The following is a 56,730-nucleotide window of genomic DNA, read 5'->3' as shown; positions in this document are numbered from 1 at the left end:
CCCACTGGCAGCAGATCTGCGACTTCGAGGGCGCGGCGCACCCCAAGGACAATATCGAGGCGTTGAAGGAGATGATGCAGAATCTGCAAAAGTACGCCCTCTGAAGCGCCCCTTTGTCCATCCCCTATCGCCTGTGCCAGGGTGATAGGGGCCGGCTTCTGGCGCTCAGTGCGCCGGGTTTTCAGCACTGGATGCATCACCCCGCCGGGCCCTGGCCCCGGCGGTTTTACTCCTGCAGCGTTCGTCACTATGCTCGACGGTCCGCGAACGAACAGGGAGTGCTGCATATGTATGAGTCAAAGGATCAGCCGGTATTGTCGCGGCTGCTGTTCATCCGCCGTTTATGCATGCATGGGCTGGTGGTGCTGGCGCTGATCATCTTCTCGGTGCTGCTGGGTATCAGCGGCCTGCTGTACTTCGAACAAGACATTTCCTTTCATGACGCCTTGTATGACGCGGCCATGATCCTCGGCGGCATCGGCCCCATCAACATGCCGCAAACCCCTGGTGGCAAACTGTTTTTTGCCAGCTACGGGCTTTATACCAACCTGGTCTTCGCTGCCACCCTGGGCTTGATCCTGTCCCCAGTGGCGCACCGTCTGCTGCACAAGTTTCATTACGACGAGAGCGAGGACGACGCGGCGTAGTTGCCACTTTCCTCTGGTGTTCCAGGCATAAAAAAGGCCGCTGCAAGAGCAGCGGCCGAAGCAAGACGTTAGATCAAGGAGCTACAAAATCAACGTCGGTGAACCAGGGGCAGCAGCTTGAATCACACGCCTTCAAGCGGCTGGAAATCATTCCCGGGAACAACTCGTGCCCGGTACTTGCAAGGTCAGTGGCAAGCGGTTGTTTGCCGTGACTGCGAGTGAAGAATAAGCCCTGGCCGGGTACGGAAAAATAGCGATTCAGGACAAGGACTGTTACAGCCTGAGCAACAGTCTGAGCGTTTTTTCGCCCCGGTCATCCCCCTGCATCGACGCCCCTGATAAGCCTGCATCCAGCCGCTGGATAACCCCTTGAACGGCCCTGATGGCAAGGGCACTAATCCCTTCGAGTGACAGCGCGAATACCTCCTTGGTGCGCTTATCGACCGTGCTACCCCGGCAGTAGGGTGAGGCCTCCTGTCACTCACCGGGGAAGACGCATGACAAGAATAACAATGCGCGCCATCTTCAAACCGCAGGCGCTGGCCGTCGCGGTGGCGCTGGGCTGCTGCGCCCAGGCGCAGGCGGTGTCGTTCAACATCGGGGAAATCGAAGGGCAGTTCGACTCGTCGCTATCGGTTGGTGCCAGCTGGGGCATGCGCAATGCCGACCGCGCCTTCGTCGGAACGGTCAATGGCGGTACCGCCCAGTCGTCCACCGGCGACGATGGCCGCCTGAACTTCAAGAAGGGCGAAACCTTCTCGAAGATCTTCAAGGGCCTGCATGACCTGGAACTCAAGTACGGCGACACCGGGGTCTTCGTTCGCGGCAAGTACTGGTACGACTTCGAGCTCAAGGACGAAGACCGCGAGTTCAAGCCCATCAGCGACCACAACCGCAAGGAAGGCGCCAAGTCCTCGGGGGCGCAGATCCTCGATGCCTTCGTCTACCACAACTATTCCATTGCCGACCTGCCGGGTACCGTGCGTGCCGGCAAGCAGGTGGTCAGCTGGGGCGAGAGCACCTTCATCGGCAACTCCATCAACAGCATCAACCCGGTGGACGTCTCGGCCTTTCGCCGCCCCGGCGCCGAAATCAAGGAAGGCCTGGTACCGGTGAACATGCTGTTCGCCTCCCAGGGCCTGACCAACCAGCTGACCGTGGAAGGCTTCTATCAGCTGGAGTGGGACCAGACCGTGGTGGACAACTGCGGCACCTTCTTCGGCAACGACGTGGTGGCCGATGGCTGCACCACCGGCTACACCGTCGGCAGCCCGGCCATCGCGCCGTTGCAACCGGTGGCGGCGGGCTTCGGCCAGGGCTTCCAGGTGACCCGCGAAGGGGTGATCCTGCCCCGCGGCGGTGATCGTGATGCCCGCGACTCCGGGCAGTGGGGCGCAGCCCTGCGCTGGCTCGGCGATGACACCGAGTACGGCCTGTACTTCATGAACTACCACTCCCGCAGCCCGGTGGTGAGTACCACCACGGCCAATGTCAGCGCAGCGACCCTGGGCGCCATTGCCGGCGTCGCCAACGGCATCGTTCCGGGTTCTGGCAGTGGCCTGGTGCAAAGCGTGATGCTTGGCCGTGGCCAGTACTACCTCGAATACCCGGAAGACATCCGCCTGTATGGCGCCAGTTTCTCCACCACCCTGCCCACCGGCACCGCCTGGACCGGCGAGATCAGCTATCGGCCCAACGCGCCGGTGCAGGTCAACACCAACGACCTGACCCTGGCCCTGCTCAACCCTATTTCCGGGGGCGCGGCGTCGCCGATCAAGACCGCCATGGGGGCCGACAACACCGGCTACCGGCGCAAGGAAATCACTCAGATCCAGAGTTCCATGACCCAGTTCTTCGATCAGGTGCTGGGGGCCGACCGCCTGACCCTGGTGGGCGAGGCGGCCGTGGTCCACGTCGGAGGCCTGGAAGACAAGAGCAAGCTGCGTTACGGCCGGGACTCGGTGTACGGCCAATACGGCTACGGGGGCGACACCGACGGTTTCGTCACGGCCACCTCCTGGGGTTATCGCGCCCGGGCCATCCTCGACTACAGCAACGTGATCGCCGGCATCAACTTCAAGCCCAACCTTTCCTGGTCCCATGACGTCAACGGCTACGGGCCCAACGGCCTGTTCAACCAGGGCGCCAAGGCCCTGAGCGTTGGCGTGGATGCCGACTACCGCAATACCTACACCGCCAGCCTCAGCTACACCGACTTTTTTGGCGGGCGCTACAACACCCTGACCGACCGGGACTTCCTCGCGTTGAGCTTTGGCGTGAACTTCTGAACCGGCACAAGAAGGAGCATTTGAATGCGCAAGATGATTCTGCAATGCAGCGCCCTGGCACTGGGGTTGTGGGCGGCCAACCTGATGGCCGCCGTGAGCCCGGAAGAAGCCGCCAAGCTGGGAGCCAGCCTGACCCCGGTGGGTGCGGAAAAAGCCGGTAATGCCGACGGCTCGATCCCGGCCTGGACCGGAGGCATTCCCAAGAATGCCGGGGCGGTGGACAGCAAGGGCTTTCTCGCCGACCCGTTCGTCAATGAAAAACCGCTGTTCATCATCACCGCGGCGACGGTGGACAAATACAAGGACAAGCTTTCGGACGGCCAGGTGGCGATGTTCAAGCGCTACCCGGACAGCTATCGGATCCCGGTCTACCCCACTCACCGCAGCGTCGGCCTGCCACCCGAGATCTACGAGTCGGCCAAGCGTAGCGCCTTGAGCGTGACCACTACCAACGACGGCAACGGCCTGGCCAATTTTACCGGCAACCGTTACTACGCCTTCCCGATTCCGAAGAACGGCATCGAGGTGCTGTGGAACCACCTGACCCGTTATCACGGCGGCAACCAGAAGCGCATCGTTACCCAGGTCACCCCGCAGACCAACGGCAGCTACACCTCGATCCGTTTCGAGGAAGAGGTGGCGGCGCCGCAACTGATCCCGGACCTGGACCCGGCCAAGGCGGCCAACGTGCAGAACTTCTTCAAGCAGTCGGTGACCGCCCCGGCGCGGCTGGCGGGCAACGTGCTGCTGGTCCACGAGACCCTGGACCAGGTCAAGGAACCGCGTTCGGCATGGATCTACAACGCGGGCCAGCGTCGCGTGCGCCGCGCCCCGCAAGTGGCCTACGACGGCCCGGGCACCGCCGCCGACGGCCTGCGCACCTCGGACAACTTCGACATGTTCTCCGGTGCTCCCGACCGTTACGACTGGAAGCTGGTGGGCAAGAAGGAGATGTACATCCCCTACAACAGCTACAAGCTGGATTCCCCGAGCCTCAAGTACGACGACATCGTCAAGGCCGGGCACATCAACCAGGACCTGACTCGCTATGAGCTGCACCGGGTCTGGGAAGTGGTGGGCACGGTCAAGCCCAACCAGCGGCACATCTACGCCACTCGGCACATGTACATCGACGAGGACAGCTGGCAGGTGGCCCTGGTGGACCACTATGACGGGCGCGGCCAACTGTGGCGGGTAGCCGAAGGTCATGCGCAGTACTACTACGACCACCAGGTACCGGCCTACACCCTGGAGGCCCTGTATGACCTGAACGCCGGCCGTTACCTGGCCCTGGGCATGAAGAACGAAGAGAAGCACAGCCTGGAGTTCGGCTTTACCGCCAAGGCGGCCGACTACACCCCGGCGGCCCTGCGCGCCAGCGGAGTGCGCTAGGCGCCTCTTGGGTTGCAGTGGAGCAATGGTCGAGCCGCACGCTCCTGGGGCGTGCGGCTTTTTATGGCGGCCAGTCCTGGCAAGCGAGCGTCCTCGCCACAGTCGCGGTAATACTGCGTTCCTCTTGACTGGCAGTTATCCGACTGCCTGGTCGGTTTTTTTATGGGGGCTGATCAGCCTGCTGAATACTTCTTCAACTGGCCGGGAGGTCGGGGCTAGGGTGGGGCTACGCTGGCTAAAACTATAAAAAGGCACGCCGCAATGACCGCCATGACTCGTTGTCCAGAGCGTCCCGGGTTCATGCCCCGTTTGTCCTCCCATCATTTTTCCCGCAGCCGCCTGAGCGCGCCGTTGCTGGCCTCCGGTGCGCGGGTCAAGCTGCTTTGCGCGCCTGCCGGCAGCGGCAAGACGGCGCTGCTGGCTGAGTGCCTGCAACAGGCACCGGAGACCTGCCGGGTGAGCTGGTTGCCGTTGTCCGGCGGGCGGCATAGCCCGCAGGGGCTGTGCGCTGCCCTGGCCCAGGCCATGGGGCTGGAGCGCGATGACGAAGCCTCGGTGCTGCAGCACCTGGCGCACCTGCAGGCGCCGGCCTGGATCTTCATCGATGACTATTGCCGGGTCGCGGCTGCGGACCTGGACCTGCTGCTCGATCGCCTGCTGAGCCTGGACAACCCGCAGTTGACCTGGTGGCTGGGTTGCCGTCGCCGGCCCCTGTGCAACTGGCCACGCCTGCTGCTGGACGATCAGTTGTTCGAGCTGGACGGCCCGGCACTGGCATTCAGCCAGACCGAGATCGAGCAACTGCTGCAACGGCTACCGCAACCCCTGTGTGCGCAGACCGCCAGTCGCATTCTGCAACGCAGTGGCGGCTGGTGCGCCGGGGTGCGCATTGCCTTGCTGGAAGGCAGCGAGCTGACGATTCAGCCCTGCAAGCCGGGGCGCCCCAATACCTTGCTGGAGTACCTGGAGCACGAGCTGTTCAGCGTGCTGCCGGCGGAGCTGGCGCAAGTCTGGCAAGTACTGGCGCACCTGCCACGTTTCAACGCCGAGCTGTGCGAGCATCTGTTCGGCGTCGGGGAGGGTGCCCAGTACCTGCGGACCCTGCAGGACATGGCCTGCTTCATCGAACCCTGGGACGGTGGCGGCGACTGGCTCCAGGTGTTTCCGCCGCTGGCCCGGCTAATGCGCGACGAAGCCTGGCCGGGCGGGCGCTCCTGGCATCGCCGGGCCTGCCAGTGTTTCATTGCCCAGGAGGATTGGCAGTCGGCCTTTGAGCAGGCGCTGCGGGCCCAGGAGTATGAAGTCGCGGTCAGCCTGCTGGAGCATTTTAGTTTCGAGTTCCTGTTCCAGCAGGACAATGCGCTGCTGTTGCTGCAACTGCATGAGCGCCACGGTGGCGAGCTCTTGCTGGTGTCGCCGCACCTGGTGGGGCTGCTGGTTGCGGCCATGCTGTTTGCCGGGCGCTTCGAGCAGGCCGGGCAGTGCATGGCGCAGATGGCCCGGTTCGCCCCCCAGCCCTCGGCAGCGCAGCAGCGTCAGTTGCTGGCCCGCTGGCAGGCACAGCAGGGCTGGCTGCTGCACCTGAGCGGGCGGATGGTGGCGGCGCGGCAGCATTTTATCGAGGCCCTGGAGGAGCTGGCGGACAGCGCCTGGACCACCCGCCTGCTGTGCCTGTCGGGGCTGACCCAGCAGGCCCTGCTGGGTGCGGAGCTGGATGTGGCCCAGGCCCTCAATCGTGAAGCCCTGTGCCTGGCCCGGGCCCAGGATGCCCAGCTGTTCGAAGGCCTGCTGGAACTGGACCATGCCCAGTTGCTGGAGCAAAGGGGCGCGCCGCATCGGGCCCAAAGCCTGCTGGAGCAGGTCTGTGAGCGCTTGTCGATGCAGGCGCTGCGGGCGACCCCGCTGCTCGGTCGCATCGCCCTGCGTCTCGGTCGCCTGGCCTTGCGCCAGGGGCATGCAGAGCAGGCGGCCGGCTACTTTCGCAGCGGCCTCGAGGATTGCCTGCTGAGTCACGACAAGCGTGCCTTGTATGGTTTCCTCGGCCAGGCCCAACTGGCGGCCAACCAGGGTGATTATGCCCAGGCCTTCGTGCGCCTGCGGGATGCGGAGCGGCTGATGCAGCAGCGGCAGATTCCCGACACGGTGTACCGGGGCGTGCTGTTGCAGGTCAGCAGCCAGCTCTGGCTGCAACAGGGGCGACCGGAGCTGGCTCAGGAGGCCTTGAGCCGCTTGCTCCGGCACTTTCGCGGCCCCCAGGCGCTACAGGCGCCACCGGCCACCCTGGAGTTGATTCCGGGGATCGAATACCTGCTGGTGCTGGCCGAGGTGCACCTGGGGCGGGCCCAGGCGCCGATCGCTACCTTGCAGGGGCTGCTGGCCCGGGCCCAACGCCACGGCATGCAGGGGTTGGAGGCCGAGGTGCAACTGGCCCTGGCCGAGGTCGCCCACCTGCAAGGCAACCCGGCGCTGGCGCAGGAAGCATTGCAGGCGGGGCAGGCACTGGTGCAGCGATGCAACCTGCCGCAGGCACTGCACGAACTGCGCCTGCGGCAACCACTCTTGCTGGCTGCGGGGGAAACGCTGCAGACGCCGTCATCGGCAGGCCCCCTGGAAAACCGCGAAAGCCTGCTCAGCCTGCGGGAACTGCAAGTGCTGCAACTGATTGCTCAGGGCTGTTCAAACCAGCAGATCGCCGAGCAATTGTTCATTTCCCTGCATACCGTGAAGACCCACGGGCGCCGGATTCACAGCAAGCTGGGGGTGGAGCGGCGTACCCAGGCGGTAGCCAAGGCCCAGGCCCTGGGGCTGATGAGTTGAGCGCCAGCGGTTATTGCGGCTGATAACCCATGCGCCAGCTCACTGCAGAGCTGGCCGCCAGCAGACGTTGGGCTGCGGGCCCATGTTCATCGGCGTGGAACAGCGACGTTGGCCCTACCACGGTCAGCACCGCGGCGATCTTGCCGGTGGCATCGAACACCGGCGCCGACAGGGCATCGACACCGGGCATCAGCAAACCGTGGACATGGTGCAGCCCGCGCTGGCGAATCTGCTCGGCCAGGGCATCGTGCACCTGCTTGTCGGCCAGGGCGTGGGGGCTGCCGGTTGCCAGTTCCTGCTGGCGCAGGTCGAGGGTTTCGCGCTGTGGCAGGTAGGCGTTGAACACCAGCCCGGTGGATGAACTGAGCAGTGGCAGCACCGAGCCCAGTTGAGTGACCACGGTCACCGCCCGCACCGCCGGTTCGATATGCACCACCGTCGCGCCCTGGTTGCCCCACACCGCGAGGAAGCAGGTTTCGTTCAATTCGTCCCGCAGTTCCACCAGGGGCAGGGTCGCGACTTTCAGTACGTCCATGCTGCCCAGGGCGGCCAGGCCTACCCGCAGGGCTTCGCGGCCCAGGCCGTAGTGATTGGTGGCGCTGTTCTGTTCGGCAAAGCCGCTGGCAATCAAGGCCTGCAGGTAGCGATGCACCTTGCTTGCCGGCATCTGCACATGTTCGGCCAGGCGCGAAAGGGAAGTGGCCGGCGACAGTTCGGCCAGGGCCTTGAGGATGTCGGTACCGACCTCGGCCGAGCGGACTTTCTGTTTACCGGTGCTGTCGCTGATGCTGCGCGGCTTTTCCATGGAGGCATTGGGGTCCCGTGACAAGTGGCGGTCTTTATAGCTTGACGCTCCTGGGCAATCAAATTACGTTATGCGTAATTGGATTACGATAAAAATAACCCAGGCGTGCCGATAGCTCTTGTGAGGGAGTGGTGGGCCCCTGCCTATTCCAACTTCCAGGAGGCTCCATGAACCTCGATTCTTCGGCGTCGGCCCTCAGCTACCAATCGGGCTTCGGCAACGAATTTGCCAGCGAGGCCCTGCCAGGGGCGCTGCCCGTCGGCCAGAACTCCCCGCAAAAAGCCCCTTATGGCCTGTACGCCGAACTGTTTTCCGGCACCGCCTTCACCATGACCCGCAGCGAAGCCCGGCGTACCTGGATGTACCGCATCCAGCCCTCGGCCAAGCACCCGGCTTTCGCCAAGCTTGCGCGCCAGCTGGCAGGCGGCCCCCTGGGTGAGGTCACCCCCAACCGCCTGCGCTGGAGCCCCCTGCAGATTCCAAGCGAGCCCACCGATTTCATCGACGGCCTGGTGGCGATGGTGGCCAACTCGGCGGCGCAGAAGCCGGCGGGTATCAGCGTCTATCACTACCGTGCCAATCGCTCGATGGAGCGGGTGTTCTTCAATGCCGATGGCGAGCTGCTGCTGGTGCCGGAGCTGGGCCGCCTGCGCATCGTCACCGAACTGGGCATGCTGGACCTGGAGCCATTGGAAATCGCCGTGCTGCCTCGCGGGCTGAAATTCCGCATCGAACTGCTGGACCCGCAAGCCCGCGGCTACGTCGCCGAGAACCACGGTGCGCCGCTGCGCCTGCCGGACCTTGGGCCGATTGGCAGCAACGGCCTGGCCAACCCCCGGGATTTCCTGGCCCCGGTGGCTCATTACGAAGACCTGCGCCAGCCCACCACGCTCGTCCAGAAGTACCTCGGCGAGCTCTGGGGCTGCGAGCTCGACCATTCGCCACTGAACGTGGTGGCCTGGCACGGCAACAACGTGCCGTACAAATACGACCTGCGTCGTTTCAACACCATTGGCACCGTCAGCTTCGACCACCCGGACCCGTCGATCTTCACCGTATTGACCTCGCCCACCAGCGTGCCGGGCCTGGCCAACCTGGACTTCGTGATCTTTCCGCCACGCTGGATGGTGGCCGAGAACACCTTCCGTCCACCGTGGTTCCACCGCAACCTGATGAACGAGTTCATGGGCCTGATCCAGGGCGCCTACGATGCCAAGGCCGAAGGCTTCCTGCCCGGCGGCGCGTCGCTGCACAGTTGCATGAGCGCCCACGGCCCGGACGGCGAGACCTGCACCAAGGCGATCAACGCCCAGTTGCAGCCGGCCAAGATCGACAACACCATGGCCTTCATGTTCGAGACCAGCCAGGTGCTGCGCCCGAGCCAGTTCGCCCTGGAGTGCCCAGAGCTGCAGAACGACTACGATGCTTGCTGGGCCTCGCTGCCCGTCACCTTCAACCCGAATCGGAGATAACCCATGACCTTGCCCACCATCACCCGTAGCTGGGTCGAGTCCGCCAACGGTCACCCCGACTTCCCGTTGCAGAACCTGCCCCTGGGCGTCTTCAGCACCCAGGGCTCGGCGCCCCGCAGCGGGGTCGCCATTGGCGAACAGATTCTCGACCTGGAAGCGGCGCTGGATGCCGGGCTGTTCGAAGGCCAGGCCCAGGCTGCGGTGCAGGCGGCCCGTGGCGGCCAGCTGAATGCGTTCTTCGAACTCGGCCGCCCGGCCCGGATCGCCTTGCGCGAACGCCTGCTGGAACTGCTCGGCGAAGGCAGCAGCCTGCGCGGCAAGATCGAGGCCCAGGGGGCGAAACTGCTGCCCCTGGCCGCGGACTGCCAGATGCACCTGCCGGCCAAGATCAACGATTACACCGACTTCTATGTGGGCATCGAACACGCGCAGAACGTCGGCAGGCTGTTCCGCCCCGACAACCCGCTGCTGCCCAACTACAAGTACGTGCCGATCGGCTACCACGGTCGCGCCTCCACTATCCGTACTTCCGGTGCCGACGTGCGCCGGCCCAAGGGCCAGACCCTGCCGGCCGGGCAGTCCGAACCGACCTTCGGCCCCTGCGCGCGCCTGGACTACGAACTGGAGCTGGGCATCTGGATCGGCCAGGGCAACGAGATGGGCGAGCCCATCGCCATTGGCGACGCCGCCGAACACATCGCCGGGTTCTGCCTGCTCAACGACTGGTCGGCGCGGGATATCCAGGCCTGGGAATACCAGCCGCTGGGCCCGTTCCTGTCGAAAAGCTTCATTACCAGCATTTCGCCCTGGGTGGTGACCGCCGAGGCCCTGGAGCCGTTCCGCCAGGCCCAGGCCCCGCGCCCTGAAGGCGACCCGCAACCGCTGCCGTACCTGCTGGACAAGCGCGACCAGGCCGGCGGTGGCTTCGACATCGAACTGGAAGTGCTGCTGACCACTCGCACCATGCGCGAGCAGGGCCTGCCGGCACACCGCCTGACCCTGAGCAACAGCCGGTACATGTACTGGACCGTGGCGCAGATGGTTGCGCACCACAGCGTCAACGGCTGCCAGTTGCAGGCCGGCGACCTGTTCGGTTCGGGCACCTTGTCCGGCCCAGAGAGCGGCCAGTTCGGCAGCCTGCTGGAGATCACCGAAGGCGGCAAGAAACCCATCGAACTGGCGTCCGGCGAGGTGCGCAAGTTCCTCGAGGACGGCGATGAAATCATCCTGCGCGGGCGTTGCAGCCGTGAGGGTTTCGCCTCCATCGGCTTCGGCGAATGCCGTGGCACGGTCCAGCCGGCACGTTAAGGGAGAGCCCCCATGCAGCTCTATACCTACTACCGCTCCACTGCGTCCTACCGGGTGCGCATCGCTCTGGCCCTCAAGGGCCTGGAGTTCCAGGCCATACCGGTCAATCTGCTGGTGCCCAAGGGCGGTGCGAATCGCCAGCCGGAGTACCTGGAGATCAACCCGCAGGGCCGGGTGCCGGCCCTGCGGACCGATGAAGGCGACCTGCTGATCCAGTCGCTGGCAATCATCGAGTACCTGGAGGAGCGTTATCCACAGGTGCCGCTGCTGTCCACGGACCTGGTCAGCCGCGCCCGGGAACGGGCGGTTGCCGCGATCATCGGCTGCGACATTCATCCGCTGCACAACTCCAGCACCCAGAACCTGCTACGGGAATGGGGTCATGAGGAAGCGCAACTGCTGGTGTGGATCGACCACTGGATCAGCCAGGGGCTGGCGGCCCTGGAGCAACTGATCGGCGACCAGGGCTTCTGTTTTGGCGATGAGCCGGGGCTGGCCGATGTGTTCCTGATTCCCCAGCTGTATGCGGCCGAGCGTTTCAAGGTGTCCCTGGACGCCTATCCGCGGATCCTCCGGGTCGCGGCCCTGGCCGCCGAGCACCCGGCGTTCCAGGCCGCGCACCCGGCCAACCAGCCGGATACGCCAGCCTGAACCTGCACGCTGCCCGGTATTCGGGGCAGCGTGGCATCCGCATCACCCAGGCCCCGCAACGGGGCCTGAGCGGTCACCGCCTGTGACCTGCGCAACACTGCTGCCCATAACCATAAAAAACCGAACAGGTACCTTGCGATGCAAAATCAGATTGCCAGCTTTCGTGCTGCGCTCGACGCCCGCCCGGTGTCCCGCTACCAGTGGTTGCTCTTGTTGCTTCTCGCCTTGCTGCTGGTCACTGACGGCTACGACGCCCAGGTCCTGGGCTATGTGGTGCCGGCCCTGGCCCAGGACTGGGGGCTGGAGAAGGCCGCCTTCGGCCCGGTGTTCAGCGCCAACCTGCTGGGCCTGACCCTGGGGTCCCTGGCGGTGACGCCCCTGGCCGACCGTTTTGGCGTGCGCCGGATCCTGCTCGTTTGCGTGCTGATCTACGCCAGCCTGACGGTGCTGATGGTGTTCGCCAATTCCCTTGAAAGCCTGATGGCCGCCCGTTTCATCTGTGGCATCGGCATGGGTGGGGCGATGCCCAGCGCGATGGCGCTGATGTCCGAATATTCGCCGCCGCGCCTGCGCACCCTGATGGTGACCCTGGCCGCCTGCGGTTTCTCCTTTGGCGGCGCGGCGGGTGGTTTCGTTGCCGCCGGCTTCATCGATCGCTTTGGCTGGGAAGCGGTGTTCCTCGCCGGCGGCATCACGCCGCTGCTGCTGTTTCCTTTCCTGCTCTGGCGCCTGCCCGAATCGCTGCCGCGCCTGCTGCGGGACGCGCCGCCCTATGCGCGGCTGCGCAAGGTCACCGCACAGATGCTCCCGGACTGGCAACCGCCGGCCGCAGTGCTCAACAGCGGTGAGCAGGCGGACAGCAAGCTCACGGTGCTGGAGTTGTTCCGCCACGGCTATGCACGGCCGACCTTGCTGATCTGGGCGACCTTTTTCGTCAGCCTGATCCTGCTGTATTTCATGATCAGCTGGTTGCCGACGCTGCTGCTGGAGAGTGGCCTGGCCCTGAAGCAGGCCAACCTGGTGACTTCGATGTTCCTCTTCGCCGGCACCCTCGGCGCGATCTGCATGGCCTGGTTCGCCGACCGCCTGAAACGCAAGGTGCGCCTGCTGGCCGCGGTGCTCAGCGCCGCCGCACTGTGCACCGTGCTACTGGGGTTGAACCACGACAACCCGCGCTACCTGGTGGTGTTCGTGTTTGCCGCGGGCTTCTGCATCATCGGTGGCCAGTTGACCCTGAATGCCTTCGCCAGCAACTTCTACCCGGCCCAGGTACGCGCCACCGGCACCGGCTGGGCTTTGGGCGTGGGGCGTTTTGGTTCGATCCTCGGTCCGCTGTTCGGCAGCATGCTGCTGGCGATGCATATTCCGGTGCAGCAGATTTTCTTCTTCTGCGCGATTCCGGCCCTGCTTGCGGCGTTGTTGATCATCCAGGTGCGTTCGCCCCTGGCGTCGGCCTCGGGTGAGGCGGGGCCGGCCGCGCAACGGCAGGCCCCGCTCAAGTCCTGAGGGGCAGGGTGGTTCAGCGTGCCAGGTGCTTGATCATCGGCACGCAGGCCAGGGTCAGGCCCCGGGGCGACTGGTACTGGGCGATGCGCTCACCGACGAAGCCGCAGTGGCGATAAAAGTCGGCGGCGTTGAGGGTCGAATCCAGGATCAGGTGGGGCAACTCGGCTTCCAGCGCCCGCTCTTCGAGGTACTCCATCATCTTGCGGCCGATGCCGCGTCCCATGTAGGCCGGGTCGACGAACACCGCGTCGACCTGCCCGGTCTCCAGGTCGAGCATGCCGCTGGCGGTCACCTGATTGTCGATGACCGCGACGTGGCCGGTGTTTTCCACCACTTCGATGAAGTAGTCGCTCAGTTCGCCAGCCGTCCAGACCTGGAGGTCCGCTTCGGGGTAGTGGCCGGCGCACTGCTGGTTGATGGCCTGGTTGCGAATGTCGAAGACCCGTTGTGCGTCGGCGCCGTGGGCTTTTCTGATGAGCATGCTGTGTCCGTTCCCTGGGGTTAGCCGCCCATCCTGCCAGAGCCCGGGCGCTGCTGTCATGCGGCCCTGGCCTGGATCAGCAACAGCCCCCAGCCGTTGGCGTGGTGCCGGGGTGGCGCGGGTGTAAATGCTGGAGGAAGCGTTCGGCGCTGTTCATGCTTTTTCATTCTTGCAGCAGGCAGGAGGGCGGCGGGCCTTGTTGCACGGCAGGCGCGAAACAGCGCGGGGTCAGTGCACGATGGTGTTGGGCGGCAGGTGCCCCAGGCGTTCGGTCAGGCGCAGGCGCTGGATCGGGTCGTCGCTGAGCAACAGGGCGTGCTCCAGGTCGAAGCGTTCGGCATTCGGGCATTCCAGGCGCTGGTAGAGGCTGGCCCGGGCCAGGTAGTCGGCGGCGCTGCCGTTGCCGATTTCCAGGACCCGTTCGGCATTGATCAGGGCCCCCAGGTGGTCGTCGTAGGACAGGTGCAACTGGCGCAGGTTGCGTGACAGGCGCTGGAACATCTGCAGCGGTTCGGCGCTGGCCAGATGCTCGGCGCTGAGCTTGATATGGGCGCCGTACTGGCGCTGCAGCAGTTCCCGGCAATCGTTGGGGTACAGCCGGCGCCCGCCGCACGGGTCCAGCAGGTGGTCGGCACCGGGCACCCGCAGCAGGAAGTGCCCGGGAAAGTTCACCCCCGCCAGCGGCACCTGCAGCCGCTGCGCCAGTTCCAGAGCGATCAGGGCCAGGGCCAGGGGCTGGCCGCGCCGACGCTCCAGGACCTTGTCCATCAGCGCAGCCTGGGGCCGCAGGGGCAGGTGTTCGTCCTGCTGGAAACCCAGGTCGTTGAGCCGGCGCAACAGCGGTTGGCCAAGCTCGTTCGCCGGCAGCGTCGGCAGGCTGCTGCCCACTTGCTGCTGCAGTTGCTTGAACTCCTCCAGCATCAGGCCGGGCACCACCTGGGGATCATGCTCGGCGGCAATCCACAGGGCAGCTTCCAGCAGGGCGGGTGGCGAGCGGTGCAGACAGGCGAAAAAAGCTTGGCGCGGGTTCATCTCGATCTCCGACGGATGCCTCGTTTTAGCCCCGTGACGAAGCTTCGTCCAGTGTTGAAATGCGTGGTAGCAGGTTATTTCCCAAAGCCTGCAAAACCCCGGGGCTTATTCCTGCGCGGCGCAGCAAATTCCAGGCGCAAGCCTATACTGGCGTCTACAAGAAGTGATTCGGGAGCCCGTCGATGTTCGCTCTCATGCACAGCACCCGCCTTGAATCGCTGCACCTCAGCGTCGACCCCTGTACCGGGTTGAAGGCAGTGATCGCCATCCACGACAGCCGCCTGGGGCCCGCCCTGGGCGGCTGTCGTTACCTCGCCTACCCCGACGACAGCAGTGCCGTGACGGATGCCGCGCGCCTGGCCCAGGGCATGAGCTACAAAGCCGCCCTGGCCGGCCTGCCCCAGGGGGGCGGTACCGCCGTGATCATCCGCCCCGCCCATGTGGAAAGCCGCGCCGCCCTGTTCGAAGCCTTTGGCCGATGCGTCGAGCAACTGGACGGGCGCTACATCACCGCCATCGACAGCGGCACCTCGGTGGCCGACATGGACTGCATCGCCCAGCAGACCCGTTACGTCACCAGCACCAGTGCCGCGGGCGACCCGGCCCCCCATGCCGCCATGGGAGTGTTCGCCGGCATTCGCAGCACCGCCATGGCGCGCCTGGGCAGCGACAACCTGGAAGGCCTGCGGGTGGCGATCCAGGGGCTGGGCAACGTCGGCTACGCCCTGGCCGAGCAGTTGCACGCTGCCGGGGCGGAGTTGCTGGTCAGTGATATCGATGCCGGCAAGGTGCAACTGGCCATGGAGCAACTGGGCGCCCATCCCATCGCCAACGATTCTCTGCTCAGCACCCCTTGCGACATCCTCGCACCCTGCGGCCTGGGGGCGGTGCTCAACAGCCTCAGCGTGGCGCAACTGCGCTGCTCGGCGGTGGCGGGTTCGGCCAACAATCAACTGACCAACCTGCAGGTGGCCGATCAACTGGAGCGCCGCGGGATTCTCTATGCGCCGGACTACGTGATCAATTCCGGGGGACTGATCTATGTGTCCCTCAAGCACCGCAACACGGAACTGCCGGTCATCACCGCCCACCTGTCGAAGATCAGCCAGCGGCTGACGGAAATCTTCGCCCACGCCCAGGCCGAAAAGCGCTCCCCGGCGCGAGTGGCCGATGAACTGGCGGAACGGGTGCTGTACCGCTAGGCATTCTTGCCTTAACCCTTGGCCTGGCTCTGTGTACCATCCGGCTGCGAAGTGCCCACTGACAAGGAATGTATCGACGATGCGTGAAGCGCTGGAGACCGGGCTGGATGAGCAGTTGTCCTGCCTGTTGCGGGCGGGGGCGGACTTTCAGGCGGTTCGTGATGTTCTTGTGGCATACCGGGACAAGGGCTTTTGCGCAGAGGCCGTATACAAGCATCTGGCATCACTCCGCCCTGGCGCATCAGAAGAGCTGGAGGACCGAATTCTGGAAGCCATGGATATCGCATCAGGTTTTTGTTCCGCAGGCTCCAGGGTCTGGGACGTCGCGCAATGACAGCGCCAGATATGGCCCAACCATTGACTGGCTGCTCCATCAGGCAACTGCAGTTGTACGCAGCGGCATGCCTGGCGGTTTACTGCGAACGAAAAGGCATTGCTCACCCGTCCATCGATGAGTTGATAAAGCACCTTGAGGGCTACCCGCCAAAGGGCGATCTACTGGCGTGGGAGAGAGCCGGGGCGCTGCTGGCACTCAATGGTCGCGGAGATGATTGGCCCCAGGAGCTTGTCGCCTTGATAGCGTCTGAAGAGGTCGAGGCGTTCTCCTGCATCGTTGACAGCGCAGTTGAGGTGGGAATGGTTGACCTGTATGGCGGCTCGACTGAGATGCCCCTGGCCTTCCTGGGCAAGATCACTTCCCTGCTGCATCGCAACGCTATCGAATTGCCTGATCCGCCAGGGGCGACAGCGCTTCAACCGGCCACCGCACAAGTGCCACTCTTGCCTTCGCAGGCATGAAAAAAGCCCTGTGCCAGGGGCACAGGGCTTATTCAATTCGCGTAAAGCCTATTTCGCGGCCTTGGCCGCTTTCGCCGGTTTGGCTGGCGCCTCGGCTTCAACAGGTTGCGGCTCTGCCACAGCCTCCACTACGGGAGCGGGGGCACTGAGCAACTCGGACAACGCGTCCGGCTGGCTCTTGAACGCCTTGGCGAACACATCGCGGTTCTTCGCCATGTAGATCCCGGCTTCTTCCACCTGCTGTTCGCTCAGCGACGGCACGGCTTTGTGCAACACTTCAGCGAGCAATTCAGCCAGTTCGAGCATTTTGTCATGACGGTCAGCTTCGGCTTTATCCATGAACAAGCGCTCCAGATCTCGGCTGCTGCGGTATACCACTTCGACGGCCATTCACCACCTCACATGCCTTCACGATAATGGGTCTGTATAAACACTGTATCTATATACAGGTCGAGAGAATAGGCGAAACCTTTTCGCTTGGATAGTGGCTTTTTAATGTAGACGCAATTTTTTTCCCGGGCCGATTGTTACCAGGCCGTGCCTCGTTGCCGGCGGCCACCATCTCATTGAAGGCTCCTGGCCTTTTTTCTGCATGCAGAACAACCGTCACGTCCAATCCGCATCATCCGGTCGAAACGACCTAAGGAAAAACCATCGTGAAAATCAATTGGGCCGAGAACCTGCGGCAGAACGTCCACCAGCTGGCCGAATCCCTGGGCAACCTGTTCGTCGAGTCGTTCCACTACCTGGCGCTGTTCGCCATCGGTGCGGTGACTGCCTGGGCGGCGGTGATGGAATTTTTGCAGATGATCGAGGTGGGCCACATCAAGATCGATGACATCCTGCTGCTGTTCATCTACCTGGAATTGGGGGCGATGGTCGGCATCTACTTCAAGACCAACCACATGCCGGTGCGTTTCCTGATCTACGTGGCGATCACCGCGCTGACCCGGTTGCTGATCTCCAACGTCTCGCACCACAACCCGCCGGACCTGGGCATCATCTACCTGTGCGGCGGCATCCTGTTGCTGGCCTTCGCCATCCTGGTGGTGCGCTACGCCTCGTCGCAGTTCCCTTCGGTGAAGATCGAGCATCCGCAGCGCAAGATCGGCGCGGGCTCCGGCGAACACCCGGAAGTGGAGAAGGGCGAGCTCTAGAACCTCAGGGCCGGCGGCGCGAGCTTCTGGCCGGTGGGCGGCGGCAGGCCCAGGCTGTCGCCGTTGGTCATGGCCTCGAGAATGGCCACGGCACTGTGGCCCTGCTCGATGGCGATACCAAACTGAATGCTTTGCACCAGGCGCTTGATGCGCTGCGGATCATTGCGCTGGGCCGCGCTGATCATGCGCTTGGCCACCACCCGGCCACCTTCGGACAAGGTCAGCATGATGCTGCCGTCCAGGCCCTGGATGCTCAGGTTGACCTGGTATTGCGGGGTGAAGGTGTCGGTAATCAGTTGAAAAGGGTTGTCCATGATGCGTCACCGCCTGATTGGATCGTGCAGTCATTGACCGGCAGGGCGCGGAATTAGTTCGCGATTCCGGACCACTGGCCAGTCGTTCGCCGAGGGTGGCCAACGTCCGTATTCCTCCCCCGGGACAAAGCAAGGGACATGCCGGGAAACGCGCCGGGCAATGAATACGGGGACAAAAAAGCGGACCACGAGGTCCGCTTTTTTTATCCCGGCCCGATTCAGGGCACGACTGAATAAATGATCGCAGACAGTGCGACCAGCCCGATCAGCACCACGAACAGGTTCGACAACTGGCCCGAATACTGGCGCAGTGAAGGCACCCGCCGGATCGCATACATCGGCATCAGGAACAGCAGGCAGGCGATTACCGGTCCGCCCATGGTCTCGATGATGCGCAGGATGCTCGGGTTGAAGGTGGCCACGGCCCAGCACGTGAGGATCATGAACAGCGCGGTGATCTTTTCCAGCCTGCTGGAGGACAGCGAGCGCCCCCGCAGGTTTTTCACGATCAGGCCCTGGAAGCCTTCGCTGGCGCCGATGTAGTGGCCCAGGAACGACTTGGTAATGGCCACCAGGGCGATCAGCGGGGCGGCATAGGCAATCACCGGGGTCTGAAAGTGGTTGGCCAGGTAGGACAGGATCGAGATGTTCTGTTCCTTGGCCGCTACCAGGTCCGCCGGCGACAGGGCCAGCACGCAACTGAAGCAGAAGAACATCACTGTCAGCACCATCATGCCGTGGGCCGTGGCCAGGATACCGCTGCTCTTGGCTTCGGCCTGCGGGCCGTAATGGCGCTTCTGATCCAGGGCGAAGGCCGAGATGATCGGCGAATGGTTGAAGGAAAACACCATCACCGGGATCGCCAGCCACAGGGTCTTGAAGAACAGCGGCAGGGGCATGCCTTCGCCGGCCGAGGCGAAGAACGCGCCGTTCCAGTTGGGGATCAGGCTCAGGGCCAGTAGCAGCAACGCGGCGACGAACGGGTAGACCAGCAGGCTCATGGCCCGCACGATCACGCCCTGGCCGCAGCGCACGATGGCCATCAGGCCGAGGATCAGCAGCAGCGACAGCAGCGCCCGCGGCGGTGGAGTCATGTGCAGCTGGTGTTCCATGAAACTGCTCAGGGTGTTGGTCAGCGCCACGCTGTACACCAGCAGGATCGGGAAGATGGCAAAGAAGTAGAGCAGGGTGATGAGCTTGCCGGCGCCGACCCCGAAATGCTCCTCGACCACTTCGGTGATGTCTCCGGAGCGCCCGGAAAGAACGAAGCGGGTCAGGCCGCGGTGGGCGAAGAAGGTCATGGGGAAGGCCAGCAGCGCCAGCACGATCAGCGGCCAGAAGCCGCCAACCCCGGCGTTGATCGGCAGGAACAGGGTGCCGGCGCCGATGGCGGTGCCATACAGGCCGAGCATCCAGGTGGTGTCGTGCTTGCTCCAGCCCTGGCGGGCGCTGGTGGTGTCGCGGGGTGTGGCTACAGCAGGGTTTTGGGCAGCAGGTGTCGGTACATCGGTCATCGTTATCGCCTCGTTATTATTTTTGCTCGGGCTCACGTAGTGCGGACGGTCAGGGAAGGCTCCTCAGCATTCCACCCAGCTCACCGCCAGGCCGCCCCGTGAAGTCTCTTTGTATTTGTCATGCATGTCGGCGCCGGTATCACGCATGGTGCGGATCACCCGGTCCAGGGAGATGAAGTGCTTGCCGTCGCCGCGCAGGGCCATCTGGGTGGCGTTGATCGCCTTCACCGCGGCAATCGCGTTGCGTTCGATGCAGGGCACCTGCACCAGCCCGCCTACGGGGTCGCAGGTCAGGCCGAGGTTGTGCTCCAGGCCGATTTCCGCGGCATTGCACAGTTGCTCCGGGGTCGCCCCGAGGATCTCCGCCAGCCCGGCGGCAGCCATGGCGCAGGCCGAACCCACTTCGCCCTGGCAGCCGACTTCGGCGCCGGAGATGGAGGCGTTCTTCTTGCACAGGATGCCCACGGCGGCGGCACCGAGGAAAAAGTTGAGGATGTCGTCGTCACAGGCCTGCGGGTTGAACTTCATGTAGTAGTGCAGCACAGCCGGGATGATCCCCGCCGCGCCATTGGTGGGCGCGGTGACCATGCGCCCGCCGGCGGCGTTTTCCTCGTTCACGGCCAGGGCATAGAGGTTGACCCACTCCATGGCCGAGAGGGTCGAGGTGATGACATTCGGCTTGCCGATTTCCAGCAGGCTGCGGTGCAGCCTGGCGGCGCGGCGGGGTACGTCGAGGCCGCCGGGCAGGATGCCTTCGTGGCGCAGGCCCTGTTCCACGCATTCGCGCATCACCGACCAGATGTGCAGCAGGCCGCTACGGATCTCGGCGTCGCTGCGCCAGGCCCGTTCATTGGCCAGCATCAGTTCGCCGACCCGCAGCTTATGGGTCTTGCACAGGGCCAGCAGTTCAGCGGCACTGTTGAAGTCGTAGGGCAGTTGGACGCCGGTGGTGGTTTCGGCACCGGCCTCGACCTGGGCCGCTTCGATGATGAAGCCGCCACCCACCGAGTAGTAGGTCTGCTCCAGCAGCGTGCCTTGCTCGCCAAAGGCGGTCAGGGACATGGCATTGGGGTGGTAGGGCAGGCTTTCGTCCAGCAGGAGCAGGTCCTGCTGCCAGTCAAAGGCAATGAGGCTGTGCCCGCCCAGCAGCAGTTGGCCGCTGTCGCGCAACTGCTGGATGCGCGGGTTGATGCTGGTGGGGTCGATGCTGTCTGGCCATTCACCCATCAGCCCCATGACACTGGCGCGGTCGGTGGCATGGCCGACGCCGGTGGCGGACAGCGAACCATAGAGACGGATCTGTACCCGCTGCACCTGGTCTTGCAGGCCCTGCTCGAACAGCGCCTGGGCGAAGGTCGCGGCGGCGCGCATCGGGCCCACGGTGTGGGAGCTGGAGGGGCCGATACCGACTTTGAAGAGATCGAAAACACTGATAGCCATGCTAAAGCCTTACAAGCAATGGAAGGTGGATCGCTGCCATTTTTTGTAGGCCAAGCGCAATGTCGGCGATACTGCCCGCCTCGGTCAGCACTGACCAACGAAACTTCCTAAGAGATCCTTTAGCAGGGCTAAACGATGAGCCGACAATTTCATGCCCAGACCTATGTCTGGCTGCATGTGTTTTCCTGTGCCGCGCGGCACCTGTCTTTTACCCGGTGTGCCGAAGAGCTGCACATCACCCCGGGGGCGGTCAGCCAGCAGATCCGCCAGTTGGAGGAACGCCTGGGTTTTCGCCTGTTTCACCGGCGGCCCCGGGGAGTGGAGCTGAGTGCCGAAGGCCAGCGGCTGGCGCTGACGGTGAGCGAGGCCTACGGCAGCATCGACGCGGAACTGCGGCGCCTGGATGCGGGGATGATCGGGGGGACCTTGCGCTTGCGCTCGATTCCGTCGTTTCTCGGCAAGTGGCTGACTCCGCGCCTGCCGCGCCTGCAGCAGCGTTATCCAGAGATCCAGCTGCGGCTGGTGGCCGAAGACAGCAGCGTGGCCCTGCACGAGGGCGACTTCGACCTGGCCATCGACCTGAACGACGGCAGCTACCCCGGCTTGCAGTCCACCGCGTTGCTGGACGAGCAGATCTTCCCGGTGTGCGCCCCGAGTCTGCTGCGGGGCCGTCCGCCGTTGCACGGTCCGGCGGACCTGGCGCATTTTCCATTGCTGCACGACATCACCGCCTGGCGCGGCAGCTATGAATACGCCGAATGGGAGTTCTACCTCAATGCCATCGGCTTCGAAGGCGCGGATGTGCGTCGTGGCCATACCTTCAATCGCAACCACTTGACCATCGAGGCGGCGATTGCCGGCATGGGCGTGGCGATTGCCCGGCGCACCCTGCTCAATGACGAACTGGAGCGTGGCACCCTGATCGTGCCTTTCGGCCTGGCGGTGCCCAACCACAAACGCTACGTGCTGCTCTATGCGCCGGGCGCACTGAGCCATCCGGGCGTACGCGCGGTGCATGACTGGCTGGTGGAGGAAGCGGAGATCTTTCGCAGCTTGCACCCTCTGGGCGAGGGGCAGCTGTGAGCGGTTTTGACTGACGCATGGGGCGGGCTAACTCCCGACCTTAACAGCGCCTTTGCGGTTTGTCCGGCTTTATTTGCGTATGAATATTTATCTTTTTTAAGGGGTTGAAATGTTCGTCGCCGTGCCTAATTGTGTAATCAAGAGGTCACGAAATGCAGGTTCATACGCATTGCCTTGACCCTCTTACGAGCAAGCTGAAATAAGGGAAGAACTATGCAAATCCAAGTCCATAGCGATAACCATATTCAAAGCAGCCTTCGGATGGAGGAGTGGGTGCGCAGCACCGTTGAAAGCACGCTCGAACGCTACGAAGAAGACCTGACCCGGGTAGTGGTCCACCTGCGGGACGAGAACGGCGGCAAGTCGGGTCCGGACGATATGCGCTGCCAGCTGGAAGCCCGTCCGAAAGGTCACCAACCGGTTTCCGTGACCCACAAGGCCGACACCCTGGAGCAGGCCCTCGACGGCGCCACCGTCAAGTTGGAAAGCGCCCTGGAGCACATGTTCGGCAAATTGCGCGGCAAACGTGCGGTAGCGGTGCCCACAGCCGATGGCAGCGAGGCAGATGCCCTGCTCGAAGAAGAATTCCTGGAGAACCAACAGGCCGCGCTCAATAGCTGACGGCCGAGTTTCACCCCCCAACCGGACGGGCCTGCATTGCAGGCCCGTTTTGCTTTGTGGGGAAAATTAATCAGAACGCCACGGAGGTCTGCACATAGAGCGTGCGGGGCTCGCCTACGTACTTGCCCTTGTTGTTGTCGTCGAAGGAACGGGTGAAGTACTGGTGGTTGAAGATGTTCTTCACCCCCACCGCCACGTTCAGGTCCGACAGTTGCGGGCCGAAGTCATACCCGGCGCGGGTGCTGAACAGCATGTAGCCGGGGATGCGCCCGGTGCTGCCATCGGCGCTTTCGGCACGGGTGTTGGCATTGTCGGCAAACTGGCTGCTCTGGTAGCTGCTGTCGAGGTTGAGCTTCCACGGGCCTTCGGTGTAGCTCACCCCCAGGGTGCCCTTGTGCTTGGCAGAGAAGGGCACGCGGTTGCCCTTGTTCGGGCCGTCTTCGCGAATGGTGGCATCGACATAGGCGTAGGTGGCGTAGACATCGAAGCCCGCCAGCGCCGGGGCCAGGCCATCCAGGGCGTAGCTGACGCTGCTCTCGATACCCTGGTGGCGAGTCTCGCCCCGGGCGATCACCGTGTCGTTGGTCTGGTTGCTGTCGTACTGGTTGTCGAAGTTGATCAGGAAAGCGCCGATCTCCGCCCGCAGGGTGCCGTCGTCATAGCGGGTGCCCAGTTCCCAGGTGCGGGCTTTCTCCGGCTTGACCTCGCCACTGGCCACGCGGTTGGGCATCTGGCTGTACTGCACGCTGCCGAAGGAGCCTTCGGTGTTGGCGTAGAGGTTCCAGCTCTCGTTGAGGTGGTACATCACATTCAGCGCCGGCAGCGCGGTGTTGTAGTCACCCTTGTATTTGACGTGGGTGAGGTTGTTGCTCTGCTGCGACTCGATCATCTCGTAGCGGATGCCCGGGGTCAGGGTCCACTTGCCGATATCGATCCGGTCATCGACGAAGAACGCATGGGCTTCGGTGCCGCCACGGGTGTCGCGGTCATTGCGGCTGTTGCTGGTGGGCAGTTGCTGGTTGGCGGTCAGCGGCGTGCGATAGCGCAGTTCATGACCGGCTTCGTTGATGTAGCGGTAGCCGACGCCCACTTCGTGGCTGCTGTCCCCCAGGTCGAAGCCTTGGGCGAAACGGGTTTCCAGGCCGCGTACCCAGTATTCGCGAGGCGACAGGGAGAGGAAGCTGCCCTGGTCCAGGTAACCGCTGCGCAGGGTCTTGGTGAAGAAGCTGTTGACGGTGAATTCGCGGCGATCTTCCTGGTAGCGGTAGCCGACGTTGAACATCGTGCGCCGGCCCCAGAACTTGTCGTAGGGGCGGGTCGACTGGTACGGGTCGGCCTTGTAGTCCGCCACGTTCAGGCCGCCGGGCATGTCCGCCTCACCTTCGTAGTACTGGGCCATGGCATTGAAACTGTTGGCGTCATCGAGCTGGTACTTGCCCTTGAGGATCAGGTCGTCGATCTGCGTGTCGCTGTGTTCGCGCCAGTCGCCGCCGCGGGTGCCGGAGTACAGCAGGGCGCCGCCCAGGCCGTTGTCGGCGGTGCCACCGGCCAGCAGGTTGCCGGTGGTCTTGAAGCCGTCATGGCTGGAGGAGGGGCTGGTTTCGGTCTGGAAGCCGCCCTTGACCGTCGGCGCGTCGGGAATTGCCCGGGTCACGAAGTTGACGATGCCGCCGACGTTCTGCGGGCCATAGCGCACCGCGCCACCACCGCGCACCACGTCCACGGCATCCATGTTGCCCATGCTGATGGGGGCAAACGACAGTTGCGGCTGGCCGTAGGGGGCGAAGGGTACCGGGATGCCGTCCATCAGCACCGTGGAGCGCGAGGCCAGGCGCGGATTGAGGCCGCGGATGCCGAAGTTCAGCGCCATGTCGTGGCTGCCGGTGCCGTTGTTGTCCGGTGCGTTGACCCCGGGAATCCGATTGAGCACGTCCCGCGCCTGGGTGGCGCCCTGGCGTTCGAACTCCTCGCGACGGATCACGTCCCGGGCCCCTGGGTGCTCGAACACATCGCTTTGCTGGGCATCGCCGAGCCAGTCGCCGACCACGCTGGAGGCGCCCAGGTGCAGCGGCTGCGCAGCGGCCTCAGGGCTGGCCGGTTGCAGGCTGAAGGCATTGCTGCCCTCGGCTCGGGCTTGCAGGCCGGTGCCTTGCAGCAGAACGTTCAGGCCTTCCTGCGGGCTGTACTGGCCTTGCAGGCCACGGCTTTGCACGCCACTGGTGACGTGTGAACCGAAAGAAATCAGCACCCCGGCTTGCCGGCCAAACTGGTTCAGGGCGTTTTCCAGCGAGGTCGGGGCGATGTGATAACTCTGGGCCTGGGCCTCGGCGGCCTGGACCAGGGGCAGGCTGGCCAGGCTCAGGCTGGCTCCCAGCAGCAAGTGGCGCAGGGTACGGGCCAGAGGCGTGAGGCAGGTGGGTTGCTCGGTCATGAAGGTGGGTCCTGAGAAGGGGGAATCAAGGGGGCTTTCCTTCTCTGTCACTTGAACCTGGGGAAACGGCTCATGGGCGGTGATTTTTTTTCGGTGCCGGGGCGGGCGGCGGTTGGTTTGCGGGGGCTTGGGTGCGGCCCGGGTCAAGGGCGCGTCCCCTGCGGAGCCGGTTGCAGCCGGCGGGCGGCGACAGAGTGCCGTCAGGCGCGGGCCTGGACGGTGACCCAATAGCGGGTGAAGCGACGTACCTTGACCGGCAGGCTGATCTCCAGCAGGTCGAGAATCCGCTCGCTGTCATCCAGGGGGTAGCTGCCGGAAATCAGCAGGTCCGCCACCTGCGCATCACAGTTGAGCTGGCCGCGGCGGTAGCGCCCCAGTTCGTCGAGAAAGTCCGCCAGGCGCATGTGCGCTGCCACCAGCATGCCTTCGCTCCAGGCGCCGCTGCCGGCATCCAGGGCCCGGGGAGCTTGCCAGCTGTTGCCGGTGAAGTTCAGTTGCTGCCCGGCCGCCACCTGGGGCGGGGTTGTGGCGTAGTCCAGGGGCGTCACGCCGACGGTTCCGGAGAATACCGCCAGTTGGGTGTAGTCCTTGAATTGGCGCAGGTTCAGCCGCGCGCCTTGCGGGCTTACCTGCCCTTGTGCGGTCTGCACCCGCAGCGGCCGGGCATCCTGGGCACTGGTGAGCATGATCTCGCCCTCCAGCAGGCGGATCAGCCGTTGCTGGCCATCAAAGCGCACATCCACCGCGCTGCTGGTATTGAGCTGCAACTGGCTGCCGTCGCTCAGTTGCAGTTTGCGCCGCTGCCCCAGGGGGCTGCGGTAATCCGCCAGCAGTGGCGGCAGCGGGTTGTGCTCGCGCAGGCCCCAGGCGGCGGCCGAGCCGGCACCGAGAATCAGCAGCAGCTTCAGTGCCTGGCGCCGGCTGGCGGATTTCGGCGCGTTCAGGGCGGCGTGGGCCAGGGGCGAAGACAGGCCACGCAGGCGCTGGTTGACGCGCTGGATATGCTCCCAGGCCCGTTGATGTTCGCTGTGGGCATCGTGCCATTGCTGCCAGGCCTGTTGCTGGCGCGGGCTCAAGGGCCCGCCCTGCATTTCGATCAGCCAGTGCACGGCCTGTTCGGCCACCTGGTTGCTGAAATCGGGCTGGCCATTGAGGTGTGGGTTCATCGAGGCACTCACAGGGCGAAGTAGCAGCGCATCGCCGCTTTGTTCAGGTGGCGTTTGACCGTGGCGATGGAGATATTCAGCTCCCGGGCGATTTCGCCGTAGGTCAGGCCGTCCAGCTGGCACAGCAGAAAGGCTCGCTTGACCGGCCGCGGCAGGCCGTCGAGCAGGCTGTCCAGCTCCATCAGGGTTTGCAGGATGATGGCCCGCTCTTCCTCGGAGGGCGCCACCTGTTCAGGCATCTGCGCCAGGGTTTCCTGATAGGCCCGCTCCAGGTCCTGGCGCCGGTAGTGGTTGAACAGCACGCGCTTGGCGATGGTGGTGAGAAACGCCCGGGGCTCGATCAGGGCCGGTGTTTCCCGGGCGCTGAGTACCCGGATGAAGGTGTCCTGGGCCAGGTCTGCGGCGCTGTGGGGGCAGCCGAGCCGGCGCCGCAACCAGGTGTTCAACCAGCTGTGATGGGCCTGGTAGAGGCCTTCGACGGTAGCGGTGTGGGACAAGCCGGACGCTCCTGCACCGAGATGGCGCATAAGAGAACAAGAATTGTTCGCATTGTAGTGGGGCGACATGGCATTCGGCAATCAGGCCGGACCGACGGGTTTGCATCGGGTTCGTCGCTGCTTTTTGCATATGAGAATATTTATCATTAAACTTGCCCGCCTACTTCCCCCGGCCGCCTGTGTGCTGTGCCGGACCTCCCCTCGCGTCAAGGTCGAAACATGAAAAGCAAGGCTGGCGGTCTTTCCGCTTCCTATCGTCTGGCGGTGGCTTCGCGGGTATTCGCCGCGGTGCTGGGGGGCTATCTGCTGGCGGCGCTGGGCAGTGTCTGCCTGACCTTGCTGCTGCCCCTGCCCAGGGCCGATGCGGTGGTCAGCGGAATGGTGACGTCCTTCCTGTTCTATCTGGTGGCAGTGCTCTGGTGCTTTGCCTGTCGCAGTGCCTGGCAAGCCTGGCTGGGCTTGTTGCTGCCGAGCCTGGTGCTGGCGCTGGTCGCCGGCAGTGCCTACTGGGTGGCCCTGCTATGAAGGAAGGATTTCGCCAGTCCATGGCCTGGCTGCACACCTGGAGCGGGCTGTTGTTCGGCTGGTTGCTGTTTGCGATCTTCCTCACCGGGACCCTGTCCTATTTCAAGGATGAGATCACCCACTGGATGCAGCCGGAGGCGCCGGCCCGGGTCCTGAACGCCGATGCCAGCCTGGGGCTGGCCCAACGCTACCTGGAACGCCATGCCCAGGGTGCGCAACGCTGGTTCATCGGTCTGCCCGATGCCCGCCAGCCGAGCCTGTCGGTGGGCTGGCAGGCGCCCGGCAAACCCGGCGAGCGCGGTGCCTTCACCGAGAAACTGCTGGACCCGGCCACCGGCAGCGAAGTGCATGTGCGCGACACCCGCGGCGGCGAGTTCTTCTACCGCTTCCACTTCCAGCTGCAGATGCCCTATCCCTGGGGCCGCTGGCTGTCGACGATGGCAGCCATGGTGATGTTCGTGGCGCTGATCAGCGGCATCATCACCCACAAGAAAATCTTCAAGGACTTCTTCACCTTCCGCCCGCGCAAGGGCCAGCGCACCTGGCTCGACGGGCACAACGCGGTGGGCGTGCTGGTGCTGCCGTTTCACCTGATGATCACCTACAGCAGCCTGGTGATCTTCATGTACATGGTCATGCCGGCGAGCATCCTGGTGGCCTACAAAGGGGATTCCGATGCCTTCTTCGAGGACTTGCGGCCCGCTGCTGCCGCTGCCTCGGCCGCCGGGCAGAGTGCCCCGCTGGCCCCCCTCGAACCCATGCTGAAGCAGGCCCGGGAACGTTGGTCGGGCGGCCATGCGCAGCGCCTGGTAGTCAGTTACCCGGGGGACCTGAATGCCTCGGTGCAGGTGTTTCGCCATGAAGCCGACCGGGTGGCCCGGGATTTCGGCAGCCAAGTGGCGTTCAACGGCGTGACCGGCCAGCCGTTGCAGGCCTCTGCCGAGCAATCCCTGCCGCTGGCCATCGGCGGCAGCTTCTATGGCTTGCACATGGGTCGCTTCGCCGGGCCGGTGTTGCGCTGGCTGTACTTCCTCTGTGGGCTGGCCAGCACCGCGATGATCGGCACCGGGCTGGTGATCTGGCTGGGTAAGCGCCAGCTCAAGCATGCCAAGAGTGCCGCCCAGCCTTTCGAACTGCGCCTGGTGGAAGTGTTGAACATCGCCAGCATGGCCGGACTGCTGCTGGCGGTGGCGGCGTTCTTCTGGGCCAACCGCCTGTTGCCCGCAGGCTTCGCCGAACGCGCCGACTGGGAGGTCAACAGCTTCTTCTGGGCCTGGGGCCTGAGCCTGTTGCACGCCTGCGTCCGCCCCGGCCGTCGCGCCTGGGTTGAACAACTGGGCCTTGGCGCCTTGCTGTTCGCCGGAGTGCCGGTGCTCAGCGTGCTCACCAGCCCGAGCCTGATGGATGGTTTCATGGTCCGGGGCGACTGGGCCATGGCGAGTTTCGACCTGGCGTGCCTGGGCAGTGGCCTGTTCCTGGCCTGGGCGGCGCGCAAGCTGCATCGCGCGGGGGCCGCCGCCACAGCCACGCCCCGGGTGCCCCGGCAACGCCCGCCGGCTCCTGAAACCGAGGTGAATTGAATGCTCCTGGTGCTGTTGCTCTGTTATGCCGGCTTTACCGGCCTGTGCCTGTCCCTGGACCGGCATCACGGCGAGCTGCTCGGGCACAAGCCTTCGGCCCTGCGCCGCCACGGCCTGCGTCTGGGCGGCTGGATGCTGCTGGGCCTGTCGCTGGCAGCAGCAGTGCAGGGTACCGGCTGGAGCCTGGGGCTGGTGCAGTGGTGCGCGGTGCTGATGTTCAGCGCCTTGCTGCTGGTGCTGCTGTTGCCCTATCGGCCGCGCCTGGTGCTGACGATGGCGGGGGCCAGCCTGCTGGCCAGCCCGGTCGCGGCCCTGGCCCACTTCTGAGCGGACCGACGATGATGAGCACCCTGCCACCGGAGCCAGCCGAGGGGGATCACCCTGATCCGCAGGGCAGCCGTGCGCATTTTCTCCAGGTGTTCCTGTCCCAGCGTTCGCAGATGGAGGCCCTGGTCAGCCGCCGGGTCGGTTGCCGGGCCACCGCCGCCGACCTGGTGCAGGACCTGTTCCTGCGCTTCTGGCGCCGGCCCCTGGTGCAGGTCGAGGAACTCAGCACCTACCTGCTGCGTTGCGCCGGCAATATCGCCATCGACCATCTGCGCAGCGAGGGCGCGCGAGTGCGGGTCAATGAAGGCTGGCTGCCGGAGCAGCAGGACAACCAGGGCAGCGAGCCCCAGGCGGCGCTGGAAGCCGGCAACGACCTGCGGCATGTCGAAGCGGCCCTGCGTAGCCTGCCGCAGCGCACCCGGCAGATCTTCCTGCTCAACCGCATCCACGGGCGCAAGTACGCCGAGATCGCCAAGGCCATGGGCTTGTCCCAAAGCGCCGTGGAAAAACATATGATGCGCGCCCTCGAAGCCTGCAAGGCCAGCCTGCGGGAAGCCCCGGGCACGCGCACGCCAAGGAATGCACCGTGAACCACCGCACGAGTATCTGCCCGACGCCCGCTCAGGAGCAGGCCGCGCTGGCCTGGCTGAGCCTGCTCCACGATCAGCCCAGCAGTGGCGACCAGGCCACCTTCAGCCAGTGGTTGCAGGCCGACCCCGCGCATATCGAGGCCTATGCCCAGGCCCAGGTGGTGTGGGAGCTGAGCGAGCAGCCGGCGCGCACCCTGGCCGATGAAGACGCCTTTGCCCTGCACGGCCTGCTGCGTTCCATGGATGCTGCCAGGGGCCGGGCCCGGCGGCGCTGGTCGGCGGGGCTGGCGCTGGCCGCCAGTGTATTGCTGGCGGTGGCCCTGGGCGCCGGCTGGCAGCCCGGGCGCTGGGTCGATGACCTGGGGGCCGACTACGTTTCCGCGCCGGGCCAGGTGCGCACCCTGACCCTGGCCGACCAGAGCCAGGTGACCCTGGATGCCGACAGCGCCATTGCCGTGGATTTCAGCCGTGGCGAGCGCCATGTGCAGCTGCGTCGCGGCGCCGGTTTCTTCAGCGTCAGCCACACCGGCGAGCCCTTTGTGGTGGACGCGCAAGAGGGGGAGGCGCGGGTGCTGGGCACCCAGTTCGAAGTGCGCCTGCAGCCGGGCGGGGCCCAGGTCACGGTGCTGTCCGGCCGGGTGGGGGTCACGCCGGCCAAGGGCGCGGCGCAGCAGGTGCTCGGCGCCGGGCAGCAAGTGGCCTACGGACATGGCGTTGCGGCCCCGCTGCACGCTGTCGACAGTGAGGCGCAACTGGCCTGGCGCCAGGGCTGGCTGAACTATTACCACGCGCCTCTGGCCGAGGTGGTGGACGACCTGCGGCGCTATTTCCCCGGGCGTATCCTGCTGCTTAACGATGAACTGGCGGCGCGGCGCATCAGTGGCAGTTTCTCCAGCAAGGACCCGCAGGCGGTCCTCGACTCACTGCAGGCGGTGCTCGGCTTCCAGCAGCATCGGGTTCTCGGAAGGTTCATCGTCCTGCGCTGAGAACCGCGTCCCAGAGCTCCCGAACATTCATCGTTATCACTCCGTTCTGTCACCAAACCGTTACATCAGACGGGGATGATCTGCGCATTCCTGAGCATATGGTCAGGATCGGCGAGGGTTGTGATTCAGCTCTCACAAGGGAGGGATAGCTGAAGCGGGAGCAAGACGATGCGCAGCTGGGATGTAGCTAAAAAGAAAAAAGCTCATATCGAGATCATTCCGATGATCGATGTGATGATGTTTCTGCTGGTGTTCTTCGTACTCATCAGCCTCAACGTGATCCCGGCCGTAGGGATCAAGACGCAGTTGCCGGTCGCCAGTACCGCGCAACAGTTGAAGCCGCAAAACAAGGCAGTGATTACCCTGGGCCTGCAAGAGCGCCTGCAACTCGATGGCCAGGACCTGGATGAAAGTGCATTGCTGGCGCAACTCAAAGTGTTGAACGACAGCAGTGAAAAGTTGGTGATCATTATCAACAGCGATCAGGGCGTGGAAGTTAAACGCCTGGTTTCGGTGATGGACTTGCTCAAGGGCAATGGCTTCTCTTCCGTCTCCATCGCTACACGCAAGTCCTGACGCCATGTTCAGTCTCTATAGAACTCGCAAGTTGCTTGCGTGCCTGCTGCCGGCTGGCCTGTTGCTGCTGGTGATCTATACCAGCCAGTTGCAGCAGTTGCAGATCAAGCCGGTGTATGACGAAAGCACCGTGGAAATCGCCCTGGTCGATGCCGCCGAACTGCTGGCGGCGGCCGAGCCACCACCGCCACCGCCTGAGCCTGAGCCGTTGCCCATCGAGCCCGAGCCGCCGCAGGTGGTGCCGGAGGAAGAACCGCTGGTGATCGAGCCGCCGAAACCCAAGCCGGTGGTCAAGCCCAAGCCGCCGGTGCCCAAGCCCATGGTGGCCAAGCCTGCGCCACCCAAGCCGGCCCCGGCCGTGGCCCAGAACGCCCCCGCCGCGCCGCAGCCCGCGGTGGCCGCCGCGCCTAAACCGGTGGCCGCACCGGCTCCCGTACCTGCTCCGGCCACCGCGCCCGCGGCGCCCAGCAGTGCCATCAAGGAAAGTCTGTACACCGCCGCTTTGCGCAAGGAACTGGAAAAGCACAAGCAATACCCCAGCGGCCGCGAGGCCTCGCTGCAACGTCCCCAGGGCGATGTGGTGATCTGGCTGGAAGTCGATCGGGCCGGCAACGTGCTCGACAGTGGCATCGAAAACAAGGCGCCGAACATGTTGCTCAATCGCGCGGCGCAAACCAGTTTGCGCCGCGTGGAGAAAGTTTCGCCGTTTCCCTCGGACGCGTTCTCCGGCAAGAACAAGCAACGTTTTACCGCGACCTTTAGTTACAACGTGGAATAAACCCATCACCTATTAACGAAAGTTGTAAGCAAGGGATTGACCCGTGAAGATCAATAAACTTTATGCCCTGCTTCTGGCATCGGGCCTGGGCAGTTTTGCGCCACTGGTTTTGGCCGAAGATACCGTGGACGTAGGTTCGGTGAACGTTGCCGGTAAACAGACCCTGGGCAACGGCCACATGATCAAGGAAGAAAGCGCCAAGGGCCGCTCCACTGTGACCAAGGAGGCCATGGATCAGATGGCCCCCACCGCCAACGCCGTGGACAAGCTCAAGTACACCCCGGGGATCAACGTTTCCAGCACTGACGCCTCGGGCCTGAGCGGCACCAACTTCACCATGCGCGGGATGAACTCCGACCAGGTCGGGCTCTCCGCCGACGGTTTCCCGATCAACGACTCGGGGGACTACAGCATCTACCCGAACCTGATGGGCGACCCGGAGAACTTCAGTGAAGTCTTCGTCACCCAGGGTTCGTCCGAAGCCGACGGCCCGCACATCGGTTCCAGCGGTGGCAACATCGGCCTGGTAACCGTACGGCCGACCAAGGACTTCGGGGTATTCGTCAAGCAGTCTGTGGGCTCCAACAACCTGCGCAAATCCTTTGCCCGCCTCAACACCGGCGAGCTGGGGGGCTTCAAGACCTGGGTCTCGGCGTCCCATACCGAAGGTGACAAGTGGAAGGGCAAGGGCACCTTGCGGGCCGACAAGATCGAGTGGAACACCCTGTTCGAAGACGGCAACGGCAACTCCACCAACGCCATCGTCAAATACAACCAGCAGGAAAACTACAACTACAACAGCGTCAGCAAGTCCCAGTTCCAGACCCAGGGCCGGCGCCTGGACTACTCGGAAAACACCGTGTTCAAGAACGGCAGCGTGTCCCAGTCCTACAAGCTCAACCGCAACCCCTTCGAAAGCGTGACCGCCTCGGTGACCCAGCGCTTCCAGCTGCGCGACGACCTGAGCCTGACCTTCAACCCGTACTACGTCTGGTCCAACGGCGGCAGCTTTAGCGGCCAGACCGCCACCACCTTGTCCAGCACCTCCAGCCGGGCCGGCAACTATGACCTGAGCGGGCTGCCCAGCGGCACCTACTACCGGCCTTCGTGGACCGAGACCTGGCGCCCCGGCATGACCACCAAGCTCAAGTGGGACCTCAACGAAGAGCACAGCCTGGACGTCGGCTACTGGTACGAGCGCGCCCGCCAGCGCCAGACCCAGCCCTTCATCGGCATCAAGGGCAACGGCGCTCCGGAAAACGTCTGGGGCGACTACAACGGCTCCGACCAACTGGTGGACCGCAATGGCGCGACGGTCCAGGGCCGCCACCAGTACACCGTGACCCCGGCGCAGAAACTCTGGGTGCAGGACACCTGGCAGGCGACCCCGGACCTGACCCTCACCGGAGCCCTGGCCTACCAGTACGTGGAGCGCGATGGCAACAACCTGGGCAGCCTCACCGACAAGCCGGAAAAACGCGACGCCAAGTACCACGAGTTCCTGCCCAGCTTCAACGCCAAGTACCAGGTGGACCCGAACAACCAGGCGTTCTACAACGTCACCCGCAACATGCGCACGCCGCCCAACTACGTGCTCTACAACAAGGGTGATTCCATCAGCCTGAAACCCGAGCTGAGCTGGAACCAGGAACTGGGCTGGCGCTACAGCGAGGAGAACATGGCCCTGAGCGCGACCCTGTTCTACATCACCTTCAAGGACCGGCAGATCTCCACCACCGACCTCAATGGTGACTACGTCGTGGCCAACGTCGGCGAAGTGAAGAATCGTGGCCTGGAGCTGGAGTGGAGCGGCCGCTTGCCGCACAACTTCAACTACTACGCCTCGTACACCTACACCAAGTCCGAGCAGATGGATGACCTGACCAACAAGAACGTGCTGCTGCCGACGTCCGGCAAACAGCTGACCAACGTTCCGGAAAACATGTTCAACCTGAGCCTGGGCTACGACGATTCGCTCTATTACGGCAACGTGGTGGGCAAGTACGTCGGCGCCTTCTACGGCGACCTGACCAACGACGAGAAGATCTCCGGACGCACCGTGTTCGACCTCAATGCCGGTATCCACCTGCCGGTGGACAAGAAGGTGCTGAAGTCCGCGACCCTGCGCTTCTCGATGCTCAACGTGTTCGACAAGGAATACCTGGCGTCGGTACGCACCGTGTCTTTCAACTCGGTAAGGACCAATGGCCTGGCGCCAAGCACCGCCTATTACAACGTGGGTGAAGAACGCACCGCGATGGTCTCCCTGGAAGCTGCGTTCTGATTCGATTCAGGCACAAGAGGAAATGACGATGGACATGAATCTGCTGCACGACATCACCTTCTACACCATGTACGGCGCTGCCGCGATTGCCGCCTTCATCGCGGTGGAGCGGGGCATCTACTTCAGCTTCAGCCTGCGCCAGGCGAAGAAACTGGAGACCGTACTCAACCCGAAGATGCACAGCGTCGACGATCTGCCCGCCCCGCTGCGCGAGCGCAACAGCCTGCCCCTGGAAATGGTCGCCGAGCTGTTTGCCCACAAGCAGGGGCTGGCCAGCCACAAGGACCTGGAAGACCTCAGCGAGTCGATCTACATCGCCACCCGCAGCAAGCTGATGCATGGCCTGTGGCTGCTGGAAACCGTGGTTACCGCTGCGCCCTTGCTGGGCCTCTTGGGCACCATCCTGGGGATCATCGACACCTTCAAGGCCCTGGCCGAGACCGGCGTCAGCGACCCGGGCGAAGTGTCCAAGGGTATCGGCACCGCGCTGTATGCCACGGCCCTGGGGATCGCCATTGCCCTGGGCAGCATGATCTTCCACAACCACTTCCAGGACCGGGTCGAGCGCATCACCGACCACCTGAAGATCCTGCTGCTGCGCGCCGGCATGGGCACCGCGCTGAAGGCCCCGCCAGCACCCCAGGTGGTCCACGGCAGCCTGCAACCTGCCTGATGACCTGACCTGTAGCCGCTGCCGCGGGCACGGGCTGCGATCGACGGCGAAGCCGGCGCTGTTCCCAGCGCTGTTCTCTGCCTGATCGGCCTGCGCCAGCGGCTTTTTTTTCGCTGATCTACCAAGGATTTCTTTCATGTCCCGTCTTCATCCCGTGCCCCGGCTGCTGGGGGCACTGACCCTGGCCCTGGTCACCCTGGCCGGTTGCAGCTCGCTGTCTGAACCGCCGCAACCGGTGGCGGTGAACATCGTCGCCATCAACGATCTGCACGGCTACCTGCAAGCCAACCCCTTCAGCTACAAGGACCCCCAGGCCCCGGGCGGCGTGCGCAAGCTTGCGGCCGGCGGCATCGCTACCCTGGGCGGCATGCTTGCCCAACTGCGCCAGCAGGACCCGCAACTGCTGTTCATCGGCGCCGGCGACCTGGTGGGCGGCAGCCCGCCGCTGTCGGCCATGTGGGCCGACGAACCGACCCTGGACGCCCTGCGCCAGATGGGCATGAAACTCAGCGCCATCGGTAATCACGAACTGGACAACGGCAAGGCCGAGTTCCTGCGCCAGCTCAATGGCGGCTGCCAGTCGTCGCGGCCGGACAAGGCCTGCCAGTTCCGCCCGAACTATGCCGGCAGCGGCTTCCCCTACCTGGCGGCCAACCTGCTGGACAGCGACACCGGCAAGCCGTTGCTGCCGGCCTACCGCATCGAAGAGGTGCGCGGGGTCAAGGTGGCCTTTGTCGGCGCGGTGCTGCGGGACGTGGCCTCGGTGGTCAGCGCCAAGGGCATGCGCGGTTTGCAGGTGGCCGATGAAGCCGAATCCATCAACAAGCTGATCCCCGAACTCAATGCCCAGGGTGTCAACGCCATCGTCGCGGTGGTGCATCAGGGCGGCTCGACCCCGGAGCCGTTCGACAAGCAGGACTGCTCGCAGCTCGGCGGCGATATCGTCGACGTGGCCAAGCGCCTGGACCCGGCGGTGGACGTGCTGATCAGCGCCCACTCGCACCAGGGCTACCTGTGCAAGGTCGGGCCGCTGCTGGTGACCCAGGGCAATTCCTACGGCCACCTGCTGACCCATCTGACCCTGCAAGTGACCCCTGGCCAGCACCGGGTGGCGAGCATCCAGGCCCTCAACCTGCTGGCCGATCCGGCCCGTTATCCACAGGACCCGGCCCTGGCGCAGTTGCAACAGGAGGTCGAGGCCCGTAGCAACCAGGTGCTGCTCAAGCCGGTGGGGGCGATTGCCGCCTCGCCGATTGCCCGGCGGGCCGACGCGGCCGGGGAAATGCCCATCGGTGACCTGATCGCCGACGCGCATCTGGCCGGCGGCCGGGCCAATGGCGCACAGATCGCCTTCATGAACACCGGCGGCATTCGCAGCGACCTGGCCCTGGAGCCCGGGCAGACCCGGGTCAACTACGGGCAACTGGCGACCTTGCAGCCGTTCAACAACAACCTGATCGCTTTCGACCTCACGGGCCGGCAGATCGAACAGGTGCTCAACCAGCAATGGAAGGGCGCGGACGATGCCAACATCCTGCAAGTGTCCCAGGGCTTCACCTATCGCTGGGACCCCAAGCGCCCGCCGGACAGCCGTGTCGTCCCCGGCAGCGTGCGCCTCAACGGCAAGCCGCTGCAGGCCGGCGCGAACTACCGGCTGGTGATGAACGGCTTCCTGGCCGATGGCGGCGACCGCTTCAGCCTGTTCAAGAGCGGCCTGAACCGCAGCGACCTGGGGGTCAGCGACCTGGAGGCGATGCTGCACTACCTCAAGGACATGGACCAGCAGGGCAAGCCCGTGGGTTCCAGCACCAGTGCCGGGCGCATCCAGCGATCCCTGTAACGAGCGCTGAGCCGGTGCCGAGCCTGCGAGGCTGCGAAAAGGCCCGCAGGACCTTGCTTGACGGTCTCCCGTCAAACCTCCTGCGGCCTCACGAGCGCCTCGATCGCTTCGTCAGAGTGCGGCCCAGCTCGATTGCAGCCTGCGGCGGCGGCTACAGGGGATGCATCGGGTGGGGGGCGTTTTCGCCGCCCTGAAAATATTTTCAAAAAAATGCTGAGGTCTTTGCCTGCGACATACGTGTAGTGCTTGAAAGTGCGACTAATTCGCATTCACGGTGCTTTTACACACGAGTCTCCAGCATGAAGTCCAGGGCAAGTTCGGCGGTAAACGGTTCGGTCAAACGGTGGTTCGGCGCTTCGGCGCTGGTGGTTTCGGGGTTGGCCCTGCTGCCCCTGAGCGTGGCATTGGCGGCCCAGGCCGGCAGCGAGCAGCACAGTGCGCTGTTCAACTTCGCCATCGCGGCCAAGCCGCTACCCCAGGCCCTGAGCGATTTCACCCGGGTCACCGGGATCAGCGTGGTCTACACCGACGAGGCGCCCTACAACCTCAAGGCCCCGGCCGTCACCGGCCAGCTCAGTGCCGAGCAGGCCTTGCAGCGTCTCTTGGGCAATTCCGGTTTCACCTATCGCCGCAGCGACGCCCATACCCTGGTTCTCGAACCCCTGCCCCAAGGTGCCGGGCTGAACCTGGGGACTTCCAGCATCACCACCCAGGGCGTCGACGAAAGCACCAGCTACCAGCCGCCGGCCACCACCTCGGTGGCCCGCTCCCAGGCGCTGAACCAGGAAATCCCGCAGATCATCAACGTGATCCCGGCCCAGGTGCTGCGCGACCAGACCCCGCGCAACCTGGATGACGCCCTGAAGAACGTCAGTGGCATCACCCAGACCAACACCCTGGGCGGCACTCAGGACGCGGTGCTGCTGCGCGGCTTCGGCGACAACCGCAACGGCTCGATCATGCGCGACAGCATGCCGGTGGTGCAGGGCCGTGCCCTGAACGCCACGGCCGAGCGCGTGGAAGTGATCAAGGGCCCGTCGTCCCTGCTCTATGGCATCCAGGACCCGGGCGGGGTGATCAACATCGTCAGCAAGAAACCCGAGTTGCAGCAGTCCACGGCCCTGACCGTGCGCGGTTCGACCTACGGCTCGGGCAAGAACGGCAGCGGCGGCAGCCTGGACACCACCGGGCCGCTGGGGGATTCCGGGCTGGCCTACCGGCTGGTCGTGGACCACGAAGACGAAGACTACTGGCGCAACTTCGGCACCCACCGCGAATCCCTGGTGGCGCCGTCCCTGGCCTGGTACGGCGAGCGCACCAAGGTGCTGCTGGCCTATGAGCATCGCGAATTCCTGACCCCGTTCGACCGCGGCACGGCCATCGACCCCAAGACCAACCACCCGCTGGACATCCCGGCCACCCGGCGCCTGGACGAGCCGTTCAACAACATGGAAGGGCGTTCGGACCTGTATCGTTTCGAGGTCGATCACGAGCTCAGCGACGACTGGAAGGCCCACTTCGGCTACAGCTGGAACCGTGAAACCTACGACGCCAGCCAGGTGCGCCTGACCGCGGTGAACGCCAACGGCACCCTGACCCGGACCATGGATGGCACCAAGAATGCCCTGACCACCGACCGCTATGCCACCGTCAGCCTGGAAGGCAAGGTGCAACTGGGCGGCATGCAGCATGACCTGGTGTTCGGCCTGGACGACGAATACCGCAAGATCTACCGCGCCGACCTGATCCGCGGCAAGAACACCAGTTTCAACTACCTCAACCCGGTGTATGGCCAGCAAGTGGCGGGGACCAACGTCAGCGCCCCGGACAGCGACCAGACCGACCTGCTGCGCAGTGACTCGCTGTTCTTCCAGGATGCCATCCACCTCACCGACCAGTGGATCCTGGTGGGCGGCGGGCGTTTCCAGGAATACGACCAGTACGCGGGCAAGGGCCGGCCGTTCCACGCCAATACCGACAGCAACGGGCAGAAGTTCGTGCCCCGCGCCGGCCTGGTGTACCGCTACACCGACCAGCTGTCGTTCTACGGCAGCTACACCGAGTCGTTCAAACCCAACTCCAGCATTGCCCAGCTGGCCGGCGGCAGCGTGGTGCTGGACGGCTCCATCGCACCGGAAGAAGCCAAGTCCTGGGAACTGGGGGCCAAGCTCGACATTCCAGGGCGCATCACCGCCAGTGCGGCGTTGTTCGACATCACCAAGCGCAACGTGCTGGTGACCACCGCCACGGCCTCCGAGACTGTCACCAGCGTGGCCGGTGAAGTGCATTCCCAGGGCCTGGAGCTGGACCTGACCGGGCAGCTCACCGACCAGTGGAGCCTGATCGGCAGCTACGCCTACACCGACGCCGAAGTGACCAAGGACACCCAGTACAAGGGCAAGCAACTGCAGAACGTGGCCAAGAACACCGGCTCGCTGTCGGCGGTCTACGACTTCGGCAGCCTGATCGGCGGTGACCGCCTGCGGGTCGGTGCCGGTGCCCGTTATGTCGGTGAGCGCGCCGGGGATGCGCCCAACAGCTTCGACCTGCCGGGCTACACCGTGGCCGATGCCTTCGCCACCTACGACACCAAGGTCGAAGGGCAGAAGGTCAAGTTTCAGCTCAACGTGAAGAACCTGTTCGACAAGACCTACTACACCTCCTCGGTGAGCAAGTACTTCGTGTCCCTGGGGGATGCTCGCCAAGTGTCGCTCTCCAGCACCCTGGAGTTCTGATGAAAGCCCTGGCCCTGAGTGTGCTCCTGGCGTTCTGTGGCATGGCCCAGGCGGCCGCGCCGGCGGATGAGCGCCTGTACCACCGCGAACAGCAAGTGCAGCTGCCGGGCTCCGGCAGCAGTTGGGGCTTCATCGCCCTGGACCCGACCCGGCCCTACCTGTTCCTGGCCCGTCGGGAAAACGGCCTGAGCGTGTTCGATGTGGACAAGCAGCGCCCGGTGCGCACCCTCGAACAGTCCCGGGGCGCCAATGGTGTGGTGTTGGTACCGGAGCTGGACCGCCTGCTGGTGCTCAACACCGACGGCAGCCTGGGGGTGGTGGAGTTATCCACATTCAAGCCGCTCAAGCGCATCACCGTGACCCAGAGCAACCTCAACAGCGCGGTGTACGAGCCGCGCACCGGGCAGGTGATCATTGTCAGCGGGCGCCGGGCCGATCGTTCCACCCTGTTCGTCTTCGATCCCAAAGAAGAGCGCATTACCGCCGCCCATGAGCTGGCGGTGAAGAAGATCGACCCGTTGCTGCTCAAGGGCGATGGCAGTTTCTTTCTGCCGATGCGCGATGAGGGCATCGTCGCGCGGTTGTCCTCCAGCAGTTTCAAGGTCCTGGACCGCTGGCAGTATCCCGACTGTCCGCGACCCAGTGCCCTGGCCCAGGATGAACAACGGGGGCGGTTGTTCGTCGCTTGCCGTGGTGAGCGGCCAGTGCTGCTGGTGCTCGACCGCGACAACGGTGCGCTGAAGGCCAGCCTGCCGATCACCCGGGACGTCAACGCCCTGGCCTACGACCCGCAGGCCCAGCGCTTGCTGATCGCCAGCGGGGTGGACGCCAACCTCAGCGTCGTCGCCCAGCTCGATGCCGACCGCTACCAGCTCCTGGGTAGCGTCAGCACCCAGCCCATGGCCTACAACATGGCGTTCGACCCGCGTACCCGGCGGGTCTACCTGGCGGCAATGGACTTCACCCAACCGGCCGCGAGCCCGGCCGAACCCAAGCCGGACCCGCTGTTTCATGCCAATACCTTCAAGGTTCTCACCCTGGCACCCTAGTCGGCGTCAAGTGCCAGGGCCTGCGCTTGCGCTGCACAGTCAGCGCCGGCGGTCAGGCCCTGGGCCCGAACGGCCAGCAACTCTTGCCGGGCGACGGCGAAATCGGCCTGGAAGGTCGGGTCGGCGTGCAAGCGTGCCACGGTGGTCGCGCCTATTTCACGGCCTTCACGGATATCGCTGTACCAGTGCACGTTGCACACCATGCGGCTTTGCGAGTAGGCCCGGCCGCGGGCCCAGAGTGCATTGCCGTGCTCGGGGGACAGTTCGCTCAGCAACAGCGCCCAGGCCCAGCCGATTGCGCTGTGGCCCGATGGGTAGGAACCATCTGCGGCCAGTTTCGCCTCGTCTTCCGGGGTGCAGCTGGGTTGCTGGTTGTAGACGAAGGGCCGGGTGCGCTGGTAGCGCTTCTTTGCGCTGTAGGTGGCCAGCCCGGCGTCGGCCAGGGTCCGCCGCAGGACTCTGTACAGCGTAGGTGTCAGCTGTTCGCTGATCGGGGCATTCAGGGCACAGGAGAATGTCTGCGCGGCGGCAGGGAACTTCAGGTTGGCATCGCTGACGGCCAACTCCCAGCGTTTGCTGCCCCGCAAGGCCTGGTTTTTCTCGGCCATGCTCTGGTCCAGAGCGAAGGCTGGGGTCCCCACCGCAGGAGGGGGCGGCAACAGCGACAGACTGTCGGGCAGATCCTGCTGTTTCAGATAACCGATCAAGTAACCCGGTCGGAACTCCGGGACACTTTGCGCTTGCAGGGGCTGTTTCGCCGCGACCGGGTTGAACAGGCTTAAAAACAACAGGCTGGCCAAACTTTTCGATAATAGACGTTGCATGGAGATAGTACCTCTAGGCATTTGATCCGTTACATCGGTTCTGGTGGTCTGGTTACTTGATGTTCCAGGTGTAGTTGAACATCAGTCGCGTATCATCAGTGTCGCGAATGAAGTTCTTGGCGTAGTTGGAGCGATAGAGCGCACTGCGCAGGCGTACACTTAAGTTCTTTAGCGGGCCTTGTTGCACGACATAACGCAATTCATTATCCAGCTCCCATGACTTGCCAATTCTTTGGCTGCCGGTTATCTCGGCATGGCTGCCGGATATATAGCGGCTATTGATAGTCAGGCCCGGCCAGCCCAGGTTGGCAAAGTCATAGCCATAACGAAGTGCCCAGGAGCGCTCCTTGGCATTGGCGAAGTCACCCAGTACGGACAAGTTGATCAAGTTGGCATCGGTACCCAGGATGTTGGCATAACCGGTGTCCCCCAACATTCGCTGATAAGTCAGGCCAAGGCTGTGGCCTTTATAGGCATAGCCGAGCAACCCCTGCAGGGCGCGGTTGTCGATCTTGCCGCCTTTGGCATTGCCATAGTCGTTCATCAGGCTCAAGCGCAGATCGCTGCTGAACGTCCCCGCTCCCCAGGGGCTCTTGTTGACCAGGGTGAAGACCTGCTGGCGGTAGATATCCTGCAGCTGGGCGACATGCACGCGAGCCAGCCATTGCTTGCGGAACCGATAGTCGAGGCCCGCCATGTCGAAGTGTTCCGCGGTGGCCCCCAGTTTCTCGAAGCGCCGGTTCAAGGGGCTCAGGGTCAGCGGTGTGTACTGCGTGGCGTTGCGCTGCAGGACCCGGCTCAGACGCCCGGCGGTAAACTCCAGGTCTTCGATTTCATTGGAGGTCAGCAGCCCGCCTTCGAACATCTGCGCAAACAGGCGGCCGTCATTGGGTCTCAGTGTCGGCAGTACCGGCGGTACCAGGGTTCCGAACTTGAACAGGGTCTTGCTGGTCTTGAGCTTGCCGGCCAGGGCCAGTTTCGAATAGTCATCCTCTGCCCGGCCATTGCGCGCCACCTTCAACAGCCCGGTGCCGGTCCGGCCAGGAGCGGAATCCAGCTTGATCCCGAGCATGCCGATGGCGTCGACACCGACGCCGAGGCTGCCTTCGGTGAACCCCGAATCCAGGCGCAAGAGGAAACCTTGCGCCCATTCTTCACGGGTAGGGGCAGTGCCTTCGCGGTAGTCCCGATTGAAGTAGTAGTTGCGCAGTTCCAGGCGTGCGCTGCTGTCCTCGAGCAGTTCGGCTTTTACCGGAATGGCCAGTATCGAGGCACACAGCAGGGGCGAGTGTCTGACCCATTGCCGTGGCAAACTTTGTGAAAGCATTTCATCGTCCTCTGTTTTTGTTGTTTTGGAGTAAGGCGATTAACGGCTTAGTTGTTGCTGGTTTTTTAAACGACCAATGGTCGAAGGTTGGGTTGCCTCAGGGGTGTGGTGAAAGTTGTGTGTCAATTGTTGTGGGCAAGAGTCTGCCGGGTATTTCAGGTAATTGGCTCCTGTGAGGGGGGTGGATATTTATGGAATGCCTGGCACTCAGGGTTCGAAGACTAAGTTGAAACTGGGCTTAAACAATAACCATCAGCTCCATGAATGAAGTGGTAAATAAAATATTAAAATAATTACCTGATTATGTTCTTGAGTGTCATATAAGAACTTGCCGGGCGTGATCTTTCTGAGAGAGATATGTAGGGGGTTTTTAATTGGCTTGTAAGAATTGTCTTATTTAAGTAAGGAACTTTAACCGTTCACTGACTCAGGCGTGTCAGCCTGGGCTTTGGCATAAGAAGGAGCATGCAGAGGCGGGTTTTGGGTAACCCTGGCCTCAGCGCAGGAACGCCAGGCGGTAGTCTCCCGGCGTGCCCCCCAGGGCGTGCCGGAAGCGATTGCTGAAGTGGCTGGCACTGGCAAAACCACAGGCCAGTGCAATCTCGCCCAGGGGCTGGGCGGTGGTGCGCAGCAGGTGCCGGGCCCGGCTCAGGCGTCGGGCTAGCAGGTATTGGTGGGGCGGCAGGCCGAAGCTTGCACGGAACATGCGGGCGAAGTGGTATTCGGAGAGGGCGCACAACCCCGCCAGTTGGCCCAGGCTCAGGGGCGCGTCCAGCTGGCTGTCGATGTAGTCCACCAGCAGCCGTCGCTGGTATGCGGCCAGCCCGCCCTTGAGCCGGGCCCCCTGGCGCTGGCCCACTTGATTGAGCAGGGCATGGCTGAGCATCTCGTGGGCCAGGCTGCTGGTCAGCAGGCGCTCGCCGGGTTCGTCCCAGTTCAGGCGGACCAACTGCGCAAAGCGCTGGGTCTGCTCGGGGTCGTCGAGAAAGGTGCTTTCGCGCAGTTGCAGTTCCCGGGGCTCGCGATCCAGCAAGGTGACGCAGCCCAGGGCGAACTGCTCGGGACTGAAGTACAGATGGGCCAGGCGAATATCACCGTTGATCACCCAGGCCGACTGGTGCTCGGCGGGCAGGATGCACAACTTGCCCGGGCCGCCCTTGCTGCCCGGCTGGTCGCGGCGGAAGGTCCCGGTGCCGCCGGCCAGGTAGCAGGACAGGGTGTGATGGCTGGGGGCCTCGTACTCCTGGGCGTCGTGATGGTTGCTCCACAAGGCTGCGGACAAGCCGTCACCGAGCTCGGCGCTGTGCTCCAGGCGAGCATTGGGCGAGCGGTTCAGGGCTTGGAAGACTTGCAGGGTATCCAGTGCGTGCATGGTGGGGCGTCAACATGGGTGGGGCTGCCGGTGTTCTGCATGCTACTCCGTAGCCCGTGTGCTGCCAGCCCCGGGGGGATAAAAAGCGCAAGTTTGTGCAAGCGCGCAAGGCCGGCGGGGCGTGACACTGCACTCCTGACAAAGGAGTCGCGCCATGAACCTATCGCTGTACCTGTTGACCGTGCTGATCTGGGGCACCACCTGGATCGCCCTGAAACTGCAACTGGGGGTGGTGGCGATTCCGGTGTCCATCGTCTATCGCTTCGCCCTGGCGGCCCTGGTGCTGTTCGTCCTGTTGCTGCTCAGCCGCAAGCTGCAGCCGATGAACCGTCGTGGTCACCTGATCTGCCTGGCCCAGGGCCTGTGCCTGTTCTGCATCAACTTCATGTGCTTTTTGCACGCCAGCCAGTGGATTCCCAGTGGCCTGGTAGCGGTGGTGTTTTCCACCGCGACCCTGTGGAACGCCCTGAATGCGCGGGTGTTCTTCGGCCAGAAGATCGCTCGCAACGTGCTGCTGGGCGGCGGCCTGGGGCTGCTGGGGCTGGGGCTGCTGTTCTGGCCGGAGCTGGTGGGCCACAGTGCCAGCCCGCAAACCCTGCTGGGCCTGGGCTTGGCCCTGCTGGGCACCTTGTGCTTCTCGGCGGGCAACATGCTGTCCAGCCTGCAGCAAAAAGCCGGGCTCAAGCCGTTGACCACCAATGCCTGGGGCATGGCCTACGGCGCGACGATGCTGGCGGTGTATTGCCTGTTCCAGGGCATCGCCTTCGATGTGGAATGGAACACCCGCTACATCGGCTCACTGCTGTACCTGGTGATTCCGGGCTCGGTCATCGGCTTTACCGCCTACCTGACCCTGGTGGGGCGCATGGGCCCAGAGCGCGCGGCTTACTGCACCGTGCTGTTCCCGGTAGTGGCGTTGAACGTCTCGGCCTTTGCCGAAGGCTACCAATGGACCGCCCCGGCGCTGGCCGGGCTGGTGCTGGTGATGCTGGGCAACGTCCTGGTGTTCCGCAAACCCAAGGTTGTGCCTGCCTCTGTAGCCGCTGCCGAGCTTGCGAGGCTGCGAACGGCGGCGCAGCCGTCGCAAAACCGGGCGACCTGAATCTGCCGGGCTATCGCTGAAGGTCCTGCGGACCTTTTCGCAGCCTCGCAGGCTTGGCAGCGGCTACAGGGGGGATAGGCCGTGGGTGGTCAGCCCTTCCACACCTGCGGGTTGACCAGGTCCTGCGGCCGCTCACCCAGCAGGGCACTGCGCAGGTTGCTCATGGCGCGCGCGGCCATGGCGTCGCGGGTTTCATGGGTGGCCGAGCCAATGTGCGGCAAGGTCACTGCGTTCTTCAGCTGGAACAGCGGCGACTCCGCCAGCGGTTCCTTCTCGTACACATCCAGGCCGGCGCCACGGATCTGGCCCTTCTGCAAGGCTTCGATCAGCGCCGGTTCATCCACCACCGGCCCGCGGGAAATGTTCACCAGGATTGCACTGGGCTTCATCAGCGCCAGTTCGCGGTGGCTGATCAGGTGCTTGGTCTTTTCGCTCAACGGCACTACCAGGCAGACGAAATCGGCCTCCGCCAGCAGTTGCTCCAGGCTGCGAAACTGCGCCCCCAATTCCTGCTCCAGGGCCGCCTTGCGGCTGTTGCCGCTGTAGAGGATCGGCATGCCGAAGCCCAGGCGCCCACGGCGGGCGATGGCCGCGCCAATGTTGCCCATGCCGACGATGCCCAGGGTCTTGCCGTGCACATCACAGCCGAACAGCGCCGGGCCGACGCTGGCCTGCCATTGCCCGGCCTTGGTCCAGGCGTCCAGCTCGGCCACTCGGCGGGCGCTGCTCATGAGCAGGGCGAAGGCCAGGTCGGCGGTGCTTTCGGTGAGCACGTCCGGGGTGTTGGTGAGCATCAGCCCGCGTTCGTTGAAGTAGGCCAGGTCGTAGTTGTCGTAGCCCACCGAGATGCTCGACACCACTTCCAGGCGCGCGGCGTTTTCCAGCTGCGCACGGCCCAGCTTGCGGCCGACACCGATCAGGCCGTGGGCCTGGGGCAGGGCTTCATTGAATTGCGCGGCGATGTCCCCGTGCTTGGGGGTGGGCACTATGACCTCGAAATCCTGTTGCAGGCGTTCGGTCATCTCGGGGGTGATGCGGCTGAAGGCAAGTACAGTCTTTTTCATCGCGCGAAGGCTCGTCAGGCGGGGAGAATGCCAAGCAAGCTAACATTTTTGCCGCCGCCACCAAAGCACCCCGCCACGAGCCTGCATGTGTAGGAGCTGGCTTGCCAGCGAGGGCGGCATCCAGGTTTGCACAGGACGTGCTGGCCTCTTCGCCGGCAAGCCGGCTCCTACAGGTGGGACGGTGGTCTGGGTGGGGAGCCCCGTGGTCAGGTGGCCAGGCGTGCACCGGTCAGGCTGCCGCTCAGTTCATAGGCTGCCAGTTCCGTCTGGTGCGCGGTGAGGATCTCCGGCAGCGAGCCGCGCAGGTATTCGACCCAGGTCTTGATCTTGGCGTCCAGGTACTGGCGCGACGGGTAGATGGCGTACAGGTTCAGCTCCTGGGAGCGGTACTTGGGCATCACCCGCACCAGGGTGCCGGTGCGCAAACCCTCTATAGCCGCGTATACCGGCAACACCCCGACCCCCATGCCGCTGATGATCGCAGTCTTCATGGCATCGGCGGAGTTCACCAGGAACGGCGAGCTGTTGATGGTGACCATTTCCTGGCCTTCCGGGCCGTCGAAGGTCCACTTCTCCAGGGGAATCACCGGGCTTACCAGGCGCAGGCAGGCATGGTTCAGCAGATCGCTGGGCTTTTGCGGGCAGCCGTTGGCTTTCACATAGGCCGGCGAGGCGCAGACGATGCTGTAGGTCATCCCCAGGCGCTGGGAGACGAACCCCGAGTCCGGCAGCTCCCGGGCCAGGACGATGGACACGTCGTAGCCCTCGTCCAGGAGGTCCGGCACACGGTTGGCCATGGTCAGGTCGAAGGTCACGTCCGGATGGGTCTTGCGGTAGCGGGCGATGGCGTCGATCACGAAGTGCTGGCCGATGCCGGTCATGGTGTGCACTTTCAACTGCCCGGCGGGGCGGGCGTGGGCGTCGCTGGCCTCGGCCTCGGCTTCTTCGACATAGGCCAGGATCTGCTCGCAGCGCAGCAGGTAGCGCTTGCCGGCCTCGGTCAGGGCGATGCGGCGAGTCGTGCGGTTGAGCAGGCGGGTTTGCAGGTGCGCCTCTAGATTGGAGACGGCGCGCGAGACGTTGGCGGTGGTGGTGTCCAGCTGCACCGCGGCGGCCGTGAAACTACCGGCTTCGGCAACACAACTGAAGGCGCGCATGTTTTGCAAGGTGTCCATGGGGTGCTCTCAAGGGAGATTGCAAATTGTGACACGAAGTTTCTGTTTTTACAGGCGTACAGGGATACGACCAAGGGATTATCGCGTTTACGGTAACAAAGATTCACAGGAATCCCAGCTTATCGCCGCAACGACCGCCCCCTAGAATTGCGCCGATCCCTAGGAGCCGGCAGGCCGGCGATCCGCGCAACGCGGTGTAGCAGGCGTATCGCTGCGCCGGCAAGCCAGCTCCTACGAGAGAAATACTCCCCCCCGATCTCAGGAATTCGCAGCAGTGCCGCGTCGCATCAGCAGAGGGTTCAAGACCCTCAGTGTTTGGGCTTTATCGTTAGCAATCAGCGGCTGCATCGGAACCGGAGGCATTGCCCCACAGGGCAAGACACTTCTCGCTAATACATTGGCCACGGATGAGGCGATAAAGAGCGCCGCGCAGGACGCCCACTGGCCCAGCGCCCAGTGGTGGCAGGCCTATGGCGACCCGCAACTGGACCGCTGGATCAGCCTTGCGGTGCAAGGCAGCCCGAGCCTGGCCATGGCCGCCGCCCGGGTCCGCCAGGCCAAGGCCCTGGCCGGCATCGCCGAGTCGGCCGAGTCGCTGCAGATCAAGGGTGACGCCACCCTCAAGCGCCACAACTGGCCCACCGATCAGTTCTACGGCCCCGGCGCCCTGTCCAACAGCACCACCTGGGACAACAATGCCGCCCTGGGCTTGAGTTATGCCCTGGACCTCTGGGGCCGGGAAAGCAACAGCACCGAGCGTGCCGTGGACCTGGCCCACATGAGCGTGGCCGAAGCCCGTCAGGCCCAGCTGGAACTGGTGAACAACGTGGTGCGCAGCTATATCCAGCTGTCCCTGCACTTCGCCCAGCGCGATATCGTCGCGGCCACCCTCAAGCAGCAGCAACAGATCCTCGAACTGGCGCAACGGCGCCTGGACGGCGGCATCGGCACCCATTTCGAAGTCAGCCAGGCCGAGGCGCCGCTGCCGGAAACCCATCGCCAGCTGGACGCCCTGGACGAAGAAATCGCCCTGACCCGCAACCAGCTGGCGGCCCTGGCCGGCAAGGGCCCGGGGGAGGGCGCGCAGTTGCAGCGGCCAAGCCTGTCCCTGGGCGCCGCGCTGAAACTGCCCTCGGCCCTGCCCGCCGAACTGCTGGGGCAGCGCCCGGACGTGGTCGCCAGCCGCTGGCAAGTGGCGGCCCAGGCTCGCGGTATCGATGTGGCTCACGCCGGCTTCTACCCCAACGTCGACCTGGTGGGCAGCATCGGCTTCATGGCCACCGGCGGTGGGGCCCTGGAGTTCCTCACCGGCAAGAAGCTCAACTACAACGTCGGCCCGGCCATCAGCCTGCCGATCTTCGACGGCGGGCGCCTGCGCTCGGAGCTGGGTGAAGCCTCGGCCGGCTACGACATGGCCGTGGCCAGGTACAACCAGACCCTGGTGGATGCACTGAAAAGCATCTCCGACCAGTTGATCCGCCGCGAGTCCATGGACAAGCAGCAAGCCTTCGCCGCCGAGTCGGTGGCCGCTGCGCAGAAGACCTACGACATCGCCACCGTGGCCTTCCAGCGCGGCCTGACCGACTACCTGAATGTGCTCAACGCCCAGAGCCTGCTGTTCCATCAGCAACAGGTGCAGCAGCAGGTGCAGGCCGCACGCCTGACGGTCCAGGCGGACCTGGTCACGGCCCTGGGCGGCGGGCTTGAAGCCGGCCGCGACGTTCCCGCGCAAGACCGCCTTGAGGCACCCAAGACCCCCGCGGCCCTGGCCGTGTTCGACCATTGAAGCAGGCACCCATGACTTCCTTGCCCGCACCTTTGCGCTGGCTGTACTCCCTTGAATGGCGCCGGGGTTTCTTCGACTGGGCGCGCAGCGACGGCGTGACCTGGGTCTATATCTTCAAGGTCCTGGCCGCCGCGTTCCTCACCCTGTGGCTGGCCATGCGCCTGGAGTTGCCGCAACCGCGCACGGCGATGATCACCGTGTTCATCGTCATGCAGCCGCAGAGCGGCCAGGTGTTTGCCAAGAGCTTCTACCGCTTTCTCGGCACCCTGGCGGGCTCGGCGGTGATGGTGGCGCTGATCGCCCTGTTCGCCCAGAACACCGAGCTGTTCCTCGGCTCGCTGGCGATCTGGGTCGGCATCTGCTCGGCCGGCGCGGCGCGCTACCGCAACTTTCGCGCCTATGGTTTCGTCCTCGCCGGCTACACCGCGGCCATGGTCGGCCTGCCGGCCCTGGCCCATCCGGAAGGGGCCTTCATGGCGGCGGTGTGGCGGGTACTGGAGATCTCCCTGGGGATTCTCTGCTCGACCCTGGTCAGTGCCGCGATCCTGCCCCAGACCGCCAGCGCTGCCATGCGCAACGCCCTGTACCAGCGCTTCGGGGTGTTCGCCCTGTTCGTCACCGACGGCCTGCGCGGGCGCAGCCAGCGCGACAGCTTCGAAAGCAGCAACGTGCGCTTCATCGCCGAGGCCGTGGGCCTGGAAGGGCTGCGCAGCGTCACCGTGTTCGAAGACCCGCACATGCGTCGGCGCAACGGCCGCCTGAGCCGCCTGAACAGCGAGTTCATGGGCATCACCACGCGCTTCAATGCCCTGCACCAGTTGCTCGAACGCCTGCGCAGCAGCGGCGCCGATCACGTGGTGGCGGCGATCAAGCCCGGCCTGCAGGACCTGGCGGAACTGCTGGACGGCTTCTCCGGCCGTGCCCTGACCAGCCCCGATGCGGCGCGCCTGGCCACGGCCCTGGCGGCCTACAAGGCCGAGCTGCCGGCGCGGGTGCGCAGCCTGCGCACGGCCTTCCAGGAGAGCGGCCCGAGCGACGCCGAGCAGCTGGATTTCCACACCGCCTACGAGCTCCTCTACCGCTTTGTCGACGAGATGCACAGCTACGCCCAGACCCACGCGTCCCTGGCCGACCACAGCCACGAGCGCGAGCGCTGGGACGAGCCCTACACCCCGCAGACCAACTGGCTGGCCTGCGCCGCCTCGGGCATCCGCGCGGCCTTCGTGCTGGTGGTGCTGGGCAGCTACTGGGTGGCCACGGCCTGGCCCAGCGGCGCCACCATGACCCTGATCGCCGCCGCCACCATCGGCCTCTCGGCGGCTACGCCGAACCCCAAGCGCATGGCGTTCCAGATGGCCTGCGGGACTTTCATCGGCGCCCTGGTGGGCTTCGTCGAAATGTTCTTCGTGTTCCCCTGGATCGACGGCTTCCCGCTGCTGTGCCTGATGCTGGCGCCGGTGATCGTGCTCGGTTCGTTCCTTGCGTCCAGGCCCAAGTACGCCGGGGTCGGCCTGGGTTTGCTGATCTTCTTCAGCACCGGTTCGGTGCCGGACAACCTGACCATCTACAACCCCTACACCTTCATCAACGACTACATCGCCATGGTCATGGGCATGCTGGTCTGCGCCGCAGCCGGGGCGATCATCCTGCCGCCCAACAGCCGCTGGCTGTGGCGGCGCCTGGAGCAGGACCTGCGCGGCCAGGTGGTGTACGCCATCAGCGGCAAGCTCAAGGGCCTGGCGTCGAGCTTCGAGAGCCGTACCCGCGACCTGCTGCACCAGGCCTATGGCCTGGCGGTGGGCCAGCCCAAGGTGCAGAGCGAGCTGCTGCGCTGGATGTTCGTGGTGCTGGAAGTCGGCCACGCGATCATCGAGCTGCGCAAGGAGCAGGCGATCCTCCCGGTGCACCCGGCCTATGCCGAATCCCAGCCCTGGCGCCAGGCGATCCGGGTCATGGGCCGCTCCCTGGTGCGGCTGTTCCTGCAGCCCAGCCAGAGCAACCTGGAGCGCGGCCTGATCGCCGTGGACCACGCCATCAGCCGGGTCCAGGCCACCGACGAGCCCTTTGCCCCGCACTTCGACACCTCGGCCCTGCGCCGGGTCAAGAGCTACCTGCACTTCATCCGTACTTCATTGCTCGACCCGCAATCGCCGCTGGCGGCCTATGCCGTGGCCAAGCCAACGGCGCCTGCACCCCAAGGACTTGACCATGCCTCGTGAAATCGCCTTCCACGGCGTTTACATGCCCACCATGACCCTGATGTTCTTCATCGCCGCGGCCCTGGCCTGGGCCCTGGACCGGTTCATTTCCGGCTATGACCTGTATCGCTTCTTCTGGCACCCGGCGCTGCTGCGCCTGAGCCTGTTCTGCTGTCTGTTCGGCGCCATGGCGCTCACTGTCTACCGTTGAGACCCCCGCAATGAAAAAGTTTTTCAGCCTGCTCGCCACCCTGCTCGTGCTGGCCCTGGCCCTGTGGATCGGCCGTACCCTGTGGGAGCACTACATGTACACCCCCTGGACCCGTGACGGCCGGGTGCGCGCGGACATCATCAACGTCGCCGCCGATGTCACCGGCGAAGTGGTGGACGTGCCGGTCAAGGACAACCAGCTGGTGCGCAAGGGCGATCTGCTGATGCAGATCGACCCCGAGCACTACCAGATCGCGGTCAAGCAGGCGCAAGCGCTGGTGGCGTCGAAGAAGGCCACCTGGGAGATGCGCAAGGTCAACGCCCGGCGCCGCGCCGACATGGACAACCTGGTGGTCTCCAAGGAAAACCGCGACGACGCCGGCAACATCGCCGACTCGGCCCTGGCCGACTACCAGCACGCCCAGGCCCAGCTGGAAGCGGCGCAACTCAACCTTGCGCGCACCCAGGTGCGGGCGGCGGTGGATGGCTATGTCACCAACCTCAACGTGCACCGTGGCGACTACGCACGCATCGGCGAGGCGAAGATGGCGGTGGTCGACATGAACTCGTTCTGGGTCTACGGCTTCTTCGAGGAAACCAAGCTGCCCCACGTGCGCGTCGGGGATAAGGCCGACATGCAACTGATGAGCGGCGAAGTGCTCAAGGGCCATGTGGAAAGCATTTCTCGGGGCATCTACGACCGCGACAACCCGGAAAGCCGCGAACTGATCGCCGACGTCAACCCGACCTTCAACTGGGTGCGCCTGGCCCAGCGCGTACCGGTGCGCATCCACATCGATGAAGTGCCCGAAGGCGTCCTGCTGGCGGCCGGCATCACCTGCACCGTCATCGTCAACCCCGAGCCCCTGTAGGCGCCACCCTATGTAGGAGCTGGCTTGCCAGCGAAGGCGCCGGCCCAGGCGCTGCATGACTTGCCGGCCTCATCGCCGGCAAGCCGGCTCCTACAGGGGGCGGTTATTTGTAGCTTTTGTCCAAGATCGCCTGGGACTTCTTCGCCGCAGCTTCCAGGCCGTCGTTGACGTTGTTGATGGTGGCCACCAGCTTCGGGTTCTGCAGCACGTCGACACCGGGGTAACGCTGCTGGGCCAGGCGCGAGACGATGATGTACTGGGTCACCGCGTAATGCAGCTTGAACTGGCCGCTGTCCCGGGCCTTGGCGATGGCCGCCTTGACGAAGGCCTGACGCTCGGCCGTGGTCATGCCCTGGAACAGGTCGGGGAGATCGAAATGGATCTCGGCCGAGAAAATCGCCACCTCCTCATCCCGCGCCTCGTCGTACATCACCTGCTTGCTGGTCACCCGCGCCTTCAGCTCGCCAAAGTGCTGTTCGCCTTCGGCCAGTTGCTCTGGGCTCATCTTGTCTTTCAGGGCATCCAACTGGCTGGTGTCTTCGGTGTTGTCGATAACCTTCAGCCAGGCGTAGGCCTTCACCAGATCGCCGGACTCTTCGGCGGCGTCGGCCAGGCTCTGCTGCGGTTCCGGGTTGCCGTGCAGTGCCGAGCGTTCCAGCCAGCGCAGGGCCAGGTCCCGGTCCTTGGGAATGTCCTTGTCGCCGAACCAGTAGGTGGCGTACATGCCGTACTCGGCGCACCAATCGTTCTGTGACGCCGAGTAGGCGATGTAGTTGAAGGACTCGCGGTCGCGCTCGGCCTTGGGCTTGTCCGTTTCCTGATCGGTGGTGGTGGACAGATAGCAGAAGGCCCGGGTGTAGTGCGGCGCGGCCATGGCGAAGCAGCTCTTGGCGTTCGCGTAGTCCTCGATCTCGTTCAGCTTGTAACCGGCGCCGTACAGCACATCCGCGTCCATGGACGGGTTGCAGTACTCGTTGGGCGTAACCTTGGGCAAGACACTCTCCAGCGTCAGCTTGGGCAGGGTGTCATTGAGTTCGGGGCGTTTCGGTTCGGTGTTTTGCGCAGGCGTGGAGGCGCAGGCCGCCAGCAAGACAGCCAATGCCAGTGGCAGCGCGTTGAACAATTTCAATGGATATTCCCTGATCGGCGAATGAAAAAAGACGCGCATGAAATCAGGCAGGGACGGCAGAGGAGGGGAGCGTGAGCAGTTCCGTGCTTGGGTGTCGAGGCCAGCGATTCCATGCTGCATGAGCCCAAGGGCTCAAGGTCGCGCATTCTACTGGGATTGAGAGGACGTACAACCGAAACCGCAGCAGCTGTTGAGCCGCGGCTGAACCCCCGGTTGCGCCTGCCGCTCCAGTTATGGCGTGCGCTTGGCCAGGAGGATTTTGGCCTTGGCCACGCTGTTTTCCACGCTCAGGTCATCGTCCTCCAGCACGGCCTGCAGCGCCGGGTCTTGCCACAGGTCCACGGCCGGCCCGGTGCTTTGCACCAGGCGGGAAATCAAGGCATAGGCCACCAGTTGGCCGCGGGTGTGGAACTTTGGGTAGCGGTCCTGCATGTCCACCAACTGGGCGACGAAAGCATGCTGTTGCTCAGCGGACATGCCCGCGAACACTTCCGGGTAGTCGTAGTAGATATCCCCTGTGCCCAGGAGGATGACGTTCTGGCGCAGCGCCTGCTCAAGATCCTGTTTGGAGGGGAGCTGACTGAGTAGCCGGGTGTAGTGCTGCTCGCCTTCGGCCATCTGCTGAGGACTCATCTTGCGTTTCAGCGCTTCGAGCCTTTGGGCGTCATCGAGGGTTCGGGCCCAGGCGTAGGCCAGTGGGAAATTGTTCTGTTCGGCGCTGCGCAGCATCTCCTGTTGCGAGTCCTGGTCGCCGTGCCGAGCGGCGCGTTCCAGCCAGGCCATGGCCAATTCCTTGTTCGGGGGCTGGTCCAACTTGCCGACGCTGTAGATGTCGTACAGGCCCGCTTCCGCGCAGGATTCATTGTGCTGGGCGGCGTAGGCGATGTAGTTGAAGGCTTCGCTTTTGTCATAGTCCTTCTGCCTGGAGCCGACAATCCCGCCCAGGATGCACAGGCTCATGGTGTCGCGGGGGGCGGCCATGATCAGGCAGCCGCGGGCCATTTGTATGGCCTTGCTCGCCAGCAAGGTACGGCTTGCGCCATGCAGCACCTCGTCCTCATCGATCAGTCGGATGCCGAGGCCGACCAGCCGTTCGCTGTCCATCTCCGGCGAGCAGTACGGGTTGGCCTCGACCTTGGGCAGGACCTGTTCCAGGCTCAGCTCCGGCAGGGTGGCATTGAGTTTTTCGTCCGGTGACGAGGCATTGCAGCCCAGCAGCAGCGTGAAGATGGCCAAGGGCAGCAGGCTACGAGATTTCAATGAAGGGTCCCTGAGGTTCAATCGTAAAAGGCAAGACGCCAAGAGGGCATGGGCGCAGGGGCGGGGTGCTGCCGTTCCGTGCTTGAGGTGCCGCTTCCCTACGATTTGAGTGCGCCCATTCTACGGGCATCGGCGCGCCATACAACGGTGTCATGCACGTGATGGGCGGCGTTGAATGCTCAGCGCTTGGCGCTCAATCCGAACTGCTTCATCAGCACTTTCTCCTCAATCAGCAGATTGTCCTGGCCAATGGTAGAGGCCCTGACAGGTCTGCAGGTGCGGGTTTCAAAAGTAGTAGCGGATGCCACTGATGACTGAAGAGCGAGACAGTTGTGCAAACTCGGACTGCCCATTGCCAGTGTTCCACTGGGCAAAGGTGAACAGTTCGCTGTGATCGTTCATTTTGTAGTTCAGCGACAGCGCCAGATTGCCGCCTCGTGGCGAGTCGAAGGCCTGGGTGTAGCGCAGTGCTACGTCCCAGGTGTTGAACCAGTCGTTGCGGTCGATCTGGTACATGGCATAGCGCTGTCCCAGCAGGCCTTGCCGGGCACCGAGCAATGCTTGCCCCAGCGCCTCGGCTGCATTGCTATCACCCAGCATCAGCGCGGCGTTGCTCTGGCCAATCGCCCGCTGGTAGTCCTTGCGCTCGGACGGGCTATAGCCGTCGCCGTTGTAGAGCGCTTCCAGGGTATGGGTCCAGCCGGACTCCAAGGTGTAACCGCTGCCCAGCAGCAGGCTTTTGCGCAGCCTGCGGTCGGCCATTGGCTGGTGCTCGAAGTACCAGGCTCTGGCCTGCGCCGTCGGGGCCACAGGCATGGGAATGTCACGGCCTTGTCCCAATGAACCATCGAGGTAGAGCAGCCACGCATCGGAGACGGTGAGGGTGCCATAAGCCCCCAGTCGCCTGACGCCGTTGTCACGCTCGGAGGCCAGCACGCTGGCCGTCGCGGCCTCTGCGGTCCAGTTGAGTTTCACTGCGCTGATGGGGGAAAAGTGCTGCGCGCTCATGTCTCGCGAGTTGGCACTGAAACTGCGAATACCCTCGATTTTCCAATGGTCGGCAAGCGCCAGAGTGGATCGTGCGAAGTCTTTGCCGAAGACCTCGTTGACCGGATCAGTCTTGCCGGTCTCGGGGAAAAAGGGATTGCTTGGCGAGAGCAGGACCGCGTTGCCCCATAGCAAGGTGCCGCGTCCCAACTCCAGATTGAGCGCTTTGGGCAGCGAGCAGGACAGGCGTGCTTCGTTCACGTAGGCATCGCCGGAGGTGTGTTGGTTGCCCGCAGCAAAACTGTCTCCCCGGGCACTGAGGAACGCCCGTGGCTTGAACTGGAAAAAACATGACGAGGTCGTGAGGCTGAAATCCGGGCGTGGTGCCAGCTCCATCTGGCGTCGTGGCAGTTGAGCGATCAGATTGTCCGGGTTGGCCAACGCGTCCTGGTTCAGCCGGTTCCAGGTGGCATAGCTGAGGACGGTCAGGTCGCTGTGCAGTGACAGGCTGTCCTGGGCGCTGACGGACGGCGCGGCACTGCAGCAGAGCACCAGCAGCCAGAGCCGCGGTTGTAGCGGGCCGGCGCGCCATAGAGCCGCCTGCGGGTACCCCATCCTTGGGCGTGGCATGCGTTGATTCATCCTGATTCAGGGCCGATTGAGCGAGTCGATGCTGAAGGTATCGGCGGCGAAGGTTTGCAACTTCACGTCCTGATAGTCGAGGACCGAGTAGTTGGACGGCTCGATGGCATCACGGATGGTCATGTTCTTGATGAACAGCTGGTGCTTGCCATTGCTCAGTTCCAGGTTGCTGTAGGCGTCGAAGCTGGCGGTTTTGAACAGCTTGCCCGATACCGTG

General features: G+C 64.2%; 50 protein-coding genes and 1 pseudogene (2 of these 51 only partly in view). 32 read left to right on the top strand and 19 right to left on the bottom strand.

Annotated elements, in window-relative coordinates; translation table 11 throughout:
• From BLS75_RS15865 to BLS75_RS15845, 5 genes are all read left to right on the top strand, one after another.
• A protein-coding gene (locus BLS75_RS15865; RefSeq protein WP_011059315.1) for an SDR family oxidoreductase crosses the window boundary here: on the top strand, window positions 1-104 show its final stretch. Its footprint begins 808 nt before the window's first position; the window shows 104 of its 912 coding nt (coding positions 809-912); the start codon falls outside the window, past its left edge; its stop codon occupies window positions 102-104.
• Between the two features lie 183 nt (window positions 105-287).
• Window positions 288-647, top strand: a complete 360-nt coding sequence (locus tag BLS75_RS15860; RefSeq protein ID WP_019093356.1) for a hypothetical protein — start codon at window positions 288-290, stop codon at window positions 645-647.
• A gap of 497 nt (window positions 648-1,144) precedes the next feature.
• On the top strand, window positions 1,145-2,935 hold the full coding sequence (locus tag BLS75_RS15855; RefSeq protein WP_072451259.1) for a DUF1302 domain-containing protein: 1,791 nt from the start codon (window positions 1,145-1,147) through the stop codon (window positions 2,933-2,935).
• 24 nt (window positions 2,936-2,959) lie between these two features.
• On the top strand, window positions 2,960-4,327 hold the full coding sequence (locus BLS75_RS15850) for a DUF1329 domain-containing protein (protein WP_072451258.1): 1,368 nt from the start codon (window positions 2,960-2,962) through the stop codon (window positions 4,325-4,327).
• Window positions 4,328-4,588: 261 nt separating this feature from the next.
• Window positions 4,589-7,144, top strand: a complete 2,556-nt coding sequence (locus BLS75_RS15845) for a LuxR C-terminal-related transcriptional regulator (protein WP_072451257.1) — start codon at window positions 4,589-4,591, stop codon at window positions 7,142-7,144.
• A 10-nt stretch (window positions 7,145-7,154) separates the two neighbouring features.
• Here BLS75_RS15845 and BLS75_RS15840 read toward each other — a convergent pair whose 3' ends face one another.
• Window positions 7,155-7,949, bottom strand: coding sequence for an IclR family transcriptional regulator (locus BLS75_RS15840; protein ID WP_072451256.1), 795 nt, complete (start codon window positions 7,947-7,949; stop codon window positions 7,155-7,157).
• 167 nt (window positions 7,950-8,116) lie between these two features.
• Here BLS75_RS15840 and hmgA point away from each other — a divergent pair, with 167 nt between their 5' ends.
• The 4 genes from hmgA to BLS75_RS15820 all read left to right on the top strand — a co-directional run bounded on the left by hmgA (window position 8,117) and on the right by BLS75_RS15820 (window position 12,886).
• The gene (gene hmgA / locus BLS75_RS15835) at window positions 8,117-9,421 is read left to right on the top strand and encodes a homogentisate 1,2-dioxygenase (RefSeq protein ID WP_011059321.1); all 1,305 of its coding nucleotides are present in this window, start codon (window positions 8,117-8,119) and stop codon (window positions 9,419-9,421) included.
• A gap of 3 nt (window positions 9,422-9,424) precedes the next feature.
• Entirely contained in the window at window positions 9,425-10,729 is a 1,305-nt protein-coding gene (gene fahA, locus BLS75_RS15830) for a fumarylacetoacetase (RefSeq protein WP_072451255.1), read from the top strand.
• A gap of 12 nt (window positions 10,730-10,741) precedes the next feature.
• Window positions 10,742-11,380, top strand: coding sequence for a maleylacetoacetate isomerase (gene maiA, locus BLS75_RS15825; RefSeq protein ID WP_015634196.1), 639 nt, complete (start codon window positions 10,742-10,744; stop codon window positions 11,378-11,380).
• Between the two features lie 138 nt (window positions 11,381-11,518).
• On the top strand, window positions 11,519-12,886 hold the full coding sequence (locus BLS75_RS15820) for an MFS transporter (RefSeq protein WP_019093361.1): 1,368 nt from the start codon (window positions 11,519-11,521) through the stop codon (window positions 12,884-12,886).
• A gap of 13 nt (window positions 12,887-12,899) precedes the next feature.
• On the opposite strand, the gene BLS75_RS15815 is transcribed toward BLS75_RS15820, so the two are convergent.
• Window positions 12,900-13,367 carry a GNAT family N-acetyltransferase gene (locus BLS75_RS15815; RefSeq protein WP_072451254.1) on the bottom strand — a complete coding sequence of 156 codons (468 nt, stop codon included), beginning with the start codon at window positions 13,365-13,367 and terminating at the stop codon, window positions 12,900-12,902.
• Window positions 13,368-13,595: 228 nt separating this feature from the next.
• Window positions 13,596-14,399, bottom strand: a complete 804-nt coding sequence (locus BLS75_RS15810; RefSeq protein WP_019093363.1) for a SirB1 family protein — start codon at window positions 14,397-14,399, stop codon at window positions 13,596-13,598.
• A 182-nt stretch (window positions 14,400-14,581) separates the two neighbouring features.
• Here BLS75_RS15810 and BLS75_RS15805 point away from each other — a divergent pair, with 182 nt between their 5' ends.
• The 3 genes from BLS75_RS15805 (at window position 14,582) to BLS75_RS15795 (ending at window position 16,399) form a co-directional block, all read left to right on the top strand.
• A complete protein-coding gene (locus BLS75_RS15805) occupies window positions 14,582-15,601 on the top strand; it encodes a Leu/Phe/Val dehydrogenase (RefSeq protein ID WP_011059327.1) in 1,020 nt (339 codons plus the stop codon).
• Between the two features lie 79 nt (window positions 15,602-15,680).
• The gene (locus BLS75_RS15800; RefSeq protein WP_041774068.1) at window positions 15,681-15,935 is read left to right on the top strand and encodes a hypothetical protein; all 255 of its coding nucleotides are present in this window, start codon (window positions 15,681-15,683) and stop codon (window positions 15,933-15,935) included.
• Window positions 15,936-15,946: 11 nt separating this feature from the next.
• Window positions 15,947-16,399, top strand: coding sequence for a hypothetical protein (locus BLS75_RS15795; RefSeq protein ID WP_053149055.1), 453 nt, complete (start codon window positions 15,947-15,949; stop codon window positions 16,397-16,399).
• A gap of 150 nt (window positions 16,400-16,549) precedes the next feature.
• Here BLS75_RS15795 and BLS75_RS15790 read toward each other — a convergent pair.
• Window positions 16,550-16,789, bottom strand: a pseudogene (locus BLS75_RS15790) (YebG family protein); the annotation flags it as partial.
• Between the two features lie 266 nt (window positions 16,790-17,055).
• On the opposite strand from BLS75_RS15790, the gene BLS75_RS15785 reads away from it, so the two are divergent.
• Entirely contained in the window at window positions 17,056-17,556 is a 501-nt protein-coding gene (locus tag BLS75_RS15785) for a phosphate-starvation-inducible protein PsiE (protein ID WP_011059330.1), read from the top strand.
• Here BLS75_RS15785 and BLS75_RS15780 read toward each other — a convergent pair.
• The 3 genes from BLS75_RS15780 to BLS75_RS15770 all read right to left on the bottom strand — a co-directional run bounded on the left by BLS75_RS15780 (window position 17,553) and on the right by BLS75_RS15770 (window position 20,824).
• Complete coding sequence (locus tag BLS75_RS15780; protein WP_011059331.1) at window positions 17,553-17,870, bottom strand: DUF3509 domain-containing protein; 318 nt, start codon at window positions 17,868-17,870, stop codon at window positions 17,553-17,555. The two genes, BLS75_RS15785 and BLS75_RS15780, sit on opposite strands and share 4 nt — an antisense overlap.
• Before the next feature lie 218 nt (window positions 17,871-18,088).
• Window positions 18,089-19,384, bottom strand: coding sequence for a serine/threonine transporter (locus tag BLS75_RS15775; protein ID WP_072451253.1), 1,296 nt, complete (start codon window positions 19,382-19,384; stop codon window positions 18,089-18,091).
• 63 nt (window positions 19,385-19,447) lie between these two features.
• Window positions 19,448-20,824, bottom strand: coding sequence for an L-serine ammonia-lyase (locus tag BLS75_RS15770; protein ID WP_072451252.1), 1,377 nt, complete (start codon window positions 20,822-20,824; stop codon window positions 19,448-19,450).
• A gap of 135 nt (window positions 20,825-20,959) precedes the next feature.
• Between BLS75_RS15770 and BLS75_RS15765 the strand changes: the two genes are divergently transcribed.
• Both BLS75_RS15765 and BLS75_RS15760 read left to right on the top strand, forming a co-directional pair.
• The gene (locus tag BLS75_RS15765) at window positions 20,960-21,907 is read left to right on the top strand and encodes a LysR substrate-binding domain-containing protein (protein ID WP_072451251.1); all 948 of its coding nucleotides are present in this window, start codon (window positions 20,960-20,962) and stop codon (window positions 21,905-21,907) included.
• A 213-nt stretch (window positions 21,908-22,120) separates the two neighbouring features.
• Window positions 22,121-22,528 carry an HPF/RaiA family ribosome-associated protein gene (locus BLS75_RS15760; RefSeq protein ID WP_072451250.1) on the top strand — a complete coding sequence of 136 codons (408 nt, stop codon included), beginning with the start codon at window positions 22,121-22,123 and terminating at the stop codon, window positions 22,526-22,528.
• A 70-nt stretch (window positions 22,529-22,598) separates the two neighbouring features.
• On the opposite strand, the gene fecA is transcribed toward BLS75_RS15760, so the two are convergent.
• The 3 genes from fecA to BLS75_RS15745 all read right to left on the bottom strand — a co-directional run bounded on the left by fecA (window position 22,599) and on the right by BLS75_RS15745 (window position 26,622).
• Entirely contained in the window at window positions 22,599-24,959 is a 2,361-nt protein-coding gene (gene fecA, locus BLS75_RS15755; protein WP_072451249.1) for a TonB-dependent Fe(3+) dicitrate receptor FecA, read from the bottom strand.
• A gap of 200 nt (window positions 24,960-25,159) precedes the next feature.
• Entirely contained in the window at window positions 25,160-26,125 is a 966-nt protein-coding gene (locus BLS75_RS15750; protein WP_072451248.1) for a FecR domain-containing protein, read from the bottom strand.
• A gap of 8 nt (window positions 26,126-26,133) precedes the next feature.
• Window positions 26,134-26,622 (bottom strand): sigma-70 family RNA polymerase sigma factor, encoded by a 489-nt coding sequence (locus BLS75_RS15745; protein WP_011059338.1) that lies wholly within the window; start codon window positions 26,620-26,622, stop codon window positions 26,134-26,136.
• Between the two features lie 219 nt (window positions 26,623-26,841).
• Here BLS75_RS15745 and BLS75_RS15740 point away from each other — a divergent pair, with 219 nt between their 5' ends.
• From BLS75_RS15740 to BLS75_RS15685, 12 genes are all read left to right on the top strand, one after another.
• Window positions 26,842-27,147: a DUF3649 domain-containing protein gene (locus BLS75_RS15740; RefSeq protein ID WP_011059339.1), complete on the top strand. Its 306-nt coding sequence runs from the start codon at window positions 26,842-26,844 to the stop codon at window positions 27,145-27,147.
• Window positions 27,144-28,727, top strand: coding sequence for a PepSY-associated TM helix domain-containing protein (locus tag BLS75_RS15735; protein WP_072451247.1), 1,584 nt, complete (start codon window positions 27,144-27,146; stop codon window positions 28,725-28,727). Before BLS75_RS15740 ends, BLS75_RS15735 begins: the two co-directional genes overlap by 4 nt.
• Entirely contained in the window at window positions 28,728-29,054 is a 327-nt protein-coding gene (locus BLS75_RS15730; protein WP_047283981.1) for a DUF3325 domain-containing protein, read from the top strand.
• An 11-nt stretch (window positions 29,055-29,065) separates the two neighbouring features.
• A complete protein-coding gene (locus tag BLS75_RS15725; protein WP_011059342.1) occupies window positions 29,066-29,644 on the top strand; it encodes an RNA polymerase sigma factor in 579 nt (192 codons plus the stop codon).
• Window positions 29,641-30,630, top strand: coding sequence for a FecR family protein (locus BLS75_RS15720; RefSeq protein WP_011059343.1), 990 nt, complete (start codon window positions 29,641-29,643; stop codon window positions 30,628-30,630). Before BLS75_RS15725 ends, BLS75_RS15720 begins: the two co-directional genes overlap by 4 nt.
• A 168-nt stretch (window positions 30,631-30,798) precedes the next feature.
• Window positions 30,799-31,206, top strand: coding sequence for an ExbD/TolR family protein (locus BLS75_RS15715; protein WP_011059344.1), 408 nt, complete (start codon window positions 30,799-30,801; stop codon window positions 31,204-31,206).
• A 4-nt stretch (window positions 31,207-31,210) separates the two neighbouring features.
• Complete coding sequence (locus tag BLS75_RS15710) at window positions 31,211-31,984, top strand: energy transducer TonB family protein (protein ID WP_072451246.1); 774 nt, start codon at window positions 31,211-31,213, stop codon at window positions 31,982-31,984.
• Window positions 31,985-32,027: 43 nt separating this feature from the next.
• On the top strand, window positions 32,028-34,268 hold the full coding sequence (locus BLS75_RS15705; protein ID WP_072451245.1) for a TonB-dependent receptor family protein: 2,241 nt from the start codon (window positions 32,028-32,030) through the stop codon (window positions 34,266-34,268).
• A gap of 28 nt (window positions 34,269-34,296) precedes the next feature.
• The gene (locus BLS75_RS15700) at window positions 34,297-34,941 is read left to right on the top strand and encodes a MotA/TolQ/ExbB proton channel family protein (protein ID WP_011059347.1); all 645 of its coding nucleotides are present in this window, start codon (window positions 34,297-34,299) and stop codon (window positions 34,939-34,941) included.
• 136 nt (window positions 34,942-35,077) lie between these two features.
• Window positions 35,078-36,781: a bifunctional metallophosphatase/5'-nucleotidase gene (locus BLS75_RS15695; protein ID WP_072451244.1), complete on the top strand. Its 1,704-nt coding sequence runs from the start codon at window positions 35,078-35,080 to the stop codon at window positions 36,779-36,781.
• A gap of 299 nt (window positions 36,782-37,080) precedes the next feature.
• Window positions 37,081-39,516, top strand: a complete 2,436-nt coding sequence (locus BLS75_RS15690; protein ID WP_072451243.1) for a TonB-dependent siderophore receptor — start codon at window positions 37,081-37,083, stop codon at window positions 39,514-39,516.
• Entirely contained in the window at window positions 39,516-40,565 is a 1,050-nt protein-coding gene (locus tag BLS75_RS15685) for a hypothetical protein (RefSeq protein WP_053149088.1), read from the top strand. The genes BLS75_RS15690 and BLS75_RS15685 overlap by 1 nt, the downstream gene beginning before the upstream one ends.
• Here the strand turns inward: BLS75_RS15685 and BLS75_RS15680 are convergent.
• From BLS75_RS15680 to BLS75_RS15670, 3 genes are all read right to left on the bottom strand, one after another.
• A complete protein-coding gene (locus tag BLS75_RS15680; protein ID WP_019093376.1) occupies window positions 40,562-41,389 on the bottom strand; it encodes an acid phosphatase in 828 nt (275 codons plus the stop codon). The two genes, BLS75_RS15685 and BLS75_RS15680, sit on opposite strands and share 4 nt — an antisense overlap.
• 52 nt (window positions 41,390-41,441) lie before the next feature.
• Window positions 41,442-42,716: an OprD family porin gene (locus BLS75_RS15675; protein WP_072451242.1), complete on the bottom strand. Its 1,275-nt coding sequence runs from the start codon at window positions 42,714-42,716 to the stop codon at window positions 41,442-41,444.
• A gap of 496 nt (window positions 42,717-43,212) precedes the next feature.
• The gene (locus BLS75_RS15670; protein ID WP_072451241.1) at window positions 43,213-44,088 is read right to left on the bottom strand and encodes an AraC family transcriptional regulator; all 876 of its coding nucleotides are present in this window, start codon (window positions 44,086-44,088) and stop codon (window positions 43,213-43,215) included.
• Between the two features lie 154 nt (window positions 44,089-44,242).
• Between BLS75_RS15670 and BLS75_RS15665 the strand changes: the two genes are divergently transcribed.
• Window positions 44,243-45,190: a DMT family transporter gene (locus tag BLS75_RS15665; RefSeq protein ID WP_072451240.1), complete on the top strand. Its 948-nt coding sequence runs from the start codon at window positions 44,243-44,245 to the stop codon at window positions 45,188-45,190.
• Window positions 45,191-45,279: 89 nt separating this feature from the next.
• Here the strand turns inward: BLS75_RS15665 and BLS75_RS15660 are convergent, their stop codons facing one another.
• Window positions 45,280-46,254, bottom strand: a complete 975-nt coding sequence (locus BLS75_RS15660; RefSeq protein ID WP_072451239.1) for a 2-hydroxyacid dehydrogenase — start codon at window positions 46,252-46,254, stop codon at window positions 45,280-45,282.
• Between the two features lie 206 nt (window positions 46,255-46,460).
• A complete protein-coding gene (locus BLS75_RS15655; protein WP_011059356.1) occupies window positions 46,461-47,429 on the bottom strand; it encodes a LysR family transcriptional regulator in 969 nt (322 codons plus the stop codon).
• Window positions 47,430-47,703: 274 nt separating this feature from the next.
• Here BLS75_RS15655 and BLS75_RS15650 point away from each other — a divergent pair, with 274 nt between their 5' ends.
• From BLS75_RS15650 to BLS75_RS15635, 4 genes are read left to right on the top strand one after another with little or no spacing between them, the layout of a single operon-like run.
• Complete coding sequence (locus tag BLS75_RS15650) at window positions 47,704-49,215, top strand: efflux transporter outer membrane subunit (protein WP_072451238.1); 1,512 nt, start codon at window positions 47,704-47,706, stop codon at window positions 49,213-49,215.
• 11 nt (window positions 49,216-49,226) lie between these two features.
• Window positions 49,227-51,434 carry an FUSC family protein gene (locus BLS75_RS15645; protein ID WP_019094736.1) on the top strand — a complete coding sequence of 736 codons (2,208 nt, stop codon included), beginning with the start codon at window positions 49,227-49,229 and terminating at the stop codon, window positions 51,432-51,434.
• A complete protein-coding gene (locus BLS75_RS15640) occupies window positions 51,424-51,624 on the top strand; it encodes a DUF1656 domain-containing protein (protein ID WP_007930063.1) in 201 nt (66 codons plus the stop codon). The genes BLS75_RS15645 and BLS75_RS15640 overlap by 11 nt, the downstream gene beginning before the upstream one ends.
• 10 nt (window positions 51,625-51,634) lie before the next feature.
• Complete coding sequence (locus tag BLS75_RS15635) at window positions 51,635-52,495, top strand: efflux RND transporter periplasmic adaptor subunit (protein ID WP_072451237.1); 861 nt, start codon at window positions 51,635-51,637, stop codon at window positions 52,493-52,495.
• 103 nt (window positions 52,496-52,598) lie between these two features.
• Here BLS75_RS15635 and BLS75_RS15630 read toward each other — a convergent pair whose 3' ends face one another.
• The 4 genes from BLS75_RS15630 to BLS75_RS15615 form a co-directional block, all read right to left on the bottom strand.
• On the bottom strand, window positions 52,599-53,624 hold the full coding sequence (locus BLS75_RS15630; RefSeq protein WP_239690670.1) for an SEL1-like repeat protein: 1,026 nt from the start codon (window positions 53,622-53,624) through the stop codon (window positions 52,599-52,601).
• 231 nt (window positions 53,625-53,855) lie between these two features.
• Window positions 53,856-54,884 carry an SEL1-like repeat protein gene (locus BLS75_RS15625; RefSeq protein ID WP_072451235.1) on the bottom strand — a complete coding sequence of 343 codons (1,029 nt, stop codon included), beginning with the start codon at window positions 54,882-54,884 and terminating at the stop codon, window positions 53,856-53,858.
• Window positions 54,885-55,169: 285 nt separating this feature from the next.
• On the bottom strand, window positions 55,170-56,501 hold the full coding sequence (locus tag BLS75_RS15620) for a hypothetical protein (protein ID WP_143031429.1): 1,332 nt from the start codon (window positions 56,499-56,501) through the stop codon (window positions 55,170-55,172).
• A gap of 18 nt (window positions 56,502-56,519) precedes the next feature.
• On the bottom strand, window positions 56,520-56,730 hold the final stretch of the coding sequence (locus BLS75_RS15615; RefSeq protein WP_072451233.1) for an outer membrane lipoprotein-sorting protein. It continues 551 nt past the right edge of the window; only the last 211 of its 762 coding nucleotides appear in the window; its start codon lies off the right edge, out of view — the gene reads right to left on this strand; the stop codon is at window positions 56,520-56,522.

It is taken from the genome of Pseudomonas sp. NFPP12, from assembly GCF_900103205.1.
Lineage (GTDB): Bacteria > Pseudomonadota > Gammaproteobacteria > Pseudomonadales > Pseudomonadaceae > Aquipseudomonas > Aquipseudomonas protegens.
The sequence above is the reverse complement of the archived record's forward strand: the minus strand, read 5'-3'. Positions and strand labels throughout refer to the sequence as shown.

Bases quoted from the DNA above. Each gene is read 5' to 3' on its own strand.
- BLS75_RS15860 (WP_019093356.1), top strand. From the start codon at position 288: ATGTATGAGTCAAAGGATCAGCCGGTATTGTCGCGGCTGCTGTTCATC.
- BLS75_RS15855 (WP_072451259.1), top strand. From the start codon at position 1,145: ATGACAAGAATAACAATGCGCGCCATCTTCAAACCGCAGGCGCTGGCC.
- BLS75_RS15850 (WP_072451258.1), top strand. From the start codon at position 2,960: ATGCGCAAGATGATTCTGCAATGCAGCGCCCTGGCACTGGGGTTGTGG.
- BLS75_RS15845 (WP_072451257.1), top strand. From the start codon at position 4,589: ATGACCGCCATGACTCGTTGTCCAGAGCGTCCCGGGTTCATGCCCCGT.
- BLS75_RS15840 (WP_072451256.1), bottom strand. From the start codon at position 7,949: ATGGAAAAGCCGCGCAGCATCAGCGACAGCACCGGTAAACAGAAAGTC.
- hmgA (WP_011059321.1), top strand. From the start codon at position 8,117: ATGAACCTCGATTCTTCGGCGTCGGCCCTCAGCTACCAATCGGGCTTC.
- fahA (WP_072451255.1), top strand. From the start codon at position 9,425: ATGACCTTGCCCACCATCACCCGTAGCTGGGTCGAGTCCGCCAACGGT.
- maiA (WP_015634196.1), top strand. From the start codon at position 10,742: ATGCAGCTCTATACCTACTACCGCTCCACTGCGTCCTACCGGGTGCGC.
- BLS75_RS15820 (WP_019093361.1), top strand. From the start codon at position 11,519: ATGCAAAATCAGATTGCCAGCTTTCGTGCTGCGCTCGACGCCCGCCCG.
- BLS75_RS15815 (WP_072451254.1), bottom strand. From the start codon at position 13,367: ATGCTCATCAGAAAAGCCCACGGCGCCGACGCACAACGGGTCTTCGAC.
- BLS75_RS15810 (WP_019093363.1), bottom strand. From the start codon at position 14,399: ATGAACCCGCGCCAAGCTTTTTTCGCCTGTCTGCACCGCTCGCCACCC.
- BLS75_RS15805 (WP_011059327.1), top strand. From the start codon at position 14,582: ATGTTCGCTCTCATGCACAGCACCCGCCTTGAATCGCTGCACCTCAGC.
- BLS75_RS15800 (WP_041774068.1), top strand. From the start codon at position 15,681: ATGCGTGAAGCGCTGGAGACCGGGCTGGATGAGCAGTTGTCCTGCCTG.
- BLS75_RS15795 (WP_053149055.1), top strand. From the start codon at position 15,947: ATGGCCCAACCATTGACTGGCTGCTCCATCAGGCAACTGCAGTTGTAC.
- BLS75_RS15780 (WP_011059331.1), bottom strand. From the start codon at position 17,870: ATGGACAACCCTTTTCAACTGATTACCGACACCTTCACCCCGCAATAC.
- BLS75_RS15775 (WP_072451253.1), bottom strand. From the start codon at position 19,384: ATGACCGATGTACCGACACCTGCTGCCCAAAACCCTGCTGTAGCCACA.
- BLS75_RS15770 (WP_072451252.1), bottom strand. From the start codon at position 20,824: ATGGCTATCAGTGTTTTCGATCTCTTCAAAGTCGGTATCGGCCCCTCC.
- BLS75_RS15765 (WP_072451251.1), top strand. From the start codon at position 20,960: ATGAGCCGACAATTTCATGCCCAGACCTATGTCTGGCTGCATGTGTTT.
- BLS75_RS15760 (WP_072451250.1), top strand. From the start codon at position 22,121: ATGCAAATCCAAGTCCATAGCGATAACCATATTCAAAGCAGCCTTCGG.
- fecA (WP_072451249.1), bottom strand. From the start codon at position 24,959: ATGACCGAGCAACCCACCTGCCTCACGCCTCTGGCCCGTACCCTGCGC.
- BLS75_RS15750 (WP_072451248.1), bottom strand. From the start codon at position 26,125: ATGAACCCACACCTCAATGGCCAGCCCGATTTCAGCAACCAGGTGGCC.
- BLS75_RS15740 (WP_011059339.1), top strand. From the start codon at position 26,842: ATGAAAAGCAAGGCTGGCGGTCTTTCCGCTTCCTATCGTCTGGCGGTG.
- BLS75_RS15735 (WP_072451247.1), top strand. From the start codon at position 27,144: ATGAAGGAAGGATTTCGCCAGTCCATGGCCTGGCTGCACACCTGGAGC.
- BLS75_RS15730 (WP_047283981.1), top strand. From the start codon at position 28,728: ATGCTCCTGGTGCTGTTGCTCTGTTATGCCGGCTTTACCGGCCTGTGC.
- BLS75_RS15725 (WP_011059342.1), top strand. From the start codon at position 29,066: ATGATGAGCACCCTGCCACCGGAGCCAGCCGAGGGGGATCACCCTGAT.
- BLS75_RS15715 (WP_011059344.1), top strand. From the start codon at position 30,799: ATGCGCAGCTGGGATGTAGCTAAAAAGAAAAAAGCTCATATCGAGATC.
- BLS75_RS15710 (WP_072451246.1), top strand. From the start codon at position 31,211: ATGTTCAGTCTCTATAGAACTCGCAAGTTGCTTGCGTGCCTGCTGCCG.
- BLS75_RS15700 (WP_011059347.1), top strand. From the start codon at position 34,297: ATGGACATGAATCTGCTGCACGACATCACCTTCTACACCATGTACGGC.
- BLS75_RS15695 (WP_072451244.1), top strand. From the start codon at position 35,078: ATGTCCCGTCTTCATCCCGTGCCCCGGCTGCTGGGGGCACTGACCCTG.
- BLS75_RS15690 (WP_072451243.1), top strand. From the start codon at position 37,081: ATGAAGTCCAGGGCAAGTTCGGCGGTAAACGGTTCGGTCAAACGGTGG.
- BLS75_RS15685 (WP_053149088.1), top strand. From the start codon at position 39,516: ATGAAAGCCCTGGCCCTGAGTGTGCTCCTGGCGTTCTGTGGCATGGCC.
- BLS75_RS15680 (WP_019093376.1), bottom strand. From the start codon at position 41,389: ATGCAACGTCTATTATCGAAAAGTTTGGCCAGCCTGTTGTTTTTAAGC.
- BLS75_RS15675 (WP_072451242.1), bottom strand. From the start codon at position 42,716: ATGCTTTCACAAAGTTTGCCACGGCAATGGGTCAGACACTCGCCCCTG.
- BLS75_RS15670 (WP_072451241.1), bottom strand. From the start codon at position 44,088: ATGCACGCACTGGATACCCTGCAAGTCTTCCAAGCCCTGAACCGCTCG.
- BLS75_RS15665 (WP_072451240.1), top strand. From the start codon at position 44,243: ATGAACCTATCGCTGTACCTGTTGACCGTGCTGATCTGGGGCACCACC.
- BLS75_RS15660 (WP_072451239.1), bottom strand. From the start codon at position 46,254: ATGAAAAAGACTGTACTTGCCTTCAGCCGCATCACCCCCGAGATGACC.
- BLS75_RS15655 (WP_011059356.1), bottom strand. From the start codon at position 47,429: ATGGACACCTTGCAAAACATGCGCGCCTTCAGTTGTGTTGCCGAAGCC.
- BLS75_RS15645 (WP_019094736.1), top strand. From the start codon at position 49,227: ATGACTTCCTTGCCCGCACCTTTGCGCTGGCTGTACTCCCTTGAATGG.
- BLS75_RS15640 (WP_007930063.1), top strand. From the start codon at position 51,424: ATGCCTCGTGAAATCGCCTTCCACGGCGTTTACATGCCCACCATGACC.
- BLS75_RS15635 (WP_072451237.1), top strand. From the start codon at position 51,635: ATGAAAAAGTTTTTCAGCCTGCTCGCCACCCTGCTCGTGCTGGCCCTG.
- BLS75_RS15620 (WP_143031429.1), bottom strand. From the start codon at position 56,501: ATGCCACGCCCAAGGATGGGGTACCCGCAGGCGGCTCTATGGCGCGCC.